Annotated in this window: 51 protein-coding genes and 6 pseudogenes; 40 read left to right on the top strand and 17 right to left on the bottom strand. The window is 71.8% G+C overall.

Features of this window, described 5'->3' with window-relative positions; all coding sequences use genetic code 11:
* Window positions 1-192 precede the first annotated feature (192 nt).
* The 6 genes from AB0950_RS37300 (at window position 193) to AB0950_RS37275 (ending at window position 4,070) form a co-directional block, all read left to right on the top strand.
* On the top strand, window positions 193-345 hold the full coding sequence (locus AB0950_RS37300) for a hypothetical protein (RefSeq protein ID WP_360147333.1): 153 nt from the start codon (window positions 193-195) through the stop codon (window positions 343-345).
* A 240-nt stretch (window positions 346-585) separates the two neighbouring features.
* Entirely contained in the window at window positions 586-1,485 is a 900-nt protein-coding gene (locus tag AB0950_RS37295) for a hypothetical protein (protein ID WP_360147330.1), read from the top strand.
* A 293-nt stretch (window positions 1,486-1,778) separates the two neighbouring features.
* Window positions 1,779-2,063, top strand: coding sequence for a hypothetical protein (locus AB0950_RS37290; protein WP_360570615.1), 285 nt, complete (start codon window positions 1,779-1,781; stop codon window positions 2,061-2,063).
* 168 nt (window positions 2,064-2,231) lie between these two features.
* Window positions 2,232-2,420, top strand: coding sequence for a hypothetical protein (locus AB0950_RS37285; protein WP_360147324.1), 189 nt, complete (start codon window positions 2,232-2,234; stop codon window positions 2,418-2,420).
* A gap of 449 nt (window positions 2,421-2,869) precedes the next feature.
* A complete protein-coding gene (locus tag AB0950_RS37280) occupies window positions 2,870-3,784 on the top strand; it encodes a HipA family kinase (RefSeq protein WP_360570675.1) in 915 nt (304 codons plus the stop codon).
* 10 nt (window positions 3,785-3,794) lie between these two features.
* Window positions 3,795-4,070, top strand: a complete 276-nt coding sequence (locus AB0950_RS37275) for a SelT/SelW/SelH family protein (RefSeq protein WP_360147321.1) — start codon at window positions 3,795-3,797, stop codon at window positions 4,068-4,070.
* A 3-nt stretch (window positions 4,071-4,073) separates the two neighbouring features.
* Here AB0950_RS37275 and aceB read toward each other — a convergent pair whose 3' ends face one another.
* Entirely contained in the window at window positions 4,074-5,699 is a 1,626-nt protein-coding gene (gene aceB / locus AB0950_RS37270; RefSeq protein ID WP_366780449.1) for a malate synthase A, read from the bottom strand.
* Window positions 5,700-5,883: 184 nt separating this feature from the next.
* Complete coding sequence (locus AB0950_RS37265) at window positions 5,884-6,486, bottom strand: nucleotidyltransferase family protein (protein WP_360147315.1); 603 nt, start codon at window positions 6,484-6,486, stop codon at window positions 5,884-5,886.
* A 128-nt stretch (window positions 6,487-6,614) separates the two neighbouring features.
* Here AB0950_RS37265 and AB0950_RS37260 point away from each other — a divergent pair, with 128 nt between their 5' ends.
* Entirely contained in the window at window positions 6,615-6,929 is a 315-nt protein-coding gene (locus tag AB0950_RS37260; protein WP_360147312.1) for a DUF5955 family protein, read from the top strand.
* Between the two features lie 219 nt (window positions 6,930-7,148).
* Here the strand turns inward: AB0950_RS37260 and AB0950_RS37255 are convergent, their stop codons facing one another.
* Window positions 7,149-7,943: an IclR family transcriptional regulator gene (locus AB0950_RS37255; RefSeq protein WP_360147309.1), complete on the bottom strand. Its 795-nt coding sequence runs from the start codon at window positions 7,941-7,943 to the stop codon at window positions 7,149-7,151.
* Between the two features lie 273 nt (window positions 7,944-8,216).
* Here AB0950_RS37255 and allB point away from each other — a divergent pair, with 273 nt between their 5' ends.
* The 4 genes from allB to AB0950_RS37235 all read left to right on the top strand — a co-directional run bounded on the left by allB (window position 8,217) and on the right by AB0950_RS37235 (window position 12,373).
* Window positions 8,217-9,557: an allantoinase AllB gene (gene allB, locus AB0950_RS37250; protein ID WP_366780448.1), complete on the top strand. Its 1,341-nt coding sequence runs from the start codon at window positions 8,217-8,219 to the stop codon at window positions 9,555-9,557.
* Between the two features lie 53 nt (window positions 9,558-9,610).
* On the top strand, window positions 9,611-10,741 hold the full coding sequence (gene alc / locus AB0950_RS37245) for an allantoicase (protein WP_360147303.1): 1,131 nt from the start codon (window positions 9,611-9,613) through the stop codon (window positions 10,739-10,741).
* Window positions 10,742-10,865: 124 nt separating this feature from the next.
* On the top strand, window positions 10,866-11,672 hold the full coding sequence (locus AB0950_RS37240) for an AIM24 family protein (protein ID WP_360570623.1): 807 nt from the start codon (window positions 10,866-10,868) through the stop codon (window positions 11,670-11,672).
* Window positions 11,673-11,746: 74 nt separating this feature from the next.
* Entirely contained in the window at window positions 11,747-12,373 is a 627-nt protein-coding gene (locus tag AB0950_RS37235; RefSeq protein ID WP_360147297.1) for a dihydrofolate reductase family protein, read from the top strand.
* A 114-nt stretch (window positions 12,374-12,487) separates the two neighbouring features.
* Here the strand turns inward: AB0950_RS37235 and AB0950_RS37230 are convergent, their stop codons facing one another.
* The gene (locus AB0950_RS37230) at window positions 12,488-12,826 is read right to left on the bottom strand and encodes a cupin domain-containing protein (protein WP_360147294.1); all 339 of its coding nucleotides are present in this window, start codon (window positions 12,824-12,826) and stop codon (window positions 12,488-12,490) included.
* Between the two features lie 254 nt (window positions 12,827-13,080).
* Here AB0950_RS37230 and AB0950_RS37225 point away from each other — a divergent pair, with 254 nt between their 5' ends.
* A complete protein-coding gene (locus tag AB0950_RS37225) occupies window positions 13,081-15,465 on the top strand; it encodes a phosphoketolase family protein (protein ID WP_366780447.1) in 2,385 nt (794 codons plus the stop codon).
* Between the two features lie 106 nt (window positions 15,466-15,571).
* On the opposite strand, the gene AB0950_RS37220 is transcribed toward AB0950_RS37225, so the two are convergent.
* Window positions 15,572-15,958, bottom strand: a complete 387-nt coding sequence (locus AB0950_RS37220) for a ribonuclease domain-containing protein (RefSeq protein WP_360147288.1) — start codon at window positions 15,956-15,958, stop codon at window positions 15,572-15,574.
* Between the two features lie 226 nt (window positions 15,959-16,184).
* On the opposite strand from AB0950_RS37220, the gene AB0950_RS37215 reads away from it, so the two are divergent.
* On the top strand, window positions 16,185-17,369 hold the full coding sequence (locus tag AB0950_RS37215) for a cytochrome P450 (RefSeq protein ID WP_366780446.1): 1,185 nt from the start codon (window positions 16,185-16,187) through the stop codon (window positions 17,367-17,369).
* Window positions 17,370-17,451: 82 nt separating this feature from the next.
* On the opposite strand, the gene AB0950_RS37210 is transcribed toward AB0950_RS37215, so the two are convergent.
* Window positions 17,452-18,474 (bottom strand): Gfo/Idh/MocA family oxidoreductase, encoded by a 1,023-nt coding sequence (locus AB0950_RS37210; protein WP_360147282.1) that lies wholly within the window; start codon window positions 18,472-18,474, stop codon window positions 17,452-17,454.
* 130 nt (window positions 18,475-18,604) lie between these two features.
* Here AB0950_RS37210 and AB0950_RS37205 point away from each other — a divergent pair, with 130 nt between their 5' ends.
* The 8 genes from AB0950_RS37205 (at window position 18,605) to AB0950_RS37170 (ending at window position 29,409) form a co-directional block, all read left to right on the top strand.
* The gene (locus tag AB0950_RS37205; protein ID WP_360570677.1) at window positions 18,605-19,342 is read left to right on the top strand and encodes a GntR family transcriptional regulator; all 738 of its coding nucleotides are present in this window, start codon (window positions 18,605-18,607) and stop codon (window positions 19,340-19,342) included.
* A gap of 177 nt (window positions 19,343-19,519) precedes the next feature.
* Complete coding sequence (locus AB0950_RS37200) at window positions 19,520-20,524, top strand: sugar ABC transporter substrate-binding protein (RefSeq protein WP_360147279.1); 1,005 nt, start codon at window positions 19,520-19,522, stop codon at window positions 20,522-20,524.
* Window positions 20,521-21,582 (top strand): ABC transporter permease, encoded by a 1,062-nt coding sequence (locus AB0950_RS37195; protein ID WP_366780444.1) that lies wholly within the window; start codon window positions 20,521-20,523, stop codon window positions 21,580-21,582. Before AB0950_RS37200 ends, AB0950_RS37195 begins: the two co-directional genes overlap by 4 nt.
* Window positions 21,579-22,349, top strand: coding sequence for an ATP-binding cassette domain-containing protein (locus tag AB0950_RS37190; protein WP_360570633.1), 771 nt, complete (start codon window positions 21,579-21,581; stop codon window positions 22,347-22,349). Before AB0950_RS37195 ends, AB0950_RS37190 begins: the two co-directional genes overlap by 4 nt.
* 107 nt (window positions 22,350-22,456) lie before the next feature.
* Window positions 22,457-23,602: an ROK family glucokinase gene (locus tag AB0950_RS37185; RefSeq protein WP_360147270.1), complete on the top strand. Its 1,146-nt coding sequence runs from the start codon at window positions 22,457-22,459 to the stop codon at window positions 23,600-23,602.
* The gene (locus AB0950_RS37180) at window positions 23,599-24,180 is read left to right on the top strand and encodes a sugar kinase (RefSeq protein WP_360147267.1); all 582 of its coding nucleotides are present in this window, start codon (window positions 23,599-23,601) and stop codon (window positions 24,178-24,180) included. Before AB0950_RS37185 ends, AB0950_RS37180 begins: the two co-directional genes overlap by 4 nt.
* Window positions 24,181-24,277: 97 nt before the next feature.
* A complete protein-coding gene (locus AB0950_RS37175) occupies window positions 24,278-27,121 on the top strand; it encodes a DEAD/DEAH box helicase (RefSeq protein ID WP_366780443.1) in 2,844 nt (947 codons plus the stop codon).
* Window positions 27,118-29,409: an SWIM zinc finger family protein gene (locus AB0950_RS37170; protein ID WP_366780442.1), complete on the top strand. Its 2,292-nt coding sequence runs from the start codon at window positions 27,118-27,120 to the stop codon at window positions 29,407-29,409. Before AB0950_RS37175 ends, AB0950_RS37170 begins: the two co-directional genes overlap by 4 nt.
* A gap of 78 nt (window positions 29,410-29,487) precedes the next feature.
* Here the strand turns inward: AB0950_RS37170 and AB0950_RS37165 are convergent, their stop codons facing one another.
* Window positions 29,488-30,012: a transglycosylase SLT domain-containing protein gene (locus tag AB0950_RS37165; protein ID WP_360147258.1), complete on the bottom strand. Its 525-nt coding sequence runs from the start codon at window positions 30,010-30,012 to the stop codon at window positions 29,488-29,490.
* Window positions 30,013-30,545: 533 nt separating this feature from the next.
* Between AB0950_RS37165 and AB0950_RS37160 the strand changes: the two genes are divergently transcribed.
* Complete coding sequence (locus AB0950_RS37160) at window positions 30,546-33,176, top strand: DHA2 family efflux MFS transporter permease subunit (RefSeq protein WP_366780441.1); 2,631 nt, start codon at window positions 30,546-30,548, stop codon at window positions 33,174-33,176.
* Between the two features lie 552 nt (window positions 33,177-33,728).
* On the opposite strand, the gene AB0950_RS37155 is transcribed toward AB0950_RS37160, so the two are convergent.
* Both AB0950_RS37155 and AB0950_RS37150 read right to left on the bottom strand, forming a co-directional pair.
* Entirely contained in the window at window positions 33,729-34,025 is a 297-nt protein-coding gene (locus AB0950_RS37155) for a hypothetical protein (RefSeq protein WP_360148512.1), read from the bottom strand.
* Window positions 33,908-34,453 carry a hypothetical protein gene (locus AB0950_RS37150; protein WP_366780451.1) on the bottom strand — a complete coding sequence of 182 codons (546 nt, stop codon included), beginning with the start codon at window positions 34,451-34,453 and terminating at the stop codon, window positions 33,908-33,910. The genes AB0950_RS37155 and AB0950_RS37150 overlap by 118 nt, the downstream gene beginning before the upstream one ends.
* Window positions 34,454-34,719: 266 nt before the next feature.
* On the opposite strand from AB0950_RS37150, the pseudogene AB0950_RS37145 reads away from it, so the two are divergent.
* From AB0950_RS37145 to AB0950_RS37100, 10 genes and pseudogenes are all read left to right on the top strand, one after another.
* Window positions 34,720-35,933, top strand: a pseudogene (locus tag AB0950_RS37145) (cation:proton antiporter).
* A gap of 220 nt (window positions 35,934-36,153) precedes the next feature.
* Window positions 36,154-36,597 (top strand): hypothetical protein, encoded by a 444-nt coding sequence (locus tag AB0950_RS37140; protein WP_360147252.1) that lies wholly within the window; start codon window positions 36,154-36,156, stop codon window positions 36,595-36,597.
* A 421-nt stretch (window positions 36,598-37,018) separates the two neighbouring features.
* Window positions 37,019-38,281, top strand: coding sequence for a DUF4241 domain-containing protein (locus tag AB0950_RS37135; protein WP_366780440.1), 1,263 nt, complete (start codon window positions 37,019-37,021; stop codon window positions 38,279-38,281).
* Between the two features lie 660 nt (window positions 38,282-38,941).
* Window positions 38,942-39,361, top strand: a pseudogene (locus tag AB0950_RS37130) (transposase); the annotation flags it as partial.
* 285 nt (window positions 39,362-39,646) lie between these two features.
* Complete coding sequence (locus AB0950_RS37125) at window positions 39,647-40,624, top strand: magnesium transporter CorA family protein (RefSeq protein WP_366780439.1); 978 nt, start codon at window positions 39,647-39,649, stop codon at window positions 40,622-40,624.
* Window positions 40,625-40,815: 191 nt separating this feature from the next.
* Window positions 40,816-41,349 carry a DUF5994 family protein gene (locus tag AB0950_RS37120; RefSeq protein WP_366780438.1) on the top strand — a complete coding sequence of 178 codons (534 nt, stop codon included), beginning with the start codon at window positions 40,816-40,818 and terminating at the stop codon, window positions 41,347-41,349.
* A gap of 6 nt (window positions 41,350-41,355) precedes the next feature.
* Entirely contained in the window at window positions 41,356-41,568 is a 213-nt protein-coding gene (locus AB0950_RS37115) for a hypothetical protein (RefSeq protein ID WP_366780437.1), read from the top strand.
* 43 nt (window positions 41,569-41,611) lie between these two features.
* Window positions 41,612-41,884, top strand: a complete 273-nt coding sequence (locus tag AB0950_RS37110; RefSeq protein WP_360148506.1) for a hypothetical protein — start codon at window positions 41,612-41,614, stop codon at window positions 41,882-41,884.
* Between the two features lie 264 nt (window positions 41,885-42,148).
* A pseudogene (locus AB0950_RS37105) lies at window positions 42,149-42,545 on the top strand (DUF5994 family protein).
* A 29-nt stretch (window positions 42,546-42,574) separates the two neighbouring features.
* A pseudogene (locus AB0950_RS37100) lies at window positions 42,575-42,748 on the top strand (acyl-CoA desaturase); the annotation flags it as partial.
* Between the two features lie 32 nt (window positions 42,749-42,780).
* On the opposite strand, the pseudogene AB0950_RS37095 reads toward AB0950_RS37100, so the two are convergent.
* From AB0950_RS37095 to AB0950_RS37070, 6 genes and pseudogenes are all read right to left on the bottom strand, one after another.
* Window positions 42,781-42,864 (bottom strand): annotated as a pseudogene (locus AB0950_RS37095) (DUF6131 family protein); the annotation flags it as partial.
* Window positions 42,865-42,953: 89 nt separating this feature from the next.
* On the bottom strand, window positions 42,954-43,562 hold the full coding sequence (locus tag AB0950_RS37090; protein ID WP_360147237.1) for an alkaline shock response membrane anchor protein AmaP: 609 nt from the start codon (window positions 43,560-43,562) through the stop codon (window positions 42,954-42,956).
* A 21-nt stretch (window positions 43,563-43,583) separates the two neighbouring features.
* Complete coding sequence (locus tag AB0950_RS37085) at window positions 43,584-44,210, bottom strand: DUF6286 domain-containing protein (protein ID WP_360147234.1); 627 nt, start codon at window positions 44,208-44,210, stop codon at window positions 43,584-43,586.
* A 112-nt stretch (window positions 44,211-44,322) separates the two neighbouring features.
* The gene (locus AB0950_RS37080) at window positions 44,323-44,730 is read right to left on the bottom strand and encodes an Asp23/Gls24 family envelope stress response protein (RefSeq protein ID WP_366780436.1); all 408 of its coding nucleotides are present in this window, start codon (window positions 44,728-44,730) and stop codon (window positions 44,323-44,325) included.
* Complete coding sequence (locus tag AB0950_RS37075) at window positions 44,727-44,894, bottom strand: hypothetical protein (protein ID WP_360147228.1); 168 nt, start codon at window positions 44,892-44,894, stop codon at window positions 44,727-44,729. The genes AB0950_RS37080 and AB0950_RS37075 overlap by 4 nt, the downstream gene beginning before the upstream one ends.
* A 76-nt stretch (window positions 44,895-44,970) precedes the next feature.
* Entirely contained in the window at window positions 44,971-45,456 is a 486-nt protein-coding gene (locus AB0950_RS37070; protein ID WP_360147225.1) for an Asp23/Gls24 family envelope stress response protein, read from the bottom strand.
* Between the two features lie 154 nt (window positions 45,457-45,610).
* On the opposite strand from AB0950_RS37070, the gene AB0950_RS37065 reads away from it, so the two are divergent.
* From AB0950_RS37065 to AB0950_RS37040, 6 genes are all read left to right on the top strand, one after another.
* Complete coding sequence (locus tag AB0950_RS37065) at window positions 45,611-46,186, top strand: RNA polymerase sigma factor (RefSeq protein ID WP_360147222.1); 576 nt, start codon at window positions 45,611-45,613, stop codon at window positions 46,184-46,186.
* Complete coding sequence (locus AB0950_RS37060; RefSeq protein ID WP_366780435.1) at window positions 46,177-46,845, top strand: hypothetical protein; 669 nt, start codon at window positions 46,177-46,179, stop codon at window positions 46,843-46,845. Before AB0950_RS37065 ends, AB0950_RS37060 begins: the two co-directional genes overlap by 10 nt.
* Complete coding sequence (locus tag AB0950_RS37055) at window positions 46,845-47,222, top strand: hypothetical protein (protein ID WP_366780434.1); 378 nt, start codon at window positions 46,845-46,847, stop codon at window positions 47,220-47,222. Before AB0950_RS37060 ends, AB0950_RS37055 begins: the two co-directional genes overlap by 1 nt.
* A gap of 239 nt (window positions 47,223-47,461) precedes the next feature.
* A complete protein-coding gene (locus AB0950_RS37050) occupies window positions 47,462-48,052 on the top strand; it encodes a DUF5994 family protein (protein ID WP_360147213.1) in 591 nt (196 codons plus the stop codon).
* Between the two features lie 395 nt (window positions 48,053-48,447).
* A complete protein-coding gene (locus tag AB0950_RS37045; RefSeq protein WP_360148503.1) occupies window positions 48,448-48,747 on the top strand; it encodes an STAS domain-containing protein in 300 nt (99 codons plus the stop codon).
* Between the two features lie 151 nt (window positions 48,748-48,898).
* Window positions 48,899-49,387 (top strand): GNAT family N-acetyltransferase, encoded by a 489-nt coding sequence (locus AB0950_RS37040; RefSeq protein ID WP_366780433.1) that lies wholly within the window; start codon window positions 48,899-48,901, stop codon window positions 49,385-49,387.
* Window positions 49,388-49,571: 184 nt separating this feature from the next.
* Here AB0950_RS37040 and AB0950_RS37035 read toward each other — a convergent pair.
* Window positions 49,572-50,299, bottom strand: a pseudogene (locus AB0950_RS37035) (MerR family transcriptional regulator); the annotation flags it as partial.
* A 412-nt stretch (window positions 50,300-50,711) separates the two neighbouring features.
* On the opposite strand from AB0950_RS37035, the gene AB0950_RS37030 reads away from it, so the two are divergent.
* On the top strand, window positions 50,712-51,218 hold the full coding sequence (locus tag AB0950_RS37030; protein ID WP_360576442.1) for a DinB family protein: 507 nt from the start codon (window positions 50,712-50,714) through the stop codon (window positions 51,216-51,218).
* Between the two features lie 12 nt (window positions 51,219-51,230).
* Here the strand turns inward: AB0950_RS37030 and AB0950_RS37025 are convergent.
* A protein-coding gene (locus AB0950_RS37025) for an IS5 family transposase (RefSeq protein WP_366780450.1) occupies window positions 51,231-52,108 on the bottom strand; the annotation gives its coding sequence in 2 pieces (ribosomal slippage) (window positions 51,231-51,322 and window positions 51,322-52,108; 879 coding nt in all).
* 328 nt (window positions 52,109-52,436) lie between these two features.
* Here AB0950_RS37025 and AB0950_RS37020 point away from each other — a divergent pair.
* A partial coding sequence (locus AB0950_RS37020; RefSeq protein WP_366780432.1) for a DEAD/DEAH box helicase occupies window positions 52,437-52,861 on the top strand: 425 nt, incomplete at its 3' end.

Genomic DNA, 52,861 nt, shown 5'->3' with positions numbered 1-52,861 from the left:
GCCGTGCTGGGCGCCGCGCTGGCCGGGGCGGCCGGTGCGTCGTACGAGGAACTGCTCGCCGAGCAGCCACGCCGGGGCGGGGTCGAGGCGTCCTGGTCGCATGCGTGAAGTGTGTGAGCTGCGGCATTGCCGGGGGCAGCGGCGAGCCCGCACGATGAGGCGGACCACGAGCCTCGAGGGAAGCAGCTCATCATGGGTGATCATGTGCATGTGCGACTCAGCCAGGGGCTGAGCGTGTCGGAGGACGGCGAACTGGTCGAGCACTCGCGCTGCCGCTGCGGCGCCACCTTCACCAAGGTGTTCGACGCCGACGGCGGGGAGCCGGAGCGCCCGAGCCGGTCCTGAGACTCCGCGGGCAGACGTCCTCACCCGGACGGCCGAACCGCCGGCAGTCCGACTCCGGGCCGGGACTGCCCGGGACGGGAAGGGCTTCCCGCACCCGCACCGCCCCTGGACAGGGCGCTCCCGACAGGTGATCTTGGCGCGGGCAGCGCAGGATGATCCCGGCTGCTCAGCCGCAGGGGAACGGCCGGCCGGGCGGCCACTGGACGCCGCCCGATCCCCGTACGCAGGGAGCAGCCCTCCATGGCGATGACGCAGACCTTGATACCGGCGCTCGAGGATGCCCACCATGCCCATGCCGCAGCGCGCGACCGGCTGCGGGCGGACGCGGCTCTCGCGCCGCCCGGCCCGCACCGGCAGATGCTCGAGCACCGCGCCGACGACATGCAGGAGCATGTGCACCGCATCGACCGCCACGTCCGCGGGCTGCGGCCGCGCGGACTGCTCGGCGGCGCGACCGACGTCACGCGGTTCGCGGCCCGCCTCACCTGGAGAACGGCCACGCTGCCGCTGACGCTCGGCCAGAAGACGGTGACCGGTGTGATGCGCGGGCGCGGCCCGGCCGACGAGCGGCAGGTGCTGAAGAACACCGAGGACGAGTACGCCGCCGCGGCGCGGGCCCTGGCCGCCGCCCGGGTCGGGGAAGTCCTCGCCGGTCAGGCCCAGGACCGCGCCGCGGTCGACCTGCTGCGGGAGATAAGCCACCAGGACGAGGAACTGCTGGCCGCGCTCGAGGACAGCCTCGACCGGCAGGCCCGCTCCGTGGCCGCCGCGAGCGACGGCTTCCGCGTGGAACAGCCGGCGGACGGCGGCCTCGCCCACACGGCCACCCGCCCGCTGCGGGCCGTCGCCGAGCGGCTGCGCCAGATGACCCACCCCGGACAGGGCTCCGGCGCCGACGAGGAGCGGGTGGCGGAGACGGCCGAGGTGGGCGCCGCGGCCGAGCAGATCCAGGGCGCGGTCAGCACCGAGGACAGCCTGCCCATCATCGGCTTCAGCCAGCTCAGCGTCGAGGAGATCGAACGGCGCCTCCCCGGGCTGTCCGAGTCCGACCTGCACGTCCTCGAGGGCTACGAGCGCACCCACGCCCACCGCAAGGGGGTGCTGGAGGCCATCGAACGGCTCACCTCCACCCCGCGCTGACCGGCCGCTCATAACCTCGCGACGGAGGCCGGGCCCCCCGCTACTCGACCGTGACGAGCGCCTCGGCGCCGGCGCCGCCGTGACCGGCCCCTCCCCGGGCGCCCGGGCGCCGCCGGCGGCCGGCCCGCCGCTCGGGGCGAAGCCACGACCCGGCTCGGCCTCCGCCGACCTCTCCGCGCTGTAACCGCTTCCGGGTGCTGTGCCGCCGTAGGACGGCCGCCGGCCCGCGCGGGTCGCTGACGGGCAGGGCGACGCGGGCGTCCGACACCCCGATCCGGGAAGGGCAACCCGTCGTGATATCCGCTGTCGTGGTCCCCTTGGTCCTGCTCCTCGCCGTTCTCACGCCCGGCGTGTACCGCGAGTGGAGGGCGTACCTCCGGCAGACCCGTCTGCCGCTGCCGCCCTCGCGAAGCAGGCTGGTCACCGGCCGGCTGAGCGCCGAGATCACCCTGCTGCGGCGCCGCCTGAGGCGCCGCGCCCGCTCCGGCGGAGCGCCGGACACCCGGCTTCCGCATGCCGGGCACTCCGGGGACAGGCCCGCTGCGCGGACTCAGGTGCTGCACTCGCGCGGCGACTAGGCGGCGGTCCCTCGGGTGGGCGGGCCCGCGGGCGTTGGCCTGTTCGGGTGGCGTTGCGCATCGTGCGTGCGGGCGGATCGTTGGCGGGTTGTCGCGGTAGAGCCGCCCTCGACTCGGCGCCCGGGCGCCGGTTGCGATGTCGCCGGGCCACTGCAGAAGGCATCACCTATGGACATCCAGCAGATCCGCACCCTCAAGAGCAGCGGACGGAGCTTCGCCGCCGCGCTGACCGCCTCGGTTCTGGCCTCCTGCGGCTGCACCGAGACGGAAGAGCCGGACGCCGCCCTGGGCGCACCCGCACCGGATCCGGTCCCCGCCGAGCAGCCGGCGGCCCCCGCGGGGGCCGCCTCGCCGTGACGGCCCGGGCCTTCCGCCCCGCCCGTCACGGCCGCATCGTCCCGGAGGATGACAGCCCTTCCGCCATCTGCCCGATCCCACCGCTCGGGCCTCGTGCAGGCGGCTCATCCTCCTGCCGGGCCAGGTCAGGGGAGCCGTACTGGGCGTGGCCTCCGAGGACGACACCGGTCTGCAGTTGTACGCCTTCCCCTGGACGGCAAGGCACCGGTAGCGGGGCGGCCGGCTCACCCTCGACACCTCCGCGCGTGGGGCGCCCCCACGTCTGAGGAACGTCACCGCCGCCGTCCGGGCCGGCGACCGTCTCGTGCTGCTCAGCGAGGGCGAGGCCGCAGCGGCGGCCCACCGCTTCCGGTCCGGCTGAGCAGTCCGTCTTACGCGGCCGTCACGCCCGGTGACTATGCTCGCCTCATGGCGGAGGCCGGAAGCAAGCGACCGTGGGGGCCTTGGACATGCTGAGAGAGGTCACCGCGACCCGCTACGTCGCGCCCCTGCGCTCCGGCGGCTCCGTGCCCGGTGTCGTCGAGGCCGACGACCTCGGCACGTACGTCGTGAAGTTCACCGGTTCGGCGCAGGGCCACAAGGCGCTGGTCGCGGAGGTGATCGTCGGTGAGCTGGCCCGCGCGCTCGGCCTGCAATTCCCCGAGCTGGTCCTCGTCCACTTCGACCCCGCCATCGCCGCCGCCGAGCCGCACCAGGAGGTGCGCGAGCTGCACGGCGCGAGCGCAGGCGTGAACCTCGGCATGGACTTTCTCCCGGGCGCCCGGGACTTCACCCCCGACATCGCCGCGGTGTTCCCCGTGGACCCGCTGGAGGCCGGCCGGATCGTCTGGCTGGACGCGCTGACCGTGAACGTGGACCGCACGGTGCACAGCTCCAACCTCATGGTCTGGCCCACCCTCGGCACCGCACCGCCGCGCCTGTGGCTGATCGACCACGGCGCCGCCCTCGTCTTCCACCACCGCTGGGACACCACGGCCCCGGGCAAGAGGTACGACTTCCGGCACCACGCCCTCGGCCACTACGGCCCCGACGTCCGCGCCGCCGACGCCGAACTCGCCCCGAAGGTGACGGAGGAACTGCTGCACGGGATCCTCGCCGAGGTCCCGGACGCCTGGCTCGCGGAGGACGCCGGTTTCGCGGCCCCGGACGACGTCCGCGCCGCCTATGCCGACTACCTCCTGGCCCGTGTGCGCCTGTCGCACCAGTGGCTGCCCACCGACTTCCCGAACCGCGAACAGCTCGCGGCCGAGGAGGCCGCCCGCGCGGCCCGGACCCGGGCGGGGCGCCCGGACTGGCTCAAACGCGTCCCCGACCTGCACGGCAAGCCGGCGGCGGAACAGGACTGGTCGGCGCACCTGGGATGAGGCACACCGGATGACCCATGTCGTACAGATCGAGTACTGCACCCAGTGCCGCTGGCTGCCCCGCGCGGCCTGGCTGGCACAGGAGCTGCTCACCACCTTCGAGGCCGAGCTGACCGAGCTGGCGCTCAAGCCGGGCACCGGAGGCGTCTTCGTGGTCCGCGTCGACGGCGAGGTGGTGTGGGACCGCAAGGAGCAGGGCTTCCCGGAGCCCACCGCGGTCAAGCGCCTCGTACGCGACCGAGTGGCCCCGGGCAGGGCCCTGGGCCACTCGGACCGCTCGTCGTGAGGCTCAGCTCCCCAGCTGCTCGTACGCCGGCAGGGTGAGGAAGTCGGCGTAGTCCTCGTCCAGGGAGACCCGCAGCAGCAGGTCGTGGGCCTCCTGCCAGCGGCCGGCGGCGAAGGCCTCCTCGCCGATCTCCTGGCGGATGGCGGACAGTTCCTCGGCGGCGACCTTGCGGGCGAGTTCGGGCGTGGCCTTGTCGCCGTTCTCGAACTCGACGCCCGCGTTGATCCACTGCCAGATCTGGGAGCGGGAGATCTCGGCGGTGGCCGCGTCCTCCATCAGGTTGAAGATGGCGACCGCGCCGAGCCCGCGCAGCCAGGCCTCGATGTAACGGATGCCGACCTGCACGGCGTTGACGAGCCCCGCGTACGTCGGCTTCGCGTCGAGGGAGTCGATGGCGATCAGGTCGGCCGCCGCCACCTGCACGTCCTCGCGCAGCCGGTCCTTCTGGTTGGGCTTGTCGCCGAGGACCTTGTCGAAGGACTCCATGGCGATCGGGACCAGGTCGGGGTGGGCGACCCAGGAGCCGTCGAAACCGTCGTTCGCCTCGCGGTCCTTGTCGGCGCGGACCTTCTCGAAGGCCACCTTGTTGACCTCGGGATCCTTGCGGGACGGGATGAACGCGGCCATGCCGCCGATCGCGTGCGCGCCGCGCTTGTGGCAGGTGCGGACCAGCAGTTCGGTGTACGCCCGCATGAACGGGGCCGTCATCGTCACCGCGTTGCGGTCCGGCAGGACGAACTTCGCTCCGCCGTCACGGAAGTTCTTGACGATGGAGAACAGGTAGTCCCAGCGGCCGGCGTTCAGCCCCGAGGCGTGGTCGCGCAGTTCGTAGAGGATCTCCTCCATCTCGTACGCGGCCGTGATCGTCTCGATGAGGACGGTCGCGCGGATGGTGCCCTGCGGGATGCCGACGTAGTCCTGCGCGAAGACGAACACGTCGTTCCACAGGCGGGCCTCGAGGTGCGACTCGGTCTTCGGCAGGTAGAAGTACGGGCCCTTGCCGAGGTCCAGCAGCCGCTGGGCGTTGTGGAAGAAGTACAGGCCGAAGTCGACGAGGGCGCCGGGGACCTGGCGGCCGTCGGCGTCGGCGAGGTGCCGCTCGTTCAGGTGCCAGCCGCGCGGGCGCATGACGACGGTCGCCAGCTCCTCGTCCGGGCGCAGGGCGTACGACTTGCCGGTGCGCTCGTCCGTGAAGTCGATGTTCCGGGTGTAGGCGTCGATCAGGTTGAGCTGGCCGAGGACCACGTTCTCCCAGGTCGGCGCGGAGGCGTCCTCGAAGTCGGCGAGCCAGACCTTCGCGCCCGAGTTGAGCGCGTTGATGGTCATCTTGCGGTCGGTGGGGCCGGTGATCTCGACGCGCCGGTCGTTCAGCGCGGCCGGGGCCGGGGCGACCTTCCAGGAGTCGTCCGCGCGGATCGCGGCCGTCTCGGGCAGGAAGTCGAGCGTGGAGGTGCGGGCGATCTCGGCGCGGCGCGCGGCCCGGCGGGCGAGGAGTTCGTCACGGCGCGGGGTGAACCGCCGGTGCAGCTCCGCCACGAAGGCGAGCGCCGCGTCCGTGAGGACCTCTTCCTGCCGGGGCAGGGGCTCGGCGTCGACGATGGCCAGCGGGGACGGCGCTGGTGCGGACATGAGCTGTCACTTCCTTCAGCGGTGGCACCGGGTGCCTAGTGGCACGAATAGGGCGAACAGCGCCCGCTGTGCGGTCAGGCGCTTCTGAACAGTGGATAGTAGTTTCCTCATCGTGGAACTTCAATGGTTTGTTGATGTCGAGATTCTCTGAGTCGAGGCAAGGTGGCGCCCAGTGCCACCCCGTTCACTCAAGGTGGCGCAGGTCGGCTTCGGTGTCGATGTCGTACGGCTCGGCCACGTCCGCGCACTCCACGAGCGTGAGCGCCGCCGCGTGCTCCTTCAGGTAGGCGCGTGCCCCGCGGTCCCCGGTGGCGGCCGCCGCGATGCCCGGCCAGTGGGCCGCGCCGAACAGCACGGGATGCCCGCGCACGCCGTCGTAGGCGGCCGAGACCAGCGACGCCTCGTCCTCGTAGGCGCCGAGCACGCGGGCCACGGCCGCCGACCCGATGCCCGGCTGGTCGACGAGGCTCACCAGGGCCGCGCGCGCCCCCGTACCGGCGAGCGAGGCCAGTCCGGCGCGCAGGGAGGAGCCCATGCCCTCGGCCCAGCCGGGGTTGTCCACGAGCACGCAGCCGGCGAGGTCGGCCCGCTCCCGCACGTCCCCGGCGCGGGCGCCGAGCACGACGTGCACCCGCGCGCACCCGGCGGCGCGCAGCACCCCGGCCGCGTGCTCCACCAGCGGCCGTCCCCGGTGCTCCAGCAGCGCCTTGGGCCGCCCGCCGAGCCGCCGGCCGGCGCCGGCGGCGAGCAGCAGCCCGGCGACCTCGTCGTGCGGGTTGCGCGTCATGGCTCCTGCATACCTGACGCTGCGGGAGACGGCGCTTTCCTTGGGCTGAATTTCGGTCCGCGCTGTGGCGCTCCCGGACGCGGTGGCGTTTACTGGCCCGCGCACGACGGAGTGTGAGGGGGAGGGCTGTGTTGCGGAGCTTGGGGCAGAGGCCAGTGACCGGCAGCGGCGAGGACCCGAGGGTGGCGGAACTGCGGACCGCGGTGGCCCGCCTGCGCCGTGAACTCGCCGCGCTTCCGACCGACTTCCCCGACCGCGCCATTGCCGAGGACGAACTGGCCACGCTGGCGGCGATGGCCTCCGGCGGCGCACCCGAGATCCCGCGCCTGCGCAGCGCCCTGTTACTGATCGCCGGTGCCATCGGCTCGGTCAGCGCCCTGGCCAGGGGGCTGGGGGAGGTACGGCAGGCGGTGGACCTGTTCGGGGAACCGCCGAGAAACTGACGGAGCGCCCAAGCCGGGGGCGGGCGGCGCGGAAACGTCGGCGGGCCTGGGAGTGTCGGCGGGCATGGGAGTGTCGGCGGGCATGGGGGCGTCGGCGGGCGCGGGAGTGTCGGCGGGCATGGGAGCGTCGGCGCCGCGGGAGCGTCGGCGCCGCGGGAGCGTCGGCGCCGCGGGGTTCGCCGGGCTGCTCGCACGGTTTCCCGCGCCCCCCGGATTGCGTCAGGCGCCCGAACTGGCCAGCGCCTGGGACAGCTCCAGGGCGGTCTGCTGCAGCACCGGCACGATCTTCTCGGTCGCCTCTTCGGTGACCCGCCCGGCCGGCCCGGAGATGGAGATCGCCGCGGTCGTCGGGGAGTCCGGTACGGACACCGCCAGGCAGCGTACCCCTATCTCCTGCTCGTTGTCGTCGACGGCGTACCCCATCCGCCGTACGTCCTCGAGCGCCGCGAGGAAGCCCTCCGGCGTGGTGATCGTCTTCTCGGTCGCGGCCGGCATCCCGGTGCGGGACAGCAGCGCGCGCACCTCGTCGTCCGGCACCCCGGCCAGCAGCGCCTTGCCCACGCCGGTCGAGTGCGGCAGCACCCGGCGCCCGACCTCGGTGAACATGCGCATCGAGTGCTTCGACGGCACCTGGGCGACGTAGACGATCTCGTCGCCGTCCAGCAGTGCCATGTTCGCGGTCTCGCCGGTCTCCTCGACCAGCCGGGCGAGATACGGCCGCGCCCAGGTGCCCAGCAGCCGGGCCGCCGACTCGCCGAGCCGGATCAGGCGCGGTCCGAGCGCGTACCGCCGGTTCGGCTGCTGGCGGACGTACCCGCAGGCGACCAGGGTGCGCATCAGCCGGTGGATGGTGGGCAGCGGCAGCCCGCTGGTCGCGGACAGCTCGCTCAGACCGACCTCGCCGCCCGCGTCCGCCATCCGCTCGAGCAGATCGAAGGCGCGCTCGAGGGACTGGACCCCGCCCGCGGCGGAGGGCTTGGCGGAGTCGGTGGTGCTGGCGTTGGACGTCGGCACGGCGCGTTCCTTTCGGGACTGGCGGGAGGTGAGAAGCCTACCCGGCGGCCGGTTGACTCCCTGCTTGTACATAGCTACGTTCTGCTTGCTGGAATTCTAATTCCGCTTTGTGGAAACGTCCAGAGTGGGAGCGGCCGGTGTGCTGGCGAGCAGTGTGCCCCTTGACGGCGGACGGGCGGGAGTGAAGACTCCTTCAACAGAACGTTGAAATCCGTTACGTGGGTGTAAATCCCGTTTCCTGGGCGTAAAACGGCGGTACAGAGAGGGGTTCGGGTGTCCGACGCTGAACTGGTCCTGCGCTCGACGCGCGTCATCACTCCGGAAGGGACGCGGGCCGCCACGGTCGCCGTGTCCGCCGGCACGATCACGGCCGTCCTGCCGTACGACGCACCGGTCCCGGCCGGCGCCCGGCTGGAGGACCTCGGCGACCACGTCCTGCTGCCCGGCCTGGTCGACACCCACGTGCACGTCAACGACCCGGGCCGCACCGAGTGGGAGGGCTTCTGGACCGCCACCCGCGCGGCGGCGGCCGGCGGCATCACCACCCTGATCGACATGCCGCTCAACTCCCTCCCGCCGACCACGACCGTCGAGAACCTGCGGACGAAGCAGGACGTCGCCCGCGACAAGGCGCACATCGACGTCGGCTTCTGGGGCGGCGCCCTGCCCGACAACGTCAAGGACCTGCGTCCCCTGCACGACGCCGGCGTCTTCGGCTTCAAGGCGTTCCTGTCGCCGTCCGGCGTGGAGGAGTTCCCGCACCTCGACCAGGACCAGCTGGCCCAGTCCATGGCGGAGATCGCCGGCTTCGACGGCCTGCTGATCGTGCACGCCGAGGACCCGCACCACCTCGCCGCCGCCCCCCAGCACGGCGGCCCCAAGTACGCCGACTTCCTCGCCTCCCGGCCGCGCGACGCCGAGGACACCGCCATCGCGAACCTCGTCGCGCAGGCCCGCCGCCTCCACGCGCGCGTGCACGTTCTGCACCTGTCCTCCAGCGACGCGCTGCCGCTGATCCGCGCCGCCCGCGCCGAGGGCGTGAAGATCACGGTCGAGACCTGCCCGCACTACCTCACCCTCACCGCCGAGGAAGTCCCGGACGGCGCCAGCGAGTTCAAGTGCTGCCCGCCGATCCGCGAGGCCGCCAACCAGGACCTGCTGTGGGAGGCGCTGGCCGACGGCACCATCGACTGCGTCGTCACCGACCACTCGCCCTCCACCGCCGACCTGAAGACCGACGACTTCGCCACCGCCTGGGGCGGCATCTCCGGCCTCCAGCTCAGCCTGTCCGCCGTATGGACCGCGGCACGCGCGCGTGGCCACGGCCTGGAGGACGTCGTGCGCTGGATGTCCGCGAGGACCGCCGCCCTGGCCGGCCTCGACGCCCGCAAGGGCGCCATCGCGCCCGGCCACGACGCCGACTTCGCCGTCCTCGCCCCCGACGAGACCTTCACCGTCGACCCGGCCGGCCTCCAGCACCGCAACCGGGTCACCGCGTACGCCGGCAAGACCCTGTACGGCGTCGTGAAGTCCACCTGGCTGCGCGGCGAACGCATCGTCCACGGCGGCGAGTTCACCGACCCGAAGGGCACCCTGCTCGCCCGCCCCCGGTAAGCCACCCCCGCACCCGCACCCGGCCGACTCCCAGAAAGGACCCCCTGATCACCGTGACGGCGCTGCATCAATCGAGTTTGGCCAGCTTCACCGGCGACGCGAACCCCTACGGAGGCGGCGACCCGTACGCCGACTACCGCACCGCCGACTTCCCCTTCACCCAGTACGCCAACCTCGCCGACCGGCAGCTCGGCGCCGGTGTCATCGCCGCCAACGACGAGTTCTTCGCCCAGCGCGAGAACCTGCTGGTGCCCGAGCGGGCCGAGTTCGACCCCGAGCACTTCGGGCACAAGGGCAAGATCATGGACGGCTGGGAGACCCGCCGCCGGCGCGGCATCTCCGCCGAGCACCCCTGGCCGACCGCCGAGGACCACGACTGGGCGCTGGTCCGGCTCGGCGCACCCGGCGTGATCCGCGGGATCGTCGTCGACACCGCCCACTTCCGCGGCAACTACCCGCAGGCGGTGTCCGTCGAGGCGACGTCCGTACCCGGCGCGCCGTCCCCGGAGGAGCTGCTGGGCGACGACGTGAAGTGGACGACGATCGTCCCGCGCACCGCCGTCGGCGGTCACGCGGCGAACGGTTTCGAGGTCACCGCCGAGCAGCGCTTCACGCACCTGCGCGTCAACCAGCACCCCGACGGCGGCATCGCCCGCCTGCGCGTGTACGGCGAGGTCGTCCCGGACCCGCGGTGGCTGTCGGTTCTGGGCACCTTCGACGTGGTCGCGCTCGAGAACGGCGGCCGGGTCGAGGACGCCTCCAACCTCTTCTACTCGCCGGCCACCAACACGATCCAGCCGGGCCGCTCCCGCAAGATGGACGACGGCTGGGAGACCCGCCGCCGTCGCGACCAGGGCAACGACTGGATCCGCTACCAGCTCGTGGCCCAGTCCCAGATCCGCGCGATCGAGATCGACACGGCCTACCTGAAGGGCAACAGCGCCGGCTGGGCGTCGGTGTCCGTGAAGGACGGCGACAACGGTGAGTGGAGTGAGATCCTTCCCCGCACCCGCCTGCAGCCCGACACCAACCACCGCTTCGTGCTCCCCGAGCCCGCCGTCGGCACGCACGCGCGGATCGACATCTTCCCCGACGGCGGCATCTCCCGCCTGCGCCTGTACGGCTCCCTGACCGAGCAGGGCGCCGCCGGCCTCGCCGCCCGCCACCAGGAACTGGGCGGCTGACCCGCCCCCTGACGCGCGCGGGGCGCCCCGGCCCGGACAGCACCGGGGCGCCCCGCGTGTCACCCACACGGACCCGATTCCGGACGGCTGGAACTTACGGGTCCGTCTCCCGCGTTCTTCCCGCGTGACACTTCAGCAAGAGATCGTCGGCAACGCCATGCAGATGGCGGTCGTCAACCTGCAGCCCGGCCAGACCGTGTACTGCGAGGCCGGAAAGTTCCTGTTCAAGACGACGAACGTGACCATGGAGACGCGCCTGTCCGGCCCGTCGAACAGCGGCGGCCAGCAGCAGGGTGGCGGCATGGGAGGCCTGCTGCGCCAGGCCATGGGCACCGCCATGCAGGTCGGCCAGCGCATGCTCGCGGGCGAGTCGCTGGCGTTCCAGTACTTCACCTCCCAGGGCGGCCAGGGCACGGTCGGCTTCGCGGGCGTCCTGCCGGGCGAGATGCGAGCCCTGGAACTGGACGGCACGCGCGCGTGGTTCGCCGAGAAGGACGCCTTCGTGGCCGCCGAGTCCACCGTGGACTTCGGCATCGCCTTCGCCGGCGGCCGCACCGGCATGAGCGGCGGCGAGGGCTTCGTCCTGGAGAAGTTCACCGGGTACGGCACGGTGATCATCGCCGGCGCGGGCAACTTCATCGACCTCAACCCGGCCGACTTCGGCGGCCGCATCGAGGTGGACACCGGCTGTGTGGTCGCCTTCGAGGAGGGCATCCAGTACGGCGTCCAGCGCGTCGGCGGCCTCAACCGCCAGGGGATCATGAACGCCGTGTTCGGCGGCGAGGGCCTGTCCCTGGCCACCCTGGAGGGCAACGGCCGGGTGATCCTGCAGTCCCTCACCATCGAGAGCCTCGCCAACGCCCTGAAGAAGGCCCAGGGCGGCGACAAGCAGGGCCCGACGGGCGGACTGTTCTCCACCCACGCCGGCTGAGCCGATGACTTACGGGCGGCGGCGGGGTCTGAGGTGATGACAGCAGACCCCGCACCCGGAAGAAGGCACCCGCCATGGGCAAGCTCGTCTCCACGATCTTCGTCACCCTCGACGGCGTCTACCAGGCGCCCGGCGGCCCCCAGGAGGACACCCGGGGCGGCTTCGAGCACGGCGGCTGGAGCTTCACATACGGCGACGACGACTTCGGCCGGTTCGTCACCGAGGTCTTCGACTGCGCGGGCGCGTTCCTGCTCGGCCGCCGCACGTACGACATCTTCGCCTCGTACTGGCCGAAGGTGACCGACCCGCACGACCCCGTCGCCTCCCGGCTGAACGCCCTGCCGAAGTACGTCCCCTCGGCCACCCTCACCGACCCCGGCTGGTCCGGCACCACCGTGATCGACGGCGACCTCGCCAAGGAGGTCACCGCCCTGAAGGAGCGCACCGACGGCGAACTCCAGGTGCACGGCAGCGGCGCCCTCGTCCGCTCCCTGATCGACCTCAGGCTCCTCGACACCCTGCACCTGCTGACGTTCCCGGTGGTGCTCGGCTCCGGCCTCCGCCTGTTCACCGAGGGCGCCGTACCCACCGCGTTCACCCACACCGCCGGACGCGTCACCTCCGCCGGCGTCTCCCTCCAGTCCTACGACCTCACAGGAACCCCCCGCTACGGCTCGTACGACCTCCCGGAAAACGCCTAGCCGACGCGGAGGAACCACGCGCCGCGCGCCGAGAACCCGCGCCTGCCGGAACAACTGCCGGATGTGCGGGCCGAGAGATCGACGACCTCCGTGCGCGGGCGGCCGGGGGGCGGGTCAGCGGGGTTTGGCGACCGTCAGCAGGACGGCGGCGTCCTCCAGGGCCTGCAGGCTGTGCCGGGCGGGCGGCACGAGGAGCAGGTCGCCGGCCATGCCCTCCCACTCCTCGTCGCCGCTGCGCAGCCGTACCCGGCCGCGCAGCACCTGCACCGTGGCCTCGCCGGGGTTCTCGTGTTCCGACAGGTCGGTGCCGGCGCGCAGCGCGATGAGGGTCTGGCGCAGGACGTGTTCGTGGCCGCCGTAGACGGTCTCGGCGCTGCGGCCGGGGGAGGATGCGGCGGCGGTGGCCCGTTCCAGGTGCTCGCGGACAAGGGCGTCGAGGGAGAACTTCTGCATGGGACGAGTGTGCCCTTTCTCCCGTCTCGGAGTCGTCGCGGAACACCCCCCTCCATGCGCGGTACGGGACCGGCACCGCGCAGCCGCGCACCTGACCTGGGCCCAACCGCACCGGAAGCGGCCTCGCGGTGGATGCCGTCGGCGGGTGTGACCCGAACGGCCCTGTCGGGCACCCGGCGCTGCGGCGGAGGGTGGAGACCGCGACCCCGTCGCACGACACCCCGACCGCTGCCCCGACACGGAAAGGAACCCCCATGGCCGTCGACACGCAGCAGGCGCCCGCACAGCTGGAGGAGGACGAGCTGAGGTCGCTGGACGCGCACTGGCGCGCGGCGAACTACCTGTCCGTCGGCCAGATCTACCTGATGGCCAACCCCTTGCTGACCGAGGCGCTGCGGCCCGAGCACGTCAAGCCGCGTCTGCTCGGCCACTGGGGCACCTCTCCGGGCCTGAACCTCGTGCACACCCACCTCAACCGGGTGATCAAGGCCCGTGACCTGGACGCGCTGTGCGTGTGGGGACCCGGCCACGGAGGCCCGGCCGTGCTGGCCAACTCCTGGCTGGAGGGGTCGTACACGCAGACGTACCCCGACATCACCCGGGACGCCGCCGGCATGGCCCGGCTCTTCAAGCAGTTCTCGTTCCCCGGCGGGGTGCCCAGCCATGTCGCGCCGGAGACGCCCGGCTCGATCCACGAGGGCGGCGAACTCGGCTACGCGCTCTCCCACGCCTACGGCGCCGCCCTGGACAACCCCCGCCTGCTGGTGGCCTGCGTGATCGGCGACGGGGAGGCCGAGACCGGCCCGCTGGCCGCCTCCTGGCACTCCAACAAGTTCCTCGACCCGGTCCGCGACGGCGCGGTGCTGCCGATCCTGCACCTGAACGGCTACAAGATCGCCAACCCGACCGTGCTGGCCCGGATCCCGGAGAGCGAGCTCGACGAACTGCTGCGCGGTTACGGCCACGACCCGGTCCACGTCACCGGCGACGACCCCGCGGCCGTCCACCGGGCGATGGCGCGGGCGATGGACACCGCGCTGGACCGCATCGCGGCGATCCACCGCACCGCCCGTGAGGACGGCGCGACCGAGCGGCCGCGCTGGCCGGTGATCGTGCTGCGCACCCCGAAGGGCTGGACCGGGCCCGCGGAAGTCGACGGCCTGCCCGTGGAGGGCACCTGGCGCGCCCACCAGGTCCCGCTGGCCGCCGTCCGCGACAACCCCGAACACCTGCGGCAGTTGGAGCAGTGGCTGCGCTCCTACCGCCCCGAGGAACTGTTCGACGAACACGGCGCCCCCCGCCCGGACGTGCTGGCCTGCATCCCCGAGGGGACCCGCCGGCTCGGCGCCACCCCGCACGCCAACGGAGGCCTGCTGCTGCGTGAACTGCCCCTGCCGCCGCTGGAGAAGTACGCCGTCGAGGTCGACAAGCCCGGCGCCACCCTGCACGAACCGACCCGGGTCCTCGGCGACATGCTCCAGGACGTCATGGCCGCCACCGCGGACCGGCGCGACTTCCGGCTCGTCGGCCCGGACGAGACGGCCTCCAACCGGCTCCAGGCCGTCTACGCGGCCAGCGGCAAGGCCTGGCAGGCGGGCACGCTCGACGTGGACGAGCACCTCGACCGGCACGGCCGGGTGATGGAGATCCTGTCCGAACACACCTGCCAGGGCTGGCTGGAGGGCTACCTCCTCACCGGCCGGCACGGGCTGTTCTCCTGCTACGAGGCCTTCGTGCACATCGTCGACTCGATGGTCAACCAGCACATCAAATGGCTGCGCACCACCCGGCGGCTGCCCTGGCGGGCCCCCATCGCCTCGCTCAACTACCTGCTGACCTCGCACGTGTGGCGCCAGGACCACAACGGCTTCTCCCACCAGGACCCCGGTTTCGTCGACCACATCCTCAACAAGAGCCCCGAGGCCGTGCGGGTCTACTTCCCGCCGGACGCCAACACCCTGCTGTCCGTCGCCGACCACGCGCTGCGCAGCCGCGACTACGTCAACGTCATCGTCGCCGGCAAGCAGCCCTGCTTCGACTGGCTGCCCATGCAGGACGCCACGGTGCACTGCGCGCGCGGCGCCGGCATCTGGGAGTGGGCGGGCACCGAGGACGGCACGCGGGAACCGGACGTCGTCCTCGCCTGCGCGGGCGACGTCCCCACCCAGGAGGTGCTGGCCGCCGCCCAGTTGCTGCGCCGGCACCTGCCCCACCTGGCGGTGCGGGTGGTCAACGTCGTCGACATCGCCCGGCTGCTGCCCAGTGAGGAACACCCGCACGGAATGAGCGACTTCGAGTACGACGGCCTGTTCACCGCCGACAAGCCCGTGATCTTCGCCTACCACGGCTACCCGTGGCTGATCCACCGCCTGGCCTACCGCCGTACGGGCCACGGGCACCTGCACGTGCGCGGCTACAAGGAGATCGGCACCACGACCACCCCGTTCGACATGGTGGTCCGCAACGACCTCGACCGCTACCGCCTGGTGATGGACGTCATCGACCGCGTCCCCGGCCTCGCGGTCCGCGCCGCCGCCGTACGCCAGCGGATGGAGGACGCCCGCCAGCGCCACCACGTCTGGATCCGCGAACACGGCATGGACCTGCCCGAGGTCGCCGACTGGACCTGGGACGGCTGAGCGCCGGTCCCCGGCGATCGCTCCGCGGGGCACCGGAGAAGAACGCCGGTGCGCGTGCCCTGACAGGGCACGCGCACGTGGTGTCGTCCTGACGGAATGCCGGAGCTCAGCAACCGAAGTCGATGAGATCGAACGTGGCGTAGTGGTCGGAGGTGTAGTAGTCCTCCTGGTACTGCTCACCGGTGACGATACGGCGCGCGCCGCGGGTGGAGGAGCCGGGCGTGATCACCGTGTACTCGTGGTAGTACCCGCTGGGCTCGCTGGGCAGGACGCCTTCGCGGTTGGAGAAGACGGTGCCGTCCTGCGAGTACGGGAAGGGGCCGCCCTGGTCGATCAGATCCAGGGTGTCGTGCGCCTGGGAGGGCAGGTCGCCGTAGCAGATGCTGCCGACCGCGGCGGACGCCGGGGTGGCGCTGACGGTGCCGCCGACGAGGAGAGCGGACAGGACGGCGGCCGCGGCGCCGATGCGGGTGATGTGTGGGGGGAATCTCATGGGCTCATGATGACGCGCGTAGACGGTGGCATGTCAATGACAAGCATGTGGAGTTTCCCGGTAAGTCCCATGAGTTCTCGGGGAGTTAACCGGGCACACGCCGTCTGCACGTTCATCGGCGTAGCCCGCGCTTCTCACCTACGGCGGGCACCAAGCCCGCTCGCCGCGCGTTGTCGTAGTGCCGGGAGGAGCCCGGTGGGCCTCGGGGGCGTCCGGAAGGGGAGCGATGGACGGGCAACATGTCGTCGAACTGGGGGAGTTCGCGGAGGCGCTGCGCACGGATCCGCATCCGGTGTACGCCCGGCTCCGCGAGCAGGGCCCCGTGCACCGGGTCCGGCTGCCGGGCTGGGCGGACGCGTCCTGGCTGATCGTGGGGTACGCAGAGGCGCGGGCGGCCCTCGCCGACACCCGGCTGGCCAAGGACGCCGGCAAGATCGGCGTGACCGTGATGGAGCAGGAGCTGATCGGCCGGCATCTGCTGGCCACCGATCCGCCGCAGCACACCCGGCTGCGCGGCCTGGTCGCGCGGGCGTTCACGATGCGCCGGGTGGAGCGACTGCGCCCGCGCGTCCAGCAGATCACCGACGAACTGCTGGACGAGATGCTGCCGGCCGGCCGCGCCGACCTCATCGCCTCCCTCGCCTACCCGCTGCCCATCACCGTCATCTGCGAACTCCTCGGCGTCCCGGGCATGGACCGCGAGGAGTTCCGCAAGACGTCCACGGAGGTGGTCGCCCCGACCACCGAGCAGACGGGATACGAGGCGATGGTCCGCCTCGGCGCGTACCTCACCGAGCTGATCGAGGACAAGCGCGCCTCCGGCCCCACCGACGACCTGCTCAGCGATCTGCTCCGCACCACCGCCGAGGACGGCGACCGGCTCTCCGCGCAGGAGCTGCGCGGCATGGCCTTCCTGCTGCTGGTCGCGGGCCACGAGACCACCGTCAACCTCATCGGCAACGGCGTCCACGCCCTGCTGACCCACCCGGACCAACTCGCCGCGCTGCGCGCCGACACGAGCCTCCTGGACGGCGCCGTCGAGGAGATGCTGCGCTACGAGGGCCCGGTGCAGAGCGCCACCTACCGGTTCGCCGCGGAGCCGCTGGAGCTCGGCGGCGTGGCCATCGAGCGGGGCGCCCATGTGGTCATCGGCCTCACCGCCGCCGGACGCGACGGCGCGCGCTACGCCGAACCGGACCGCTTCGACATCCGCCGCGACACCCGCGGCCACCTGGGCTTCGGCCACGGCATCCACTACTGCCTGGGCGCACCCCTGGCCCGCCTGGAGGGCCGCACGGCCATCGGCACCCTCCTGCACCGCGCCCCCGCCCTCACCCTCGACGGCCCACCCGGCGAGTGGCTCCCCGGCCTGCTGATGAGAGGAGTCCGCACCCTGCCGGTGCGCTGGTAGGCCGAGGGCCCGGTGCGCTGGGAGTACGGCGACCAGTTGCGTGGGCCATGCGTCGGTGGGGCCGACGGACATCCCCGCCCGGTCACCCGCCAGCCGCCCGCGCCCGGTCCGGGATCTCCGTCAGGGCCACCGGGCGTCGTTCCCGTCGGGAGAGCTCGCAGGCCTCTGCCACGCGGAGTGCCTGGAGGGCCTGGTGGCCGTCGCAGGGGTTGGGGCGCTCGCCGCGGATCACGTCCACGAAGGCGTTCAGCTCGGCCTCGTACGCGGGGCCGAACCGCTCCAGGAAGCCCGGCCACGGCTTGTCCGCGGGCGGCGGCCCGGTCGGCTCGGTGGACGCCAGCGGCGTACGGTCGTCCAGGCCCACCACGACCGTGTCCCGCTCCCCGGCCAGCTCCATGCGCACGTCGTACCCGGCGCCGTTCAGCCGGGTCGCCGTGGCGGTGGCGAGCGTGCCGTCGTCCAGCGTGAGCAGCGCCGCGCCCGTGCCGACGTCCCCGGCCTCGCGGAACATCGCGGGCCCGGCGTCCGACCCGGTGGCGTACACGTCGGTCACCTCGCGGCCCGTCACCCACCGCAGCACGTCGAAGTCGTGGATCAGCGTGTCCCGGAACAGCCCGCCGGACAGCGGCAGCCACTCGGGCGGGGGAGGGGACTGGTCGCACGTGAGCGCGCGCACGGTGTGCAGCCGGCCCAGCCGTCCGGAGTGGACGGCCTCGCGGGCGCCGGCGTATCCCGCGTCGAAGCGCCGCTGGAACCCCATCTGCAGGATCGTTCCCGCCGCCTCCACCTCGGCGATCGCCTGCAGCGTGCCCGGCAGGTCGAGCGCGATCGGCTTCTCGCAGAACACCGGCAGGCCCGAGCGGGCTGCCCGGCCGATCAGTTCGGCGTGGGCCGGCGTCGCGGTGGTGATCACCACCGCGTCCACGCCCCAGGTGAAGATCTCGTCCACTCCCGGCGCCGCCGTCTCGCCCAGCCGGTGCGCCAGGCCCTGCGCCCGTGCCGGATCCGCGTCCGTCAGGATCAGCGATCCGACGTCGCGGTGCCGGCTGAGCGTTCTCGCGTGAAGGGTGCCGATGCGGCCCGTACCGATGACCCCGATGCGCATGGAAACAAAGTGGGCTCGGACCCCGCGCCCTGTCAATGCGTATGTCCGGACAATCGGACTTCACAACTTCCCGTCAACCGGCCACGGGGCTACGCTCGGGCCCGTGCCGAAACCAGATGTGGACCCCACCGTGTCGCTCGACCTCCATGTGGACCGTAGCTCCCCGGTGCCGCTGTACTTCCAGCTCTCCCAGCAGCTGGAGGCCGCCATCGAGCACGGCAGCCTCACCCCGGGCAGTCTGCTCGGCAACGAGATCGAGCTGGCCGCGCGGCTCGGCCTGTCCCGGCCGACCGTCCGCCAGGCGATCCAGTCCCTGGTCGACAAGGGTCTCCTGGTGCGCCGCCGAGGCGTCGGCACGCAGGTGGTGCACAGCCAGGTCAAGCGCCCGCTGGAGCTGAGCAGCCTCTACGACGACCTGGAGGCGGCCGGCCAGCGCCCCGCGACCAAGGTGCTGGTCAACACCCTGGTGCCCGCCTCCGCCGCGGTCGCCGCCGCGCTCGGCGTGCCCGAGGGTGGCGAGGTGCACCGCGTCGAGCGGCTGCGCCTCGCGCACGGCGAGCCCATGGCGTACCTCATCAACCATCTCCCGACCGGCCTGCTCGACCTGGACACCGACCAGCTGGAGGCCACCGGCCTGTACCGGCTGATGCGCTCCGCCGGGATCACCCTGCACAGCGCCCGCCAGTCCATCGGCGCCCGCGGAGCCACCGCCGCCGAGGCCGAGCGGCTCACCGAGACCGAGGGCGCGCCGCTGCTCACCATGCAGCGCACCACCTTCGACGACACCGGCCGGGCGGTCGAGTTCGGCGACCACGTCTACCGCCCCACGCGCTACTCGTTCGAGTTCCAGCTGCTCGTACGGTCCTGATCCCGGCCCCGGATTCGTCGCAATGTCCGGACATGCGAACGGGCGGCCGCTCCCCGCTGTGTCATGAGCGTCACCCGTGTTCGATACTGAAGCATTTGGGGCCGCCGAGCTGATCGCCGGCCCCTCGCGCACGTACGAACACGGCAAGACGGACACAGCAAGAAGGGGCATCGCCTCGTGGCACGGTTTCGGACCTGGGCAGTCATCGCGCTGACCGGGGCACTTTCGCTGTCTCTGGCAGCGTGCAGCAGCACCGGGGGCAAGCGGGCGGAGGACGCCCGCAAGGCCGCCGCCGCCCAGGGAAGGGCGGCGGTGAACACCCCGCGCTGGACCTTCGCGATGATCACCCACTCGGGAGACGGCGACACCTTCTGGGACATCGTGCAGAGCGGCGCCAGGCAGGCCGCCGTCAAGGACAACATCAACTTCCTGTACTCGCACGACGACCAGGCCCAGCAGCAGGCCCAGCTGGTGGACGCGGCGGTCGACAAGAAGGTCGACGGCATCATCGTCACTCTCGCCAAGCCCGACGCCATGAAGGCCGCCGTGGCCCGCGCCGAGAAGGCCGGCATCCCGGTCGTCACGGTGAACTCCGGCTCCGAGGAGTCCAAGGCCTTCGGCGCCCTCACCCACATCGGGCAGGACGAGACGATCGCCGGCGAGGCCGTCGGCGAGGAGCTGAACAAGCGCGGGAGGAAGAAGGCCCTGTGCGTGCTGCACGAGCAGGGCAACGTCGGCCACGAGCAGCGCTGCGACGGCGTCGCCAAGACCTTCCGCGGATCGCTCCAGAAGCTCTACGTCAACGGCACGAACATGCCCGACGTCCAGTCCGCCGTCGAGGCCAAGCTCCAGGCCGACCACTCCGTCGACGCCGTCGTCACCCTCGGCGCCCCCTACGCCGACACCGCCGTGAAGGCGAAGAACGACGCGGGCAGCAAGGCCGAGATCGACACCTTCGACCTCAACGCCCAGGTCGCCGCCGAGCTGAAGAACGGCATCCTCGGTTTCGCCGTGGACCAGCAGCCGTACCTCCAGGGGTACGAGGCGGTCGACCTGCTGTGGGCCTACAAGTACAACGGCGACGTCCTCGGCGGCGGCAAACCGGTGCTGACCGGCCCGCAGATCGTCACCAAGGACGAGGCCGCCGCGCTGGCCGCGTACACCGAGCGGGGCACCCGATGAGCGCGACCGCCGAGAAGACGTCCGCGGAACCCCCGAAGACCGCTGACGAAAGGATTCTGCGCAGCTCGCCGCTGAAGAAGCTGCTCTCCCGGCCGGAACTGGGCTCGGTCGTCGGCGCGCTCGCCGTCTTCGTCTTCTTCGCCTGCGCCGCCGACGGCTTCCTCAACGCCTCCAGCCTCAGCACGGTCCTGTACGCCTCCTCGACCATCGGCATCATGGCCGTACCGGTGGCGCTGCTGATGATCGGCGGCGAGTTCGACCTGTCGGCGGGCGTCCTGGTGACCTCCTCCGCGCTCATCTCCTCGATGTCCAGCTACCAGATGACGGCGAACACCTGGGTCGGCGTGGGGGTCTCGCTCCTGGTCACGCTCGCCGTCGGCGCCTTCAACGGCTTCATGCTGACCCGTACGAAGCTGCCCAGCTTCATCATCACGCTGGGCACCTTCCTGATGCTGACCGGCATGAACCTCGGCTTCACCAAGCTGATCGACGGCACGGTGTCCACGAAGACCATCGGCGACATGGAGGGCTTCCCCTCCGCCCACGCCGTCTTCGCCTCGACGCTCGCCGTCGGCGGCGTCGGCGTCAAGGTCACCATCCTGTGGTGGCTGGGCCTGGTCGCCCTCGCCTCCTGGATCCTGCTGCGCACCCGGGCCGGCAACTGGATCTTCGCCGTCGGCGGCAACCAGGACGCGGCCCGCGCGGTCGGCGTCCCGGTCGCGAAGACCAAGATCGGCCTCTACACGGGCGTGGCCTTCGGCGCCTGGGTCTCCGGCCAGCACCTGCTCTTCTCCTTCGACGCCGTCCAGTCCGGCGAGGGCGTCGGCAACGAGCTGATCTACATCATCGCGGCCGTCATCGGCGGCTGCCTGATCACCGGCGGCTACGGCAGCGCGATCGGCTCCGCCGTGGGCGCCCTCCTCTTCGGCATGACGAGCAAGGGCATCGTCTTCGCCGAGTGGAACCCCGACTGGTTCAAGTTCTTCCTCGGAGCGATGCTGCTCCTCGCGACCCTGCTCAACGCCTGGGTGCGCAAGCGCGCGGAGGCCGACGCATGACACTCGTCCAGCTGACCGACGTCAGCAAGCACTACGGCACCGTCCGCGCCCTGGAAGGCGTCTCGCTGGAGGTCCGCGCGGGCGAGATCACCTGCGTCCTCGGCGACAACGGAGCCGGCAAGTCCACCCTGATCAAGATCGTCGCGGGCCTGCACCGGCACGACGGCGGCACCCTGCGCATCGAGGGGGAGGAGACCACCCTCACCTCCCCGCGCGACGCCCTGGACCGCGGCATCGCCACGGTCTACCAGGACCTGGCGGTGGTCCCCCTCATGCCGGTCTGGCGCAACTTCTTCCTGGGGTCCGAGCCCCGCAAGGGCACCGGCCCCTTCAAGCGCCTCGACATCGACCTCATGCGCCGTACGACCCGCGAGGCGCTGCTGCGCATGGGCATCGACCTGCGGGACGTCGACCAGCCCATCGGCACCCTCTCCGGCGGAGAACGCCAGTGCGTGGCGATCGCCCGCGCCGTCCACTTCGGCGCGAAGGTCCTGGTCCTGGACGAACCGACGGCGGCACTGGGCGTGAAGCAGTCCGGTGTGGTCCTGAAATATGTGGCCGCGGCACGGGACGAAGGGCTGGGTGTTGTCTTGATCACCCACAACCCGCATCACGCGTACCTGGTGGGGGACAGGTTCGTGCTGCTGCGCCGGGGCACCATGGTGGGCCATTACACACGCGACGAGACGACCCTGGACGAGCTGACCCGGCAGATGGCGGGCGGAGCCGACCTCGACGCCCTGCGCCACGAACTGCAGCGGGACTGAGGGGTGCGGGGCCGGACCGACAGGCCCCGCACCCGGCCACGCGCGCGTACCGCCCTCTCCGCACCCGTACGCCGGCTGTACCCGCGGTGAGGCAGAATCGACGAACGATGAGCACCTACCGCGACCTCACCGCCCCCATCGGCTCCCGCAGGGCCCCCGTGCTCCGCACGGTCGGCACCAGGGAACGCCGCTCCCACCTGACCGCACCCCGGGTGCCGACGGTCGGCATCGACATCGGCGGCACCAAGGTCATGGCGGGCGTCGTGGACGCCGACGGCAACATCCTGGAGAAACTCCGCACGGAGACCCCGGACAAGTCCAAGAGCCCCAAGGTCGTCGAGGACACCATCGTCGAACTGGTCCTGGACCTGTCCGACCGGCACGACGTGCACGCCGTCGGCATCGGCGCGGCCGGCTGGGTCGACGCCGACCGCAACCGCGTCCTGTTCGCGCCCCACCTGTCCTGGCGCAACGAACCGCTGCGCGACCGCATCGCCGGCCGCCTCGCGGTCCCGGTCCTGGTCGACAACGACGCCAACACCGCCGCCTGGGCGGAGTGGCGCTTCGGCGCGGGCCGCGGCGAGGACCACCTCGTCATGATCACGCTCGGCACCGGCATCGGCGGCGCCATCCTGGAGGACGGCCAGGTCAAGCGGGGCAAGTACGGCGTCGCCGGTGAGTTCGGGCACATGCAGGTCGTGCCCGGCGGACACCGCTGCCCGTGCGGCAACCGCGGCTGCTGGGAGCAGTACAGCTCCGGCAACGCGCTCGTCCGCGAGGCCAAGGAGCTGGCCGCCGCCGACTCCCCGGTGGCCTACGGGATCATCGAGCACGTCAAGGGCAACATCCACGAGATCACCGGCCCGATGATCACCGAGCTGGCCCGCGAGGGCGACGCCATGTGCGTCGAGCTGCTCCAGGACATCGGCCAGTGGCTCGGCGTCGGCATCGCCAACCTCGCCGCCGCCCTCGACCCGTCCTGCTTCGTCATCGGCGGCGGGGTCTCGGCCGCCGACGACCTGCTCATCGGCCCGGCCCGGGACGCCTTCAAGCGCCACCTCACCGGCCGCGGCTACCGCCCCGAGGCCCGCATCACCCGCGCCCAGCTAGGCCCCGAGGCCGGCATGGTGGGCGCCGCCGACCTGGCCCGGCTGGTCGCCCGCCGGTTCCGCCGGGCCAAGCGCCGCCGGGTGGAGCGCTACGAACGCTACGAGCGGTACGCCCAGGCGCGCCGCGACCGGGACACCGCATGACCGCCTCCCTGCCCCGCCAGGCCGCCGCGACGGACGAGCCGCGCCACCCCGCCGAGAACCCCGGGCACAAGGCCAGGCGCCGCGCCCTCACCCTGCTGATCATCGTCCTGCTGATCGGCGTCCCGGCCGGCTACCTGGTGATCTCCGCGAACCAGAGCCGCAACAGCGGCAAGGACAAGGAGGCCAAGTACTCGGCGACCGGCCTGACCCCGGGCTGGCCGTCGAAGGTGCAGCGCCGCCTGTACCAGGTGACCGTCCCGCACCCGGCCGACTACATCGCCTCCTACGAGACGAACAACTGGAAGACCAGCCGCCTGTACGTGCAGTTCCGCACCAACGACGCCGGCCTGGACGCCTTCCTGCAGACCATGGGGACGCGCCGGGAGCAGCTGAAGAAGGGCGACATCGCCATCGGCGCCCGCGACCAGAAGGTCAGCGGCTGGCGCTTCACCGGCACCGGCGCCTGGTGGGGCCTGACCCACGCGCAGAAGAACCCGGCGCCCACCCAGGACGTGGTCGTGAACATGTCCGACCCGAATTACCCGATGGTCTACGTCGTCTCGCGCACGGTCCCGTGACCAGCGGGCCCCGCCCGCTGCCGGGACCGATTGTCAGACCCCGCCCGTAGAGTCGAAGACGTCTGATCCGGCACAGGGACGGGAGGTGGCAGGACGTATGAGCACAGGCGGCACGGCAGCGCCGGCCGAGCGCACGGCGGGCTCCGGTCGGACCGGCAACCCGGTCCCGGCGCGCCTCGCGTCCGTCTACCTTCCGGCGCCCCTCCCGCGCGAGGGCCGCATCGCCTTCTGGGACCCCGACGCGGGGCCCGTCGAGGGCGGCACCGACGAGCTCACGGTCGTCCGACGGCATGGCGCCGGGGTGCGCCGCCGGCAGGTGCGCGCGCTGACCCTGCCGCTCGCCGATGCCCTGCCCCTGCTGGTCCGGGCCCGCCGTGACCCGGCCGCCCATCCGGCCACGGCCTGCTGGGGCGCCGCCGCGCTGCACGCGCTGCGGCTGGCCGCCCGCGGCCGCCTGCTGCCGGGCCTCACCCCGGCCGGCCACGACGCCTGGCGGGCCGGCCCGCTGGAGCCGGAGGACATCGCCCACCTGCGCGCGATCGCCGCGGCCCTGCCCCCGGAGGGCCACGCCGTGCCGCTCGCGGCTCCCGGGCCGCTGCGGCTGCCCGAGCCGGAGGCCCTGATCCGCTCCTTCCTCGACGCGGTCGCCGACACCCTGCCCCGCACTCCGGCCGCCCCGCACACCGCCGGCCGCCCGTTCGCCGCCCGGGAGCCCGTCGCGCTGCCCCAGGCCCACGACTGGGCGGCCGAGGTCGCCGCCGGCATGGACGCCGGCGTGCGGATCTCCCTGCGCCTCGACCTGTCCGCGTACGACGTCTTCGACGCGGGCGCCAGCGACGGCGCCCGTGCCGCCGGAGCCGCGATCGTGCAGGTGCACAGCCTCGCCGACCCCACCCTGGTGGCCGACGCGGCGGCCCTGTGGGCGGGGGAGGCCGACACGGCGTTCGGGCCCCGCGCACGCGTGGACGCCGCCCTCGCGGTGCGGCGCGCGGCCCGGGTGTGGCCGCCCCTGGAGCGGCTCGCCGAGCAGGACGTGCCGGACGTCCTCGCCCTGTCCGAGGAGGAGCTGGGGGAGCTGCTCGGCGCCGGCGCCGCCCGCCTGGCCGCCGCCGGCGTCGCCGTGCACTGGCCGCGGGACCTCGCCCGGGACCTCACGGCCGCCGCCGTGGTCCGCCCGGCGCCCGGCTCGGCGACCGACGGCACCGGCTTCTTCGAGAGCGAGGAACTGCTCCAGTTCCGCTGGCAGCTGGCGCTCGGCGGTGACCCGCTCAGCGAGGACGAGATGGACGCCCTCGCCGAGGCCCACCGCCCGGTCGTACGGCTCCGGGACCGCTGGGTGCTGGTCGACCCGGCCCTCGTCCGCAAGGCCCGCAAACGGGAACTGGGCCTGCTCGACCCGGTCGACGCGCTGTCCGTCGCGCTCACCGGCACCGCCGACGTCGACGGCGAGAGCGTCGAGGCCGTCCCCGTCGGCGCGCTGGCCGCCCTCCGCGACCGGCTCACGGCGGGGCTGCGCCCGGCGGACCCGCCCCCGGGCCTGAACGCCACCCTCCGCGACTACCAGCTGCGCGGCCTCGCCTGGCTGGACCTCATGACCTCCCTCGGCCTCGGCGGCTGCCTCGCCGACGACATGGGCCTCGGCAAGACCGTCACCCTCATCGCCCTGCACCTGAAGCGCGCCCGCACCGAGCCGACCCTCGTGGTCTGCCCGGCCTCCCTGCTCGGCAACTGGCAGCGGGAGATCACCCGGTTCGCGCCCGGCGTCCCCGTCCGCCGCTTCCACGGCCCGGACCGCACCCTGGAGGGCGTCGACGGCGGCTTCGTCCTCACCACCTACGGCACCGCGCGGTCGGCGGCCGCCCAGCTCGCCGACTGCCCCTGGGGCATGGTCGTCGCCGACGAGGCCCAGCACGTGAAGAACCCGTACTCCGCCACGGCCAAGGCGCTGCGCACCCTCCCCGCCCCCGCGCGCGTGGCGCTCACCGGCACCCCGGTGGAGAACAACCTCTCCGAACTGTGGGCCCTGCTCGACTGGACCACCCCCGGACTCCTCGGCCCCCTGAAGTCCTTCCGCGCCCGGCACGCGCGAGCGGTGGAGAACGGCGAGGACGCGGAGGCGGTCGAGCGCCTGGCCCGCCTGGTCCGTCCCTTCCTGCTGCGCCGCAAGAAGTCCGACCCCGGCATCGTCCCCGAGCTGCCCCCGAAGACCGAGACGGACCACCCCGTCCCCCTCACCCGCGAGCAGGCCGCGCTGTACGAGGCAGTGGTGCGCGAGTCGATGCTGGCCATCGAGACCGCCGAGGGCATGGCGCGGCGCGGCCTGGTCCTGAAACTGCTGGGCGCCCTGAAGCAGATCTGCGACCACCCGGCGCTGTATCTGAAGGAGGACGCGCACCCGGACCGCCTGGTCCACCGCTCCGGCAAACTCGCCCTGCTCGACGAGCTGCTGGACACCCTGCTCGCCGAGGACGGCTCGGCGCTCGTCTTCACCCAGTACGTCGGCATGGCCCGCCTCATCACCGCCCACCTGTCCGCCCGCGCGGTCCCGGTCGACCTGCTGCACGGCGGTACGCCCGTGCCGGAGCGCGAGCGCATGGTCGACCGCTTCCAGAGCGGCGAGACCCCGGTCCTCGTCCTCTCCCTGAAGGCGGCGGGCACCGGCCTGAACCTCACCCGCGCGGGCCACGTCATCCACTTCGACCGCTGGTGGAACCCGGCGGTGGAGGAACAGGCCACCGACCGCGCCTACCGCATCGGCCAGACCCAGCCCGTCCAGGTCCACCGCCTGGTCACCGAGGGCACGGTGGAGGACCGCATCGCCGAGATGCTCACCGCCAAGCGCGCCCTGGCCGACGCCGTCCTCGGCTCCGGCGAGGCGGCCCTCACCGAACTCACCGACCGCGAGCTGTCCGACCTCGTCTCACTGAGGAGGCCGTCGTGACCCCCGAGGACGAAAGCCCCGCAGCCGCCGCCCGCCGCGCCTTGCGAGCCGCCCGAGCACGGGCCCGGGCCGAGCGTGAGGGCGAGGAGGGGGCGCTGGCCGAGCGTGCGGAGGGGGAGCGGGGGCCGGGCGAGCGCGTGGAGGGGGAGCGGGGGCCGGGCGAGCGTGCGGAGAGGGGCGAAGACGCTTCGGTTCGTCCGGCGACCGCGCCCGGGAGCGCACCGGCGGTGGGCGCGGGGCGAGGTGCGGCGCCGGAGGGCTCGGGGACGGACCCCTCCGAGGGGGCCGTCTACATCCCCGGCGAGGCGGAGCACACCGGCTCCGGGGCTGTAGAGGCGGGGGAGGCGGCGCGCGCGGCGCTCCGGGAGACGAAGCCGGCGCGGCGCGGCGACGACGAAGCTGCTGCGGCGCTGGGGGGCCGGGGCACGGGCGGCACACCCGAGACCCGCACACTTGAGACCGGCAAGCCCGAGGACGGCAAGCCCGAGACCGGCAAGCCCGAGACCGGCAAGCCCGAGACCGGCAAGCCCGAGGGCGGCGCCGCCAGGCCGCAGGCTCGGCCTGCCGATGTCGCCCGGGAAGCGCTGCGGGCGGCCCGGCGGCAGGCTGCGCGCGCCGAGGGAGAGGACGCCGCCCGTGGGCGGACGGGGGCGGAGGAGCCGCGCGCATGGCGCGGGGCCCGAGCGGCGGCGGGAAGCTCCGACCGTCCCACGTCGGCGCGCGCCACGGCCTCCGAATCGGGCTCCGCCGCGCGGGCCGCCCGGATCAAGGCGGTCCAGGACATGCGGCGTTACCTGGAGACTGCCTTCCGGATGCCGACATGGCCCGACACGGAGGAGGAGCAGCACCCGGACACCGCCGGGCCGGACCTCACACCCGCCGAGCGGACGTCCCCGCGCACGAACCCAGACCCCACCACCCCGCACCCCACAGACCCAGACCCGGCCCCGGCCCCAGCAGACCCAGAGTCAGCCCCATCCCCCACCCCCACCGCATCACCCCCGCACCTGCCCACCACCATGGCCACCCCGCACCGTGACAATGAACTGCGCCGTACCTTCCCGGAGTTCGGGCCGCGGGAGGCCACGGCGGAGGGTGCGCCGTTCGCGGGGACCTGGTGGGGGAACGCCTGGGTGGACGCGTTGGAGCAGGGGGCGCTGGATCCCAAGAGGCTGGCGCGGGGCCGGGGGTACGCCGACCAGGGGCACGTCGACGCGATCACGGTGACCCCGGGGCTCGTGCTGGCGTACGTCCGCGGTAGCCGTCCGCGCCCCTACCGCGTACAGGTGCGGGTCCGCACGCTGGACGACGAGGACTGGGCGCGCTTCCTGGACGCGTCCGCCGACCGGCCGGGCCACATCGCCGCGCTGCTCGACAAGGAGCTGCCCCAGTCCCTCGCCGACTGCGGTGTGCCGTTGCTGCCCGGCCCCGGCGATCTCGTACCTCACTGCAGCTGTCCCGACGCCGGGCACCCCTGCAAGCACGCGGCCGCGCTCTGTTACCAGACGGCGCGGCTGCTCGACGCCGACCCGTTCGTGCTGCTGTTGCTGCGCGGCCGGGGTGAGCAGAGCCTGCTCGACGCGCTGTCCCGGCGCAGCGCCGCCCGCGCGGCCCGCGCCGCCCGGGACCGGCAGCCGGAGACCCTGCCCGGTGTTCGCGCCACCGACGCCCTCGCCCCGCGTGAACTGCCGCCGCTTCCGCCGCCGTCGCCGGTGCCCCCGCACCCCGAGCAGCCGCCGGTGTATCCGGCGGCGCCCGGCGGCCCGGATCCCTTCGCGCTGGACCAGCTGGCGACCGACGCCGCCGCCCGCGCCCACGCGCTGCTCACCACCGGACGGGACCCGGTGGGGGAGCTGACCCTGTGGCAGGACGCGGTGCGCCTGGCCGCGGCCCGCCCCGGCTCCGGGCTCACCGCCGCCACCCGCGCGCTCTACGCCACGCTGGCCGCGGCCGTCGGCCGTACCCCGGCCGACCTCGCGCGGGCCGTCGCGGCCTGGCGGCAGGGCGGCCCCGACGGGCTGGCCGTCCTGGAGGAGCCGTGGGATCCGCCGGCCGGCCGTTTCGACCGGGCCCGCCCGCTGCTGCTCGCCGCCGACCTCCCGGCGTTCCGCCCCTGGCGCAACCGCCTCACCCATCCGCGCGGCCACGTCCAGCTCCGCCTCGGCCGTGACGGCCTGTGGTACGCCTACGAGTCGGAGCCGGGCCGGGACGACTGGTGGCCCCGCGGCACTCCCGATCTGGACCCGGTGGGCGCGCTCACCGGTCTCGGCACGCTGGACGACGTATGACGCCCGTGGCACGAGAAGGCCGGTGCCGGCAGCGGTGGTCGCTGCCGGCACCGGCCTCACGGTGCTGGGGTGCCCGGCTCAGTACGCGGAGTTGACGTTGTCGATGGAGCCGTAGCGGTGGGCGGCGTAGTTGGCCGCGGCGGTGATGTTGGCCACCGGGTCGGTGACGCTGTTGGCGGTGCCGGCCACGTGGTAGGCGTGGAAGGTCGGGTCGATGACCTGCAGCAGGCCCTTGGAGGGGGTGCCCTGCTTGGCGTTGACGTCCCAGTTGTTCTGGGCGCCGGGGTTGCCGCCGGACTCGCGCATGATGTTGCGCTTCAGACCCTCGTAGCTGCCGGGGATGCCCTTGGCCTTCATGATGCTCAGCGACTGCTTGATCCAGCCGTCGAGGTTGCCGGCGCCGCCAGACGTGCCCTTCGCGGTGGTGCCGGCGTCGTGCGAGGAAGCCGTGACCACCGTGTGGGCGGGCACCTGGGTCGCTTCTGCGGCCTGTGCGGTGGTCGGCATCAGGGTCAGGGCGGCGGCCGCCGCGCCGGTGGTGGTGATGCCGGTCAGGGCGAGCGTGCGCAGGCGGGCGATGCGGGTGCGGGTGGTCTTGGCCATGCGGAAGTAACCCTCCAGGGGGGAGACATCAGGGTGGTCGCCGTCGTGAGCGGGGCGGATCCGGCGGAGTCCCGTTCGGTCCGATCCATCGCTCCCGGCGACGACAGCAATAGTTAGCGGCGGACCGGGCGCTGCGCAATGATGTGACGTACTACGCAATTACGGAGTAATGTCCGAAATAGACGGTTATAGAGCTATCTGTGCAGCTCAGCACAGTGCTGGTTCTACGAAGCTGCTTAGGATGTGATCTGCCTCCTATGGGTGGCATCACACGCAGACCCCCGTTTTCCGGGGTTCCGCATCGCCGCACGCGGGGAAAGCGGCGGCTTTCTGTTCGGTCGGCGTGGGCGGGGCGCGGGTGGTCGGCGCCAGCATCTACACTCAGTTGGTAGCCGCAAGCAACGGAACGTGAGTGATGACCGTCCCACTCGTCCGCTGAAGCACCTCGACGGCGACCTGGTCGCCCGCACGTACACGAGCCTCGGAGCCGGGCCGCGCCCGGCCGGCGAGGCGAGGCAAGGAGATCCGCACGCATGACCACGTCCGCATCCCCGGCCCGTGGGGGAACCGAAGCGATATCCGCACCGGCTCCGGCCGGCAGGCTGACGCATCGTCAGATCATGACGATCCTCAGCGGCCTGATGCTGGGCATGTTCCTCGCGGCGCTCGACCAGACCATCGTCAGCACCTCGATCCGCACCATCGCCGACGATCTTCACGGCCTCAGCGCCCAGGCGTGGGTCACCACCGCGTACCTGATCACCTCGACGATCAGCACGCCGCTGTACGGCAAGCTCTCCGACCTCTACGGCCGTAAGCCCTACTTCCTGGCGGCCATCACGATCTTCATCGCCGGCTCGGCGGCCTGTTCGTTCGCCACCTCGATGACGGAGCTGTCCGCCTTCCGGGCCTTCCAGGGCATCGGCGCGGGCGGCCTGATGTCACTGGCGCTGGCGATCATCGGTGACATCGTGCCGCCCCGCGAGCGCGCCCGGTACCAGGGCTACATGCTCGCGATGTTCGGCTCCTCCAGCGTGCTCGGCCCGCTGATCGGCGGTTTCCTCGCGGGCCGCAGCAGCATCCTGACCATCGCCGGCTGGCGCTGGGTGTTCCTGGTCAACGTGCCGGTCGGCATCATCGCGCTGTTCGTCGTCGCCAAGGTGCTGAACCTCCCGCACACCCGGCGCGAGCACCGCATCGACTGGTGGGGCGCGCTCACCATCGCCGTCGGCGTGGTGCCGCTGCTGCTCGTGGCCGAGCAGGGCCAGGACTGGGGCTGGACCTCCACCCGGGCCTACGTCTGCTACGGCGTCGGCGTGCTCGGCCTGCTGGTGTGGGTCCTCGTCGAGCGGGCCATGGGCGATGAGGCCCTGATCCCGATGCGGCTGTTCCGCAGCGCGGTCTTCAGCAAGATGAGCCTGCTGTCCATCCTCATCGGCATGGGCATGTTCGGCGGGATGATGATGGTCCCGCTGTACCTGCAGATCGTGAAGGGCGTCAGCCCCACCCGGGCCGGCCTGCTGATGCTGCCGCTGATGGTCGGCATGATCGCCGGCACCATCGTGGTCGGCCGGATCATCCAGAAGACCGGCAAGTACAAGATCTTCCCGGTCATCGGCACCCTGCTGATCATCGCCGCCATGCTGCTGTTCCACTACCGCGTGCAGTGGGACACCGCCCTGCCGGAGACCATGGCCTACATGGCGCTGTTCGGCATCGGCCTGAGCGGATGCATGCAGATCCTCACCCTGGCCGTGCAGAACGCCGTCGAGCCCAAGGACATGGGCGTGGCGACCGCGTCGGCCACCTTCTTCCGGCAGATGGGCGGCACCGCCGGTACGGCCATCTTCCTCTCCGTGCTGTTCAGCACCGTCGGCGACAAGATCAGCTCGGCGTTCCGGGATGCGTACAGGACGCCCGCGTTCCAGGCCGCGCTCCACGACCCGGCCGTACGGGCCAACCCCGCGAACAGGCCGGTGCTGGAGATGTTCCAGCACCCCGGCGCGGGCGGCGGCAGCGGCTCGGGAGTGCTCGACGACTCCTCGTTCATCCAGCGGCTCGACCCGCGCCTGGCCGAGCCGTTCAAGGTCGGCTTCACCGACTCCATGCAGCTGGTGTTCATCATCGCGGCGGCCGTGATGGTCCTGGCCTTCCTGGTCGCCGTGTGGACCAAGGAGGTGCCGCTGCGCAAGGTCTCCGGACTGGAGGCACGCGCCGCGGAGGAGGGCGCCACCGGCCCGGCCCCCGAGCCGACCGCGACCACGCCCGCGGCGCCGGCCACGACGACGCCCGCCGAGCCCGCCGCCGCGGACCGCACCGACGCCGCCCCCGGCGCCGGTGGCGCCCAGCCCGCCGAGCCGGCCGGCGACCGTTTCGCGCCCGTCCAGGGCGGCAGGCACCACCGCGTCCACGGCCGTGTGCTGGACGGCGCCGGCGCCCCGGTGCCGCAGGCCGTGATCACGCTGATCGACGTCGGCGGACGGCAGCTCGGCCGTGCGGTCAGCGGCGCGGACGGGGCCTACACCCTGGACGTCACCGGACCGGGCACCTATGTGCTGATCGGCGCCGCCGGTTCCCGGCAGCCGCAGGCGGTGACGGTCCTCGTCGGTGACGAGCCGGTCGAGTGCGACCTCGCGCTGAGCGGCACCGTCGCCCTGACCGGCACGGTCCGCGACGCCGTCGAGGGGCAGCCGCTGGCGGGCGCCCTGCTGGTCGCCACCGACGTGCGCGGCGAGGTCGTGTCCTCCGGCACCTCGGCCGCCGACGGCGCCTTCGTCCTCGCCGACCTGGTCCCCGGCGGCTACACCCTCGTGGTGAACGCGCCCGGACACCGCCCGGCCGCCCTCCCGGTCCAGGTCACCCCGGGAGCCACGGACCCGTACGAGGTCCGACTGGAGCCCGGCGCCCGCATCAACGGCGTCGTCGGCACCCCCGCCGGCGGGCCCCTCCACGACGCCAAGGTCACCCTGCTGGACTCGGCGGGCAACGTGGTCGGCTCCGCCGTCACCGGCCCCGACGGCGCGTACGGGTTCACCGACCTGGACACCGGCGAGTACACCGTCATCGCCAGCGGCTACGCCCCGGTCGCCGCGTCGCTGCACCTGGACGGCAGCGGCGTCACCGACTTCGACCTGGAGCTGTCCCACGAGGAGCAGTCCCGCTAGCAGCAGCCGCGCCCCCAGCCCCGCCGGGCCCTCCCGGCGGGGCTTTCGCATGTGCTGGACGTCCGCGGCCTCTCGCCGGCCGTGGCCGACTGGCTGCGCGCCATCGGACGCCGAGGCGGTACCCGTCGGCAACTCGGCCGGCTGCCAAGTCGTGGCGGACCTGGCCGTTCACGCACCCGAGCTGGTGGGACCGGTGGTCACGAACGAGCCGACGTTCGACCGCCATGCCCGCTGCGCCCTGACGGCGTTGACCGCGAGCTACGCCGACTGCGGCCTGCGGCGGGGGCTGCGCACGTAGCTGCTCGCCCTGCACGATCCGGTGGAGGGCAAACTCCCTCACCTGCGCACACCAGTCGTCGTATCCGGGGGACCAGGGACCCGATCGTCCCGCGGGCCTGGGCGGAGGAGGTCGCCCGGCTGCTTCCGGACGGCCGTACGGCGTCGGTGCCGGGCGCCGGGCACCCCCTGAACTGTTCGGCGCCTCTGGAACTCGCCCGCATCACCCGGACGCTGCTCGCCTGAAGCGGTTCACGCCGATCACCGAGCCGGCCGTCACGCGGCCATGCTGAGTGCGGCGGCGCCGGCGATGGCGGCGTCGATGCGGGCGTGGATGACCAGGCTCGTGCTGCTCTCGTCGGCCGCGGCCTCCAGGAGGCGTCGTGCCGGGGCGTTGTGGGTGGCCACGGACATGAGAAGCCCGAGGCGACTGCACAGACGCTGTACGCGCAGGATCACGCCCACCATGGAGGCTCGGGCGGCCGGCTCGTCGAGCACGACGACGACGGAGGCCGGCCGATAGGCGTGGACCATGTCGCTGATCCTCGACAGAAGCTTTGCTCGCCCGCCGATGCCGGGATCGTCGTGCACCGTGATGACGAGCACTCCTTGCTCGAATGCATGAGAGAGCATGCCCTCCCGGGCCCCCTTGTTCTTAGCGGTCGGTTCCTCAGCCGGGTACCCGCCACGGACTGCGCCATACGGCAGCGCCGGCCACCCGGTCCAGGGCGGCCCGGCGCTCGTCGAGCGGCGCCTGCCGCTCCTCGGGGCGGCTCGGCCCACACCCGGTCGGGCAGCGCCCGCAGACGCCGTACGACCTGCGGGTGGAGGGAGCCGTACAGGAGCGTCCCGTCGAGAGCTGCGGAGACGATCTCGGGCCAGTGGGGCCAGGGGAACGACACGCGGGGGCGTCCTGTCCGGTCTAGCAGCCAGGCGGGGCCGAGCAGGCGGCGGACGAGCCGGAGCAGAGCGTCCTCCTCGATCTGGTCCAGCGCCTGCACCGCCGTCGTCGGGTCGTTGACGCGGGGGAGTGCGACCGGATCGCGAGGTCGGCCAGGAGGCGGAAGCCGCACGCCGCATCCTGCTGCACCGTGCGGGCTGGGGCCGTAGCGTATGCAGGCGGCCGCGCGCCGGGCCGGTACGGGTCGCGGCGCGCCGCGGGCGTCGAGACGGGCGGCCGGGCTGTCCACGGTGACGAAGTCACCCACCGCGTGCGCCAGGCGGACCCGCAGGCCGTGGCGGGCGGCCAACCGGGTGAGGAGGGTCCGTGTTCCATCCCGGCACGCTCGTCCTGATCATGACGGCCGCCGTGCTCGCCCCGCTCCTCGCGGAGGGAGCGGCACGGCGGCTCCGCATTCCCCTGGTCATCTTCGAAATCGGGCTCGGCATCGTCATCGGCCCGGACGTCCTCGGCTGGACCCACCCGGACCGGGTCGTCGACACGCTGTCCGATCTCGGACTGGCCATGCTGATCTTCCTGGCGGCTACGAGATCGAGTTCGCGGCCGTCCGCGGCAGCACCCTGCGCCGTGCCGCCGGCGCGTGGCTGGTCTCGCTGGCGCTCGGCATCGGGCTCGGTTTTCTCCTCAGCGGCGGGGAGACCTACCGGGCGTTCGTCATCGGTACGGCGCTCACCAGCACGGCGCTCGGCACTGTCCTGCCGATCCTGCGCGACGGCGGAGAACTGCGCGGCCGCTTCGGCACCGTGGTGTCGGCGTTCGGCGCGGTCGGTGAGTTCGGGCCCATCGTCGCCATCGCGCTGCTGCTCAGCGGACGCAAACCGGGAGAGTCGGCGGCCCTGCTCATCGCCTTCGCGGCGATCACCGCCGACGCCGTGTGGTGGGCGCTGCGGCCCAGGCCGCCCTGGTTCTCCCGCCTGATCGACACCACGCTGCACAGCAGCGGCCAGTTCGCGGTCCGCTTCGTCATGCTGCTGCTGGTCGGCATGCTCGCCCTGGCCGAGGCGTTCGGCCTCGGCATCCTGCTCGGTGCGTTCGCCGCGGGCGTCCTCACCCGGCTCGTCCTGCACGGCGCCTCCTCCGCGCACAGCGCCGAGGTGTTCGGCAAGGTGGAGGCGATGGGGCTCGGCTTCCTGGTACCGCTGTTCTACGTCGTCACCGGCATCGAGTTCGATCCGAGCGCCCTGCTCGGCGGCGGGCGGGCGCTCGCCCTGCTGCCGGTGTTCCTGCTGCTGTTCCTGCTGGTGCGCGGCGGACCGGTCCATCTGCTGGCGCCCCGCGGCCTCGGTCCGGGCGGCCGTCCGGCCCTGACCCTGTTCGCGGCGACCTGCCTGCCACTGGTCGTGGCCATCACCACGATCGGCGTCGACCAGAAGGTGCTCGGCAGCGACGTGGCCGCCGCCCTGGTCGGCGCCGCGATGCTCTCCGTGCTCCTGCTGCCCCTGCTCGCGATGAGACTGCGCCGGCGCGCCGGCCGTGCCGAGCCGACACCGAACATCTCGACGGAGTCGGAGGCGTGGTGACGATGCCGGGCGGCTTCTCAGCGCGGCCGGTGACCCTGAGGACGTGGGCGAGCTGCGATGTCGCGCCGCGGACGAGCCGGGCCCCACGTCGTCACCACACGCGAGCCCGTCACCCGAACAGCCCCACCCTCCTGGCCGCTGCGCCGTACATCCCGGAAGGTCAAAGAGGTCAGGCGGACGACACCCACACCGCCCGCCCCGCAAGAAACGGAGCGCGACCATGACGGCACAGCCCCAGTCCGGGACGTCCTCGGGCAGCTACGGACCCGCCCCCACCCGCAACAGCCCCTGGGCCACCGGCGGCGCCACCTTCGCCGGCGTTCTGCTGCTCCTCAACGGCGTCCTGGCCGTCTTCCAGGGCATCTCCGCGATCGCCAAGGACGACGTCTACGCCCGCCTCGGCGACTACGTCTACAAGATCAACCTCACCGGCTGGGGGTGGATCCTGCTCGTCCTCGGCGTCATCGCCGCCTTCGCCGGCTGGGGCATCCTCTCCGGCGCCGCGTGGGCGCGGGTGGCCGGTATCGCGCTGGCGTCACTGAGCCTGATCGCCCAGTTCCTGTTCCTGCCGTACGCGCCGGTGTGGTCGGTCATCATGATGGCCATCGACGTGTTCGTGATCTGGTCCCTCGCCGTCTACCAGCCGGAGCCCGCACGACGCTGACACGCCGGCCACGCCGGTCCGCCCGCGGCCGATCCCCTTCGGCGCGGCGCTCGTCACACCCTGTGCAGCTTTCTCCGCGTCGACGCACTGGCCCACGCGGGCCGCCTCGACCGGGCCCGCTACGTCTTCGACCAGATGCTCACCTACGCCCACCACGTCGGCCTCTTCGCCGAGGAGATCGGCGCCCTGGACGAGGAACTCGACCGGGCCGGACGCTGACGTTCCTGTGTGGCCTGGGACACGCTCCGTACCCGTGATGATCTCGAGGCCGGCTCCGCTGGGCCAAGTGGGGGGACAGGGTTCCGTGTCCTTCCTGTGTCGAGCCGAGGGGGGAACAGCCCATGGACGAAAGACGCGACCGGCTGCCGCTGGACCACTGCGAGCGCAGCCTGCGCATCGCCGACGCCCGGCGAGCCGCCGCATGATGGCCGGCCGGGCGATCGTCGAAGTGGCGTACGGCGAGGGCTGGGACCCCGGGCGCGCAGCCGTGCTGGGGCCGGTCAGCTCCGCGGTGGCGGCCGCACGGGACGCCGCCGGGCAGCCGTACGCGGTGGTGCTGCGGCAGGAAGGCAGCCACGGCCTGATCGTCGCGCACGTGGCCTGGGAGCGTCACTACCTCGGGCTGTGGGTGTACGACGCGCGGGGGCGGCGGTTCCTGGAGATGGACCTGCGGCGCCTGGCGGAGGACCGGCTCTTCCTCGCTCACCAGCGTGGCTGGGCGTACGAGGACGGCATGCCGGAGTTCGCGGCGGACGCCGGGCGGGTGACGACCCGGCTGTGGCCGGACGGGAGCGGTACCCGGATCGTCGAACCCCGGGGCGACAAGGGCGGCTCGCTGCACACGACCGCGGACGTGCCCGAGGAACGGCGCTGGTTCCCGGTGCCTGCCTTCGGCCGGTGGCAGGGCCTGTTCGCCGTGCTCGGCTTTCCGGGAGCCGACAGCTGCGAGTTGCGCGAATCCCCGCAGGTGCACGAGGGCGAGCCGGCCCTGCCCAACTGGCGGGCTCCGCAAGGAATGCGGCCCCGGCATCTGAACGAACTGTTCACCGCGGGCGCCCGCTTCACGGCCGACGAGGCGTACACCGTCCGGGACCCGATCGAGGCCGGCACGCTGCACCTGCCCAGCGGGCGCCTGGTGGCGCGCGACCCCATGTACCGCGCGTGCGAACAGGACGCGGGCTTCACCGTGCCGGTGGCGCCCGGCAGTTACCCGGTGCAGCTGGCCTCGGCCGGCTACACGGCCGAGCATCTGGGCCGGACGCTCGTCATCGACGAGTACACCGCGGTCCGTGTACGGGTGTCCGAGCGCCCGGCTGTGAGCTGGGAGCCGGCGCTGCTGGAGGGGCAGGACGAACGCCTGCTGCGCGACGGCGAGTTCCACGGCTTCGGGGTGGACTCCGGCACCGGCTGCTTCGTCGACGCGACCATGGCCGGGGAACTGGGCGAACGGTTCGGGGGCGGTCGGGCAGCGGGCACGTGGAAGGAGAACGACCACGGCATCACGATCGTCGACGACCCGGCCACCGGCACCAACCTGATCGCCTACCCCAGCGGCCGGGGAGACGGATCGTACCCCGTGTGGATCGGCCGGGACACGGACGGCGAGGTCGCCTGCTTCGTGGCGGACATGCTGGTCCTGCACAGGGCGACCCCGACCCGAACCGCTCGCTGCGCGGGGCACTAGCCGACTGTCCATGCGAGGTTGCGGCTGTGCTGCGCCCGGTGCCGAACGCTGCCCTGAACCCCGACATGACCTGGGACGTTCCGGCCTCGCGGCATCATGCGGCCCGCGTTGCTGCGAGCCCCCGCGACAGGGGATTCCGCAGGACGTGAGAGGGTCTGACGCGTGAGTGAGACACCCCCGAACACCCTGCAATACCGCTTTGACGGGCCAGAAGACGCTCCGGTCCTGATCTTGGGTCCCTCACTGGGTACCACATGGCACAGGTTGTAGAGACCGTCTTTGGGCGTACACGTCAGTCCAGGGTGGGTGTGTAGTGGCAGGTCAGGGCATCGCAGTCCGGGGGAGTCGGCGTAGTTGGTGACAGACGTGTGAGAGCGTCCGTGCGACGAGAAGCCCCGCAGGTGCGGCCCGGCGGGGCTTCTGAGTAGGCGGATTTTAGTGTCCTCCGTGAGCACCGTTGCACTCGGGTTCTCCTCTCTCGAGCACCCGAAGCAAGGACGCGGCGACGACACGACTCTTACGGCCGATGCACAGCATGTGACCCGGGAACTCTTCGCGACCAACCAGGTCGTGGCCTTCACCCCTGCAAAGCTCAACCCTTTGGAGGCGTCTGAGGCACTGCTTGTTCCCTCCGATGTGCGTGGACCGCGTGAGCGAGGGGTGGCCACGCTGCTGCGGACCATCTTCGAACACCCCGACGCCGATGCCGCCCAGGCCCAGATGCGGCACGTCCTCGACGCCCTCGAGGCGAAGTTCCCCAAGGCCGCCGAACATCTCGACGCCGCGCGGGCCGACGTGCTGGCGTTCACCGCGTTCCCGCGCGAGATCTGGCGGCAGATTTGGTCCAACAATCCGCAAGAACGGCTGAACAAGGAGATCAGGCGTCGCACCGATGTGGTCGGCATCTTCCCCGACCGCACCGCCCTGATCCGCCTGGTCGGCGCGGTCCTGGCCGAGCAGAACGACGAGTGGACCGAGGCCCGCCGCTACATGGGACTCGACCTGCTGACCAAGGCCCGCTTCCACCCGATCGAGCCAGAAACCGACGACACCGTCCTGCCCACCGAACTCACCGCATAGCCTCGAAGAAGAGATCGCCGACTGGCCGTCGATACACCACTCCAGCGGACGTGACCCTGACGGGCCGCGTCCGGTCGGGCGGTGTACCCGGATGCGAGGCGGCAGCCGGGTACCCACATCCCTGCCTTCGGACCGGCACCCCGGTGCTCGTCGGTCGGAGTCTGCGGATGTCGCGGGGCTCGACGTAACGTCCTCCCCCGGAGGGTGGACGCTGTCCATGAACCTGCCGCGCTGGCAATCGGGGCGAAGCGGCATGATGTGGGTGTAAGACACTAGCCTCGGGCCATGGTGACGCGTACCCGGCTGTATCACGACGGCACTCTGGTCCTGGAGGACTTTCCCGTCAGTGACGTCCCTGCGCATCTCGCCGATCCGGCGTCGGTCCTGTGGCTGGACCTGTACCGGCCCGGAGCCGCTGAATTCACCATGCTCGGTCAGGAGTTCGGGATCCACGAACTGGCTCTGGAGGATGCCGCTCAGCGTGGGCAGCGGCCGAAACTCGACCGCTATCGCACCCACGAGTTCCTCAGCGCCTACGCCGTGACCGTCAGCCCGGACGGCGCGGAACTGACGTACAGCGAGATCGCCGTATTGCTCACCAGCCAGGCCATGATCACCGTCCGTAAGGACGACGGTCTCGACATCGAGGGCGTCGTCGCCCGGTGGGACGAGAGCCCGGACCTGGCCGGCCACGGCATCGGATTCCTGCTGCACGGCCTGCTCGACCATCTCGTGGACGGGCACTTCGCCGCGGTCCAGCAACTGGACGACAGCATCGAGGGGCTGGAGGTTCTGCTCTTCGCGGCTGGGCGCCGTGAGATCGAAGCCGTGCAACGCCGGGTTTTCGCACTGCGTAAATCGCTCGTTCAGCTGCGCCGCGTCGTGCTCCCGATGCGTGAGGTGGTCAACACCCTCATGCGCCCCGGTCTGCACCTGATCACCGACCCTCTCGTCCCGTACTACCAGGACGTCTACGACCACGTGCTGCGTGCCACCGAGTGGACGGAATCACTGCGGGACCTGGTGGCCTCGGTCATGGAGACGAACCTCTCGGTCCAGGCCAACAGCATGAACCTGATCATGAAGAAGGTGACGAGCTGGGCCGCGATCATCGCCGTACCCACCGCGATCACCGGCTACTACGGCCAGAACCTCCCCTATCCCGGTTTCGGCCGCGAGTCGGGATTCATCACCTCGGCCGCCGTCATCGTGGTCCTGTCCGCACTTCTGTATCTGACGTTCAAGCGCAAGGACTGGCTCTGACCGGCATCGGGCACCGCCGACCTGGTCCCGAAGGCAGGAAACTACCTGGTCATCCCCGGCTTTTCGGGCCGGTGAGCGGAGTAGTGTGAAGACACCGGGAGTTCATCGCGCACCGGCTCCGCTGCGGGTGCCGTTCCCGGTGATCGACAGCGCCGGGCCGCACCTACGAGGCCCGGGGACAGGTCCGCGCCATGGCCGTGACCATTGACCGTACGACATCGAGCAGACGTACGCCGCCGCCGGCCCGGCTGGCGCTGACACCCGCGCCGGGCGGGCTGGACGGTACGTGGTGGCCCCGCTCCCGTGCCCTCACTCGTGAGCTGCCATCCTTGACGGCCGCATTGGGCGATCTCTGGGGTCGTATCACGGGCGTCACCGTGCACCCGGCCTACTGGCCCGTCCTGCCGCACTGGGTGTCCGACGCCGGGCGCACCGTGCGGGTGGGCTGGTCCACCGAGGAGCAGGATCCGCACAGAGTCACTCTCTTCTCCGCTGCTGGCCGGCGGGATGTGCTGGTGATTCCGCCGGAAACCGGTGCGGATGCCGCCGCGCAGCTGATGGCCGGCGATGGCATCGATGTCCCGGCCCGGGAGGAAGCAGCAGAAAGGATAGATGCCAGAAGCAGGGAAGAAGCGTGGGAGGCCGACGGCGGAGCAGGCCGACCGTCGTCCCTGGCCCGGCCCATCGGCTCGGCAGGGCCTTCGCCCGGCGGTCGGCGGAGGTGAGATCCCATGCTCGTCATCGCTCTGGCCGTGCTGCTCGTCCTGATCGCCGTCGGGGTCGTTCTGATCCATCAGCTCAACGGTCAGCACGACGAACGGATCGCAGCCTTCCACTACAGCGATGTTGTGGCGGGGATCGGGCGTCGGCCCCGGATGCACCCTCGGTCGGCGGTGGGACGCGAGCGTTCCGACGCGTCCCACCGCGATGGCGACCGCCGATGACATCGACTCCGGCCCGACCACGAACGGTAGAGGATGGCGCGTCATGGCGATATTGCGAGACCGGAGGACGTACCGCGAGAGGATCATGCAGGCTCTGTACCAAGCCGCCGAAGGCAATCGCCTCCTGGGCGTCGACGGGGCGAAGCTCCGCAACGACCTCGGCATCCCTGAGCAGGACATGGCCGCTGCCTGCATGTACCTGGCGGGCGAAGGCTGGGTCGTCGTGGACTGGGAGAGGGGCAACACGCCCGCGATGATCACGCTGACGCACCAGGGGATCCGGCAGATGGAAACAGAAGAGGAAGGGCGTGGCTGAGCGACCGCATCGGCTTCTCGGACCGAAGCGAACCTTCACAAGGATTGTTCATGTCGGATTAATCCCCTTGGCGTAACGTGGAAAGCGGGTCGGCGCACTCTCACGTGCAATGACCCGGAAGGGCGGCTCCGGCGGGTATACGCCGGAGCCGTTGCCTGTTTTGTTTCCATAACCGCGTTCTGCGGCGAGACGCTCGCGCGAGCGTCTGCGGAGTACGGTGAGGGAGCAGGGTCGTATGCGGTCGCATGCTCTGCGGTGGCACTGATCTTTGCGGACGGGCGGACACCATGGCCGACTCAGACACCCCCGACCACCAGGCTCCTGCCGCACGCCGTCCACCGGCCGGTGAAACCCGGCACGGCCCTGCTGCGGCTGGAGACGACGCACCGTCGGCCTGGACGGGAGCGCCTGGGACGGACTGCCGACCCGGATCATGGTCGACGGCCGAGTCGTCCACATCGATTCCTTCCCGGTCGGTGACGACACCGTCCTCATCACCCGGGGCGACCGGGACCATTTCTCCCTGATGCTGGTCCCTCCGGACACGTCGCCCGACACGGCACGCGCCGCGATGGCCCGGGCCGTACGGCCCGACATCGTCACCGAGGCCAGGCAGATCCTTCTCGACACCGGCAGCGACACGCCGCCTGCGCCGACCTGACATCCACGGGACCGACTCCCCGCGAGCCTGTGAACTCCCTCTGCCGCCTGATCGGCGAGCGTCCGCTCCGTACCCCTCGCTTCGACCGGGCCACCAACCTGTGGCCGCTGGCTCTGCTCTGCTTCGGCGAGAGCCGGCACGACCTCCACCGCGGCGACCACGGCGACCCCATCCGCGCCCGGCACGCCGTCGACAGCGGCCAGCCGTGCGGCGGCGACCGGCTGCGCGGGAGCGATCACCGATAGTGGCGCCGACCGGCGACGGCGTGTCCCATCGCGCCGAGGACCCACAGGATGGCTCCGACGACCACCAGGATGATCACGGTTTCTTCCTTGGGGAGTAGTGCTGATTCCCTGTGAACTGCGAGGCGTTGAAAGCGCGTTGCGGTAGGAACGGTCGATCCTTTCCTTACTCCACTCTGTGTGGTTTGTGGCGGGAGACGTGCAGGCGGACCTCGGTGGGCATGTCGACAAGGCCGGTGGACCGGCGTGCGGTGCTGAGCGGGCCTTTGCAGAGGGCGCCGAGAGTGGCGCCGGGCGTGCCCTCGGGGGTGAGGGTGAGCCCGATTTGGGTGCGGTGGTGGGCGGGCCGGCCGGTGATGCGTACGGCCGCACGGTCGACCTCCGGCAGCGCACCGGCTTCGGCCGCGATCGCGTCGCTGAGTGCGCGGTCGCGCAGTTCGACGCCTTCCTGTGGGGGTGTGCCGCCGACGGTCAGTGAGCCGGGGCGGCGTCGGCTCAGCTGGGCGAGCAGCCACCACAGGGCGAGCAGGGCGGTGAGGGCGAGGGCGGCGGTGACCGCGGGCCACCACCACCAGCCCTGGCTGCTCCAGCGGGCCCGGTCGGCGGAGCCGAGCAGGACGTCGTCCGGGGTGGTCAGGGGCCAGCCGGCGGGCGGGACCAGATCATGTCGCCGGTAGAGGTCGAGTCCGGCGAAGAGGATCAGCAGTCCGCCGCCGAGCAGGACCAGGCCGGCGAGGGCCAGCAGACTGCGGTTGAGCGCGGATCGCGGCGTCATGGTGCGGGCTCCGGTGCTGAGTTATTCGGTGCGTTGCCGCACCCGTACGACGATGCGGGGAGGGCGGGCGACGGCCAGCCGGTCGCGTTCCTCGTCGAGGACGGCGGTGAGGTCGTCCTTCACCCGCTGGGGGTCGCGGAAGCGGACGTCCGCGCGGGCTTTGATGCGGTGGCGGCCTACCAGGACGTGCGCCGAGCCGACTCCGGGGACTCGCATGGCGGCGTCACGCAGCAGGTCGGCGGCGCCGTCGCGGTCCAGGAAGGCCCGCACTCGGGGACAGTCGGCGGGTGAGCGCAGGGGCAGCCATCGGCGCTGACCAGGAGTGAGGGCGAGGACCACCAGCCAGACGCCGACGGCGGCGGCCACGGCGGATCCCGTCATCATCCACACGTCGTCCACGGGACGGGCGGCCAGTTCGTCGGCCAGATGCCGCCGCCAGGCCGCTGCCGGACGTCCCGCCCGGACGGCGATGACGTCGACCAGCGCCGCGACCGTGGCCACGAGGATCACCGTCGCGACCAGCGCCGCCGTGATGCGACGCGCCGACCACTTGCGGTGGGTCCGGTGCCCTCTGCCGGGCTCACCGGGTGGGGGGCCCGAGGTGGGCACGTCGCGTTCGGGCGGGTCGGGCTCCTTCGTCAGCGGCACTGCGCCACGGGGCGCGGGCGATGCGGAGCTGCGGTCCGGAGGACCGGGGTCGGGTGTCATCGCGACCGCCCTTCCTCCACGGCGTGCCCGGCGACCCGGGCCGCGTGGCCGCTCACTGGACCCGCCCCCGGCTCCCATCGGCGGCGGTCACCAGCCGTCGTACCGTGAGGAGGACCTCTCCCACGCGCAAGCCGGTCAGCTGAGCGACCCGTTCGGCGACGTCCTGCTGGATCCGCTCGCAGACACGGGGGATGTCGGTGGGATAGGGCAGGTCCATGGTCAGGTGCAGGCCCACCGATCCGGTACGGACGGCGGCGGAGGCGCTGGTTGCCGTCGGCCCGCCCCGGTCCGGCGGTACGGCGGCCCGCCGGGCCTGGGCCGTGCGTGCGGCCTGCGTGGCGATACGGGCGACCACCCTGTCCGGGATGACGGTGGCTCCCCGCTCGGCCGGGGGCGGCAGGCCGGGGGCCGGCGCCGGTGGGCCCGACGCCTTGCCGGGGGAACCGGGCCGGGTCTTCACCGCCGCCTCCGTGCCCGGACGTCGAGGTCGCCCTGCAGGGCGAGGCCGACGATCAGTCCCGCCGTACCCAGGACCAGGACCAGGAGAAATGCCCAGAAGCCGCCGAAGTATCCGGCGAAGCCCAGGGCCATGCCGGCCGCGAGGCCCGTCGTTGCTGCGTTCATAATGCACTCACCCGTCTCGCGCAGGTGCGTCACCGTGCGCGCGATCTACCGCGCCCGTGCCGGGCCCGGCGGTGGATCACCTCACGCGGCCCTCCTCCGGTCCGGCCTCTTCCTCCTCGTCGGGAAGGTGGACGTCGTCGACGGCGATGTTCACCTCGACGACCTCCAGGCCCGTCATCCGCTCCACGGCGCTGATGACATTGGTGCGGACACCGCCGGCGACGTCGACGATGGGGACGCCGTACTCGACGACGACGTCCAGGTCGACAGCGGCCTGACGCTCGCCGACCTCCACCTTCACTCCTCGCGTGACGGCTCCGCCTCCGCCTCCGGGGACGCGTTCGCGCATGGCACCGAAGGCGCGGGCCATCCCTGCTCCCAGGCTGTAGATGCCCGGCACCTCGCGGGCGGCCATGCCCGCGATCTTGGCCACCACGCCGTCGGCGATGGTGGTCTTCCCCCGTGTCTCGGCCGGAGCCCCGGCCCCGGTGCGGCCTTTCAGTGCGCTCACGCCCACATCGGGCCTGCCGCCCCCGCCGACGCTGGTGATGTTCTCCGTCATGACGGTCGCCTCGATCGGTCGGCCGGACACCGAAGTGGTGCCCGTCAAAGAGTTGGACACACGGTTCCGCGTACGTCTCACGCGCATGTCATGTGACGTGCATCACATCTCTGCTTGGGGGTACACGCTCCTTCCGAGCCTGCGTGGGAGCGCCATGATCGAACACACCGCTTCCCCACGACTGGGAGCCGACCTGCCCGATCGACTGCTGGCCGTGCGGGCGGCCGAGGGAGACGACGACTCCTTCGCCCTCCTCGTCCAGCGGCACAGCCGACCCCTCCTGGCCCTGGCCCGCTGCATGCTGGGCAACCCCCAGGACGCCGAGGAGGCCGTTCAGGACGCCTTCGTCAGCGCCTGGAGGCGACTGCCGGAATACCGCCACAGCGCGGAGTTCCGCACCTGGATGTACCGGATCACCGTCAACCGCTGCCTCACCATGCGCCGCCGCCGGCCACCGCCCGTCCCCCTGGACATCGTCGCCGAACCCACGACGGACGACGCGTGGAGCCACCCCGCCCGGACCGCCGAGCAGGACGCGGCCACGGCCGCCCTGTCCCGCGCGCTCGCCGAGCTGGACGCCGGACAGCGGGTCTGCTGGATCCTGCGGGAACTGCAGGGCCTGCCCTACAAGGAGATAGCCCACGTGACGCGGACCAGCGAGCAGACAGTGCGCGGCAGACTGTTCAGGGCACGCCGATCCCTGCAGGAGGCGATGGGCCCATGGCGCTAGACGACCCGCACAAGCGGCCTTACGCAGCACCCGGAGCCGACTGGCCCCGCAACGGCTCAGCCGCGGACGTGCCCCCGTTCGCAGGCGACGAGGTCCTGCCCTGCGGCCACCTGCTCAGCCGCGTCTGGGAAGAGGCGCACGACGCGGCACCGCCCCCGGACCCGCACACGGTGTCCTGTCCTCACTGCCGAGATGCCGTCGAGGGACTGTCCACGGTGAACGCGGCCACCCGGGCGCTGCGCGCCGAGGACCCTCCCGGCCTGCACGCACTCGCCGACCGCGTCATGGACATCGTCAGGGCAGAGGTCCGGCTCGGGCGGCTGCTTCCCCTGGCCGACCCGGACCTCGAACTTCGGATCGCCGAGAGCGCCGCGGCGAAGGTACTGCGGCGGGCCGCGGACACGGTCCCCGGTGCCAGAGCCGCGACCTGTCGGCTGATACCCGAGGGCAACGGCACCGGCGTGCGGGTGACCATGACCCTGGCCGCCGCCCTCGACCGCCCGCTGCCCGACCGGGTCCACCAGGTACGCCGATCGGTCCTCCACTCGGCCGGGCAGGACCTGGGGCTCGCGGTGACGGCCGTCGACATCACCGTGGTCGACGTACTGGAGCCGTGGCCGCCCCTCGACCCCGGTTCGGCGACCGGCGGTGGTACGTGATGACCGCCACCGGCACCACCGCGCTCCTCGGCGTCGCGGCCGAGGCGGCCCTCACGGTCCCTGGCGTGACCGGACTGCAACCCCGCCTCGCCCACCGCCTCGCGGCAGTCGCCGCGCCCACCTGGGCGAACACCACGCCCCACCGCGCGCCGCCCGACGCCGGCGTTCGCGCCGACCGGGCGCCGGGCGGTGCGGGATGGCACATCGAGGTGCGCTGCGTCCTGACCGAGGGACGGCGGGCGCTGGACATCGCCCGGAACGTCCACGGCCGGGTGGCTGCCGCCGTCATCGCTCACCTCGCCACCCGCGGTGTCGCGGAGCCGGTCACCGTCGCTGTCACGGTGACCGGTATCGCCGCCTGGCACGACGCGGCATGAGCGATCGGGCGCGGGCCTCGCGACCGTCGCTCCTTCGCCTCCTGCGCTGACTGCGGCGGCGGGCGGCCGGCGCCTCGTGCTCCGTTCAGCCGGTAGCCGCAACGGTCCGTCGACCCCCGACGAGGAGTACCCTGGTGGTTACCGAGAGCAATCCGTACACCAGCTTCCACGCTGACGTCGTTCTCGGCGATTCACGACAACCGGGTCGGCCACGACCGGCCCGGGGTTGGGTCCGTGTCATGATCGCGACCATTCCGTTGACGCCCGCGGACGAGGACCGGACTCCTTCTTCGTCGCCTCTCCGACTCGTCCTGGCACCTCTCGGAACCGCTCCGGCACTGATCGACGGTGCCTGGTGGCCCCGCTCCCGCGACCTGACGGCGGAGCTTCCCGCACTCATCGAGGTCCTCGACCCGCAGTGGGGCCGGATCACCCGGGTAACGGTGAATCCCGCATTCTGGCCCGTCATCCCGCGAAAGGTGCCCGTTCGCGGGCACGTGGTGCACGTCGGCTGGTTCGAGGCCGAGCAGGACCCGCACGAGCTGCTGCTGCTCTCCTACACCGTCGGCCGCTGGGACCTGCTGGTCATCCCGCCGGAGACAGAACCGGCCACCGCGGCTCGGCTCATGGCCACGGCCACCGACCCGTCGCGGACCCTCACGGCGACCGGCCTGATCCATGAGGCCGAGCGCTTCCGGACCGCGGCAGAGGAAGCGGCCGACCGGGGCTCACTCCGGGAGGCGGTCTGGGACTCCGAAGGCGGACATGCCGCACGTACCCCTGCCGCAGAGGTCATCGGCCATGTGCCCACCCCGGCAGTAGGAATGTGACAGGCAGGGAGAACGTCACCACGGTGGGTGTGCTCCGGATGCGGCTGCTCATCACGCACAGATATCCGCCGTAGTGGACTCCGTCCGATTGCCGGCGCATCCCCCGAGGTGACAAGCCGACCCTGCGCCTGGAACAGCCGACCCTGCGCCTGGAACACAGGCTGCCGAACCGGCCGTTCGCCTCTCCGCACGCGAGCACGACCGTGTACCGAGCGCAGGATGAGCCGCGTGTCCGGTCCTTCGCGCGCGCCAGGGTCGTCTTCTGAACCGAGGTGCCATGTCCATTCCCCAGCCGATCCTCTACCGGCACGACAGGAACAGCCGGGCGCTGATCACCCTGGCCTGTGAGATCGATCTGACAATGGAGCACGTCGTGCGCGAGTCACTGGCAATGCCTGCGCGACGGCATCCGAACCATCGACGTCGACCTGACCACGGTCACCTTCTGCGACGTGACCGGCCTCAACGCCTTCCTCCACGCGTCGCGGGCCACTACCGTGGCCGACGGATCCCTGCGCTTGCACCACCCGCCCCCGGCGCTGGCACGAATCATCGCCCTCACCGGTAACAGCACTCTGCTCCACGGCCACCCGGGAGACCTCCCACCGCGGCCTTCTGCACCGCCGTTGACGCCGGGAGCGCCAAGCCGAGGGCTCACCCGCGCACCCAGGACGATCCCTACGACCGGGTGCTGATGGTGGCGGGTGATCGGCACGGGTCACCGACCGCCCTGGCGAAGCAGCGCGGCCCGGGCGGGAACGATCACCGTGATGACTGTCCCAGGAACGCCTGCCCGAGCGTCGACCCGCCGAAAGAAGGCACTCCCCGGTGCGAAATACTCTTTCGATGAGTTCACGCACTTCCCCGATCAGCCAGTCGCTCACGATACGGAGGGCTGTCGCACGGGATGCCAAACGGCTCACGCGGCTCGTGCGTGGCTCAAGCGCCTACCAGGGCAAGTACGCAGCCGCGGTCGCGGGCTACCGGGTCGGTCCTGATTACATCGAGGCCCACCGCGCCTTCGTGGCCGTCGGAGCCGACGAGCATGGGGGCCGGGTCCTCGGGTTCTACTCGCTCGTCCTCGAGCCACCGGAGCTCGACCTGCTGTTCGTTGCTGACGAAGCGCAAGGACGGGGCATTGGACGGCTGCTCGTCGCGCACATGCAGTCCGAGGCCCGTGCCGCCGGGCTCGACCGTGTCAAGGTCGTGTCGCATCTTCCCGCCGAGGACTTCTACCACCGTGTTGGCGCGGTGCGGACCGGGACCGCGTTTGCGAACCCGCCCGCCGTGCCGTGGGACCGTCCCGAACTCGAGTTTCGCATTCCTTCGGACTGACGCGGTGTGCCGGTTGGCGAGGCACCGGCTTCGCTGCGTGGTGGCCGGCTTGCAGGAGCCGCTGGACGCCGCGCTCTGCGTGTGTGTGGTCTCCTCTGCCCTGGCGCCGTGATCTCCTGCGCCAGCGGTCTGCCGCGATGCGCTCGCCGGGGTGTTCTTCCAGGGCTCGCAGGAGCAGTTCCTACACCGTCACACGGGTGGTGACCTCGCCCAGTGACGCGAGCATCAGCCGATAGTCGGGGAACTCCTCGGGCAGCAAACGGCAATGCCGGTCCTCCCGGTCGGCCACGCGGAGCCAGATCCCGTGCGGCAGTCGCACCAGCTCGCTGCGGCGGATATCGGCGACCGCGGCCCGCATCTCATCGCCGTTGACCGTGCCGGCCCATGTCTGCCTCGGTGGTTCGGTCGGCACCAGGGTTCGGGTGAGAGCCGGTATCGGTCAGTCGCGGTCAGGGTGACCGCCTCATGCCTCGCCTCGATACGCAGCCCGGCAAGCACCGGCATGCCGGGCTCGCGTGCGGTCGCGATCAGGACCTGCTCGACCGCATCCGCCAGCACGGGACCCTTCAGCGCCGTGATCGGAAGCCCCGGCACGTTCGCGAGCGCGGACTTGATGACAGCAGCCTTCTGCTGTGGGGCCGCCGCGTCTCCCACGACCTTCGACACATGCTCATCGAGCAGCCGGGGTACCTCGGCAGCCCCGGAACCCCGTACCGCCTCGACACCAGCGCGGGGCATGGCAATCTCACGGAACGGGCGCAGCACGGTCGCCCGCGCCACCTGGTCAGCGCTGTAGTAGCGGTAGCCCGAGATCGGGTCGACTTCGGCAGGGGGCAGCAGCCCGGAGTCGGCGAAGAACCGCAACGCGCTGGAGGTCACACCGCTGCGCTGGGCAAAGACCCCGATCGGCATCAGCTCAGAATTTCGGCACCTCGCCATCGTTGAGCTTCAACCAACTCGAAGGTCGACACCGACGAGCGGCGCTACGAACCTCATGGCCAGCAACATCCAGGAGTGCTGAATGCTGCGCACCATGCATAAGTCCAAGATCTAGCGTTTGGGAGCTTCCGCAGCTCGAAGCGCTGATCGCCGCGTCCGGGTCAGCAAATGGTCAGCATCGGGCCGGACGGCGTCCGGCTTGCTGACCTGCACCCGCAGCAGGGGTCTGCTGCCCCGCTCGGGCCTGTCCGGCGGATCATGCCGGGGCGTCCCACTGGCGCTGAATCGCTGTAGCGTCCCGCCGGACAAGGAGCTGGGTGGAGCAGGTTGGGTCCGTCGATAAATACCTCGACATCGGTCGCGGTGATCGGGGACGCTTCGCGCGATGACCAGAATCGACGACACCCCGCCCGCGTGGGACGAGCGCACCCAGCTCACCACGTTTCTCGACTACGCACGTGACACCGCCCGCGCCAAGTGCGATGGCGTCTCCGCGGAGAACGCACGCAAGGCGCTCCTGCCGGGCTCACCGCTGATGACCATGAGCGGACTGATCAACCACCTCCGCTGGGTCGAGTACTACTGGTTCCAAGTGGTCTTCCTCGGCGAGGAAGACCGGGGCCCCTGGACCGAGGAGGACCCCGACCGCGAGATGCGTATCGCCGTCGACTTCCCGCTCACGCAGTTGCTCGACGAATACGCTGAACAGAGCGCCCACTACCGCGAACTGGTCGCCGGGAACGGCCTGGACAAGCATGCCCAGCGAGCCGTCCGCAACGGCCTCCACGTCGACCTGCGCTGGATCCTCCTCCACCTCACCGAGGAGACGGCCCGCCACAACGGCCACCTGGACATCCTGCGCGAGATGCTCGACGGCACGACCGGCGACTAGATCCGGCGGAGATCATGGGCGGAGCCAGAGTCGGATCGAGGCGACGGTGACGGTGCCGTGGAAGATGTAACCGCGCTTGTCGAATCTCGTGGCCACGGCCCGGGAGTCTTCAGCGCGTTGATCGTCCGCTCGACTTCGTTCCTTCGCTTGTAGATCGTCTTGTCGAAGCCGACAGGTCGGCCGCCCTTGCTGCCGCGGGCTTGGCGGTTGGCCCGCTGGTTCTTCGGTTCGGGGATGGAGTGCTTGATCTGGCGTCGGCGCATATAGCGGCGGTTGCGACGGGAGGAATACGCCTTGTCGCCGCCGAGATGGTCGGGCCGAGTGCGAGGGCGTCCGTCACTGGGGCGGCCAACACGGATGCGTTCCATGACCGGAATGAGCTGTGGAGCGTCGCCCCATTGGCCCGGAGTGATCAGCAGGACCAGGGGGCGGCGTCCACCCTCACCGGCGAGGTGGATCTTGCAGGTCAGGCCGCCCCGGGAGCGTCCGAGTCCCTCGTCGGGGCGGTGCTGCCGGGGCGTGCGTCTTCCCGGCACTCGTGGCGGTTTCCTACGAGCGCCGGGAGCGTGCTGATGGGCCCGGCAGGAGGTCGAGTCGACGCTCACCATCGACCAGTCGATCCGGCCTTCCGCGTCGGCGTTGGCCAGGACGGCCGCGAAGATCCCCTCCCAGGTGCCGTCCGCCGACCAACGTCTGTGCCGTTCGTACACCGTCTTCCATGGACCGAAACGCACAGGTAGATCCCGCCATGGCACCCCAGTGCGCAGTCGGTACAGGATCCCGTTGATGACCCTGCGGTGACCGGCCCAACGGCCGCCCCGCTTCCCGGACTTCGGCAGGTGCGGCTTCAGCCGGGCCCACTCCTCATGCGTTAAATCTCCCCGCTCCATGCTCATGCCAACGGCCCGCAGCCGAGACGGTCACATGATCCGCCGGACAGGCCCTAGGCGCCCCGCTCGTAAGGCTCGATGCGTGGCTCGACAGCTCGCCCGTGGGGTGGGGCCGTTCTCCAAGGGAACGGTTGTTCCAGACCGACCCGCTGCAAGCCCCGTACACAGGGGCGATCGGTATCAGCGGCGCGAGGTTATGCCGTGTGTTAGTCCTACGCGTTTGCGTGGTCGTCGCGGTGGGCGATTCTGTGTGTTCCGTTCGGCTTGTGCGTGGGCTGTCCAAACCTGCCGGGCCTTCCTCGGTAAGTTCCCTTGCGGAAGGCTGTTTATGAAGCATCCCAATGACTCCGGTATCGCTCACGGCAGTCCCGCCCAGCCTGGGGCAACGACCCCGACGCTGCTCCCGGCCGTCACCTTCGCCGGTCTGGAACTGCCGACGGAGGTGCTGCGGACACTGAGCGAACTCGGGGTGCGCGAACCCTTTCCGATCCAGGCCGCCACACTGCCCGATGCCCTGGAGGGGTGCGACATCCTGGGGCGCGGGCGCACTGGATCGGGCAAGACGCTCGCTTTCGGCCTGCCGCTGCTGACCCGTACGGCCGGGCGGCGCGCGGAACCGAAGCAGCCCCTTGCTCTGATCCTGGTGCCTACCCGGGAGCTGGCCCAGCAGGTCACCCAGGCGCTGGCGCCGTACGCCGAGGCACTGCGGCTGCGAATGGCCACGGTCGTCGGCGGCATGTCGATCGGCCGGCA

This window comes from Streptomyces sp. NPDC007189 (assembly GCF_040703635.1).
Taxonomy (GTDB): Bacteria; Actinomycetota; Actinomycetes; order Streptomycetales; family Streptomycetaceae; genus Streptomyces.
The sequence above is the reverse complement of the archived record's forward strand: the minus strand, read 5'-3'. Positions and strand labels throughout refer to the sequence as shown.

Excerpts from the sequence above, each read along its gene's own strand:
- AB0950_RS37300 (WP_360147333.1), top strand. The coding sequence starts at position 193 with ATGGGTGATCATGTGCATGTGCGACTCAGCCAGGGGCTGAGCGTGTCG.
- AB0950_RS37295 (WP_360147330.1), top strand. The coding sequence starts at position 586 with ATGGCGATGACGCAGACCTTGATACCGGCGCTCGAGGATGCCCACCAT.
- AB0950_RS37285 (WP_360147324.1), top strand. The coding sequence starts at position 2,232 with ATGGACATCCAGCAGATCCGCACCCTCAAGAGCAGCGGACGGAGCTTC.
- AB0950_RS37280 (WP_360570675.1), top strand. The coding sequence starts at position 2,870 with ATGCTGAGAGAGGTCACCGCGACCCGCTACGTCGCGCCCCTGCGCTCC.
- AB0950_RS37275 (WP_360147321.1), top strand. The coding sequence starts at position 3,795 with ATGACCCATGTCGTACAGATCGAGTACTGCACCCAGTGCCGCTGGCTG.
- aceB (WP_366780449.1), bottom strand. The coding sequence starts at position 5,699 with ATGTCCGCACCAGCGCCGTCCCCGCTGGCCATCGTCGACGCCGAGCCC.
- AB0950_RS37265 (WP_360147315.1), bottom strand. The coding sequence starts at position 6,486 with ATGACGCGCAACCCGCACGACGAGGTCGCCGGGCTGCTGCTCGCCGCC.
- AB0950_RS37235 (WP_360147297.1), top strand. The coding sequence starts at position 11,747 with ATGGGCAAGCTCGTCTCCACGATCTTCGTCACCCTCGACGGCGTCTAC.
- AB0950_RS37230 (WP_360147294.1), bottom strand. The coding sequence starts at position 12,826 with ATGCAGAAGTTCTCCCTCGACGCCCTTGTCCGCGAGCACCTGGAACGG.
- AB0950_RS37225 (WP_366780447.1), top strand. The coding sequence starts at position 13,081 with ATGGCCGTCGACACGCAGCAGGCGCCCGCACAGCTGGAGGAGGACGAG.
- AB0950_RS37220 (WP_360147288.1), bottom strand. The coding sequence starts at position 15,958 with ATGAGATTCCCCCCACACATCACCCGCATCGGCGCCGCGGCCGCCGTC.
- AB0950_RS37215 (WP_366780446.1), top strand. The coding sequence starts at position 16,185 with ATGGACGGGCAACATGTCGTCGAACTGGGGGAGTTCGCGGAGGCGCTG.
- AB0950_RS37210 (WP_360147282.1), bottom strand. The coding sequence starts at position 18,474 with ATGCGCATCGGGGTCATCGGTACGGGCCGCATCGGCACCCTTCACGCG.
- AB0950_RS37195 (WP_366780444.1), top strand. The coding sequence starts at position 20,521 with ATGAGCGCGACCGCCGAGAAGACGTCCGCGGAACCCCCGAAGACCGCT.
- AB0950_RS37190 (WP_360570633.1), top strand. The coding sequence starts at position 21,579 with ATGACACTCGTCCAGCTGACCGACGTCAGCAAGCACTACGGCACCGTC.
- AB0950_RS37185 (WP_360147270.1), top strand. The coding sequence starts at position 22,457 with ATGAGCACCTACCGCGACCTCACCGCCCCCATCGGCTCCCGCAGGGCC.
- AB0950_RS37180 (WP_360147267.1), top strand. The coding sequence starts at position 23,599 with ATGACCGCCTCCCTGCCCCGCCAGGCCGCCGCGACGGACGAGCCGCGC.
- AB0950_RS37175 (WP_366780443.1), top strand. The coding sequence starts at position 24,278 with ATGAGCACAGGCGGCACGGCAGCGCCGGCCGAGCGCACGGCGGGCTCC.
- AB0950_RS37165 (WP_360147258.1), bottom strand. The coding sequence starts at position 30,012 with ATGGCCAAGACCACCCGCACCCGCATCGCCCGCCTGCGCACGCTCGCC.
- AB0950_RS37160 (WP_366780441.1), top strand. The coding sequence starts at position 30,546 with ATGACCACGTCCGCATCCCCGGCCCGTGGGGGAACCGAAGCGATATCC.
- AB0950_RS37140 (WP_360147252.1), top strand. The coding sequence starts at position 36,154 with ATGACGGCACAGCCCCAGTCCGGGACGTCCTCGGGCAGCTACGGACCC.
- AB0950_RS37135 (WP_366780440.1), top strand. The coding sequence starts at position 37,019 with ATGATGGCCGGCCGGGCGATCGTCGAAGTGGCGTACGGCGAGGGCTGG.
- AB0950_RS37125 (WP_366780439.1), top strand. The coding sequence starts at position 39,647 with ATGGTGACGCGTACCCGGCTGTATCACGACGGCACTCTGGTCCTGGAG.
- AB0950_RS37120 (WP_366780438.1), top strand. The coding sequence starts at position 40,816 with ATGGCCGTGACCATTGACCGTACGACATCGAGCAGACGTACGCCGCCG.
- AB0950_RS37115 (WP_366780437.1), top strand. The coding sequence starts at position 41,356 with ATGCTCGTCATCGCTCTGGCCGTGCTGCTCGTCCTGATCGCCGTCGGG.
- AB0950_RS37110 (WP_360148506.1), top strand. The coding sequence starts at position 41,612 with ATGGCGATATTGCGAGACCGGAGGACGTACCGCGAGAGGATCATGCAG.
- AB0950_RS37090 (WP_360147237.1), bottom strand. The coding sequence starts at position 43,562 with ATGACGCCGCGATCCGCGCTCAACCGCAGTCTGCTGGCCCTCGCCGGC.
- AB0950_RS37075 (WP_360147228.1), bottom strand. The coding sequence starts at position 44,894 with ATGAACGCAGCAACGACGGGCCTCGCGGCCGGCATGGCCCTGGGCTTC.
- AB0950_RS37070 (WP_360147225.1), bottom strand. The coding sequence starts at position 45,456 with ATGACGGAGAACATCACCAGCGTCGGCGGGGGCGGCAGGCCCGATGTG.
- AB0950_RS37065 (WP_360147222.1), top strand. The coding sequence starts at position 45,611 with ATGATCGAACACACCGCTTCCCCACGACTGGGAGCCGACCTGCCCGAT.
- AB0950_RS37060 (WP_366780435.1), top strand. The coding sequence starts at position 46,177 with ATGGCGCTAGACGACCCGCACAAGCGGCCTTACGCAGCACCCGGAGCC.
- AB0950_RS37055 (WP_366780434.1), top strand. The coding sequence starts at position 46,845 with ATGACCGCCACCGGCACCACCGCGCTCCTCGGCGTCGCGGCCGAGGCG.
- AB0950_RS37050 (WP_360147213.1), top strand. The coding sequence starts at position 47,462 with ATGATCGCGACCATTCCGTTGACGCCCGCGGACGAGGACCGGACTCCT.
- AB0950_RS37040 (WP_366780433.1), top strand. The coding sequence starts at position 48,899 with ATGAGTTCACGCACTTCCCCGATCAGCCAGTCGCTCACGATACGGAGG.
- AB0950_RS37030 (WP_360576442.1), top strand. The coding sequence starts at position 50,712 with ATGACCAGAATCGACGACACCCCGCCCGCGTGGGACGAGCGCACCCAG.